A 56,374-nucleotide genomic window follows, 5' to 3' on the forward strand; every position below is an offset into this window, starting at 1 on the left:
TGAGCAAATAAAAAAGATGCAAAACTGCATCTTTTTATTTTTATATTCTAGCTTGAATAATCCAAAATATTCTTTCTTGCTTTAACAAGCTCTATTTGATTTTCTAAAAGTTTATTTTGAAGTTCACTTATAGATCTTCTGTTAAGTTCTATCTCACTTCTCATTGAAGTAAATTTTTCCTTGTACTCTTCAAGCAGATCTTTTAACTCTTCGTTTTCTATTTCCATTTTTTCATATTTATATTGCATAGAAAGTCTTTTTGCTTCATTAGCTTCTGCTTCTTCAAGTGCAGACATTAACTTTTCTTTATAATCAGTCAGAATTTCATATTCCTCTTTATCTTTTCTAAGATCTTCAACTTCATCTTTAAGTTCGAAAAGTTCTTCACATAAATTTAAAGAAGACAAGACTGCAGCGGTATAAGGATTCATATAAGGATTATTTTTCTTAACTTGTCTGATTAATTCGTCAACAAAACCGGCAACTTTTTTTAATTGTTCTTCGTCATTATCTGTAATGATTGTATAATTTGACCCTAAAATATTAACGACCACTCTGTTTTTTGCTGTACTCTTTTCTTCCATATGTATCACCCATTCTTTTATAAAATATAAAATATCAATATATAAATATATAATACCACAAACTTTACATTAAAAAAAAGAAAAAATTAGAAAAATACATAATTTTTTCTTTTTTTTATACTAATACGAAATATTTTACAAAATATGTTATATTTCTTGTAAAATACTGTCTAAGATTGTAATACCTTCGTCTATTTCATCCTTTGAAATAATCAATGGAGGCACAAATCTTATAATGTTTTGTCCCGAATTTAAAAGTAAAAGTCCTTTATCAATAGCCTTATTAATAATGTCAGAAACAGGGAATTCAAATTCCATTCCAAGCATTAAACCAATACCTCTTACATCATTAATAAAATCATATTTTTCTTTTAACTGTTCAAGTTTAGATTTTAAATAAATTCCTTGTTCTTTTACGTTATCTAAAATATTTTCATTTATTATCTTATTTAAAACATATTTACTTGCAGTAGAAGCAAGTGCATTTCCTCCAAAAGTTGAAGCATGGTTTCCAGGTTCAAAACCTTTTGCCTTTTCTTCTTTAACAAGAATTGCACCTATTGGGAAACCTCCTCCTAAACCTTTTGCCATGCAAACTACATCAGGAACAACATCAAAATATTCATATGCAAATAAATATCCGCTTCTTCCTATACCACATTGAACTTCATCAAATATTAATAATATATCAAGTTTATCACATAAAGCTCTTACCTTTTGCAAAAATTCTTTACTTGCAGGTCTTATACCGCCTTCTCCCTGAACAGGTTCTATTATAATTCCACAAGCGCCACTTCTTGCTTCTTTTTCAATTGCTTCGAAATCCATAAAAGGAACATGGACAACATCAGGTAAAATAGGACCAAGACCTTTTTGATATTTAAGTTGTCCTGTAGCTGTTATAGAACCGAAAGTTCTTCCATGAAAAGAATTATTCATAGCAATAATTTTTGTTTCTTTATTTCTAAATTTATATGCATATAATCTTGATAATTTTAAAGCTGCTTCAGTTGCTTCAGCTCCTGAATTACAAAAGAAAACTCTGTCTAATGCACTATTATCAACCAAAGTTTTTGCAGCCTCTACATTCGCTTTAGTATAATATAAATTTGATACATGATATAACTTATGCATTTGTTCTTCTAATGCTTTATTTAAACCTTCATCATTGTATCCCAAATCATTTACAGCAATACCTGCTACAAAATCTAAATATTTTTTTCCGTTTTCATCATATAGATACACACCTTCTCCTTTTTCAAAAACTAAAGGAAATCTTGAGTATGTATGCATTAATACTTTTTCACCTGTTTTAACTATATCTTCCATTGCTGCCTACTCCTTTATCATAGTTCCTATTCCACAGTTTGTAAATAATTCTATTAATAAACTATGTTCAACTCTTCCGTCAATGATATGAACACCACTTACTCCGTTTTCAACACTTTCTTTTGCGCCTCTAATCTTTGGAATCATTCCCCCATTAATTGTACCATCATCAATTAAACCTTGAATTTCATCTATATTAATTTGTTTAATTAGATTTTTTTCTTTGTCCATAACTCCTTCAATATCAGACATGAAAAGAAGTTTTTTTGCATGAAGAGCGCTTGCAACATGGCAAGCAACATAATCAGCATTAATATTATAGCTTTGTCCTGTTTCGTCAACACCAATAGGTGCAATAATAGGGATAAAATCATCATCCAAAAGTTTTGCAATAAGCATTGGATTTACACCTTTAATTTTTCCAACAAAACCTATATCATCTCCACCAGGAGTATGTTTTTCAACTTCTAAAAGTTTTCCGTCCTGCCCTGTAATACCAATTGCATTCATTCCCTGTTTTGTAAATAGAGAAACTAAATCTTTATTTACTCCACCTGCAAGAACCATTTGAACAATATTCATTGTATCGCTGTCTGTAAATCTAAGTCCATTTACAAATTTATGTTCTTTTCCTACTCTATCAAGCATTTTATTTATATCTTTACCGCCACCATGAACAATTACAGGTAAAATACCAACTAATTTCATTAGAGCAATATCATTTATTACACTTTGCTCCATTTTTTTATCTACTAAAGCAGCTCCGCCATATTTAATAACTACTATTTGTCCGTTAAATTCTTTTATATAAGGAAGAGCTTCTATTAATACACTGGCTTGTTTAAAATATTTATCATCCATTAGCTTCTATACTCTCCATTTATTTTTACATATTCATAACTTAAATCGCATCCCCATGCTGTTGCATTTTCTTCTCCACAGTTCATGTTTATATCAATTTCCACTTCAACCTGCTGTAAAATTTCAAGAGCTTTATCTTCATCAAATTCAAGAGCTATTCCGTCTTTATATAACTCAATTTCACCCTTAACACTTTTAAATGAAAGTGTAACTATTGCAGGATCAAAATCAACTCCTGAATATCCTGCCGCACATAAAACCCTTCCCCAGTTTGCATCTTCGCCAAAGAATGCTGTCTTAACCAAAGAAGAACCTATAATACTCTTTGCAATTTTTTTAGCATCATCTTTTGTCTTTGCATTTAATACATTTACGGCTAAGAATTTTGTAGCACCTTCTCCGTCTTTTACAATTTGAGTTGCAAGGTGTTTGCAAACAAACATTAAGGCATCTTTGAATACATTATAATCTTTATGGTCTTTAGTAAGAACTTCATTACCTGCCATACCGTTTGCAAAAGCAATTACACTGTCGTTTGTAGAGGTATCTCCATCAACAGAAATCATATTATAAGTATCATCTGCAATTTCTTTTAGTAAATCTTTAAAAGTTTTGTCATCAATATTTACATCTGTTGTAATGAATGAAAGCATTGTAGCCATATTAGGATGAATCATTCCTGAACCTTTTGCAATACCGCCTATTCTTACTTTTTTATCATCTATTATAATTTCAACTGATTTATCTTTTATAAAAGTATCGGTTGTAAGAATACCTTCAGCACAATTTACACCTGAAACAATGTCATCGTCAAGAGCAAGAGAAACTTCCCTTATTCCGTTTATTATTTTATCCATAGGAAGCTGTACCCCTATAACACCTGTTGAATTAACATAAACATCATCAGGCTTTAAAGCAAGACATCTTGCTGTTTCTGCTGCCATTTCATCTGTGTTTTTTAATCCTTGTTCGCCTGTGCATGCATTTGCATTACCGCTATTTACTATAATAGCTCTTGCTTTTAAACCTTTTTCATATAAAGCCATATTATGTAACACACTGCTTGCTTTTACTTTATTTGTTGTAAATACTGCTGCAACATTACAAGGTTTTTCAGAATAAATAAGTGACATATCCTTTCTTTTTCTTTTTAGTCCTGTTGACTTTCCTGATGCATAAAAACCTTTTGGTGCAACAACACAACCTTTTACTATCTTCATCTATCAAAACTCCTTAATAACTAAAATAAAATATATAAATCTTTTAAATTAAAATATTTTTATATATATAAAGGAAGAAAATCAATGCCTTCCTTTTCGCTAAACCCAAACATTATATTCATATTTTGAACTGCTTGAGATGAAGCCCCTTTCATTAAATTATCTATTGCACTTGAAACGATAATTCTGTTTACCCTTTTATCAAGAACAAAAGATGTATCAAAAATATTAGTGCCTTTTACATAGTTTGTTGAAGGCAAATTACCAGACTCTCTAAGTCTTATAAAATATTCATCATTATAATACTCTTCATAAACTTCTTTTATTTTTTCCTTCGTTATGCTTTCATCCACATTTGCATAAATAGTTGTAAGAATTCCTTTATTCATTGGAACCAAATGAGGAGTAAAAGAAAGTTTAATATCATGTCCATATTTTGAAAGTTGTTGTTCAATTTCAGGAGTATGTCTGTGTGTACCTACTCCGTATGCTTTAATGGATTCATTGCATTCACAGAATAAAGAACCAACATTTGCTTTTCTTCCTGAACCACTTACGCCCGATTTGGCATCTATTATTATTGAATTCACATCAATAATATTTTCCTTTACCAATGGATATAGTGATAAAATAGAACAAGTTGTATAACATCCCGGATTTGCTAAAAGTCTTGTATTTTTTATACTTTCTCTTTCAATTTCACAAAGACCGTATACGCTTTCTTTAAGTAAATCCTCTGCAAAATGTTCTGTCTTATACCATTTTTCATATGTAGCCTTATCTTTTAATCTAAAATCAGCACCAAGATCTATTATCTTTGTTTTTTCCAAAACTTCTTTCGTAACAACCTTTGATGCAACTCCATGGGGAAGAGCCATAAATACAACATCGCAGTCATTTGCAAATTCATTAATGTCGCTTTCCAAACATGGTCCATCTTCTATATTTCTAAATGCTTCATAAACATCGCTAAATTCTTTACCCACATAACTGTGAGAACCTAGTTTTATATTTCTAACTTCTTTATGTTTTTTTAATATACTTACTAAAATTGCCCCGGTATATCCCGTAGCACCCAAAATACCTACATCAATCATTCCAATACCTCCATAATATGATATATTATACATATTAATGTATATTTATGCAAGTATTATTTTTAGAAAATTCACTATTGTATATTTTATTTATATTATTTTTTAAATCATTAAAATCAGAACTGTTGTCTATTATTATATCCGCATACCTCATTTTATCTTCTGTGGACATTTGAGCTTTTATACGCATTAGGGCTTGTTCTTTTTTTACCTTATCTCTTAACATTATCCTTTCAATTTGAATATCTTGTGAAGTATATACTAGCATTACAACATCAACCATATTGGTAAGCTTTTCTTCTATTAAAAGAGGACAATCGTATATTACATATTTTTCATCTCTTTGTTTATATTTGTTCACAAGATAATTATATTTATCTGTTACTTCCGGATGGATAATATTATTTAAAGCAAGCCTTGCTTTTTCATCATTAAAAACAAGACTTGCCATTTTAGGACGATTAAGTTCACCATTATCTAAAATATAATCACTGCCAAAAACATCTTTTATTTTATTTAACCCTCTGCTTCCTTTTTGAACAGCTTCTTTACTTATTTTATCAGCATCAATAATTGGTATATTATAATATTCATTTAAAATTTTTGAAACGGAACTTTTACCTGTTCCGATTGAACCTGTTAACCCTATTACTTTCATTATTTCGCCTCAAACCAATTTTTACCTACATTTATATCGGCTTTTAATGGACAATCCATCTTAACTGCATTTTCCATTTTATCTTTTAAAATTTCTTTTACTTCCATAACTTCATTTTCAGGTGCATCTATTATTAGTTCATCGTGTACCTGTAAAATAAGTTTTGATTTAAGATTTCTTTTCTTAATCTCACTTTCAACATTTATCATTGCAAGTTTTATTATATCAGCTGCACTTCCTTGAATAGGAGTATTAAGAGCTGTTCTCTCTCCAAAAGATCTTACATTAAAATTCTTTGAATGAATTTCATTAATATATCTACGTCTGTTAAACATTGTGGTTACATATCCATTTTCTTTTGCAAATTCAACAATATCCTTCATATATTTGCTTACATTTGGATATTTAGCAAGATACGTATCAATATATTCTTTCGCATTTTTTCTTGAAATGTTCAAATCTTTTGATAGACCAAAGTCACTTATTCCATATACAATACCAAAATTAACCGCTTTTGCTCTACTACGCATTTCGCTTGTAACATCTTCTATATTAACACCAAATACTTCACTTGCAGTTCTTGCATGTATATCTTCATTATTTTTAAATGCATTAATTAACTTTTCATCTGAAGAAATATGTGCCAAAACTCTAAGCTCTATTTGAGAATAATCCGCATCAACTAAAACATTACCTTCTTTACTAGGTATAAATACTTTTCTTATTATTCTTCCTTCATTCGTTCTAACAGGAATATTTTGTAAGTTTGGATTTGAAGAAGATATTCTTCCTGTTGTAGTAATTGTTTGATTAAAAGTAGAATGAATTTTATCTTCTTTCCTATCAATTAAAGTAACAAATCCTTTTACATATGTTGAATTAAGTTTACTTACCTGTCTTAATTCGATTATAAGAGGAATTATAGGATGATGATCTTTTAATTTTTCAAGTACTTCTATATTTGTTGAATATCCTGTTTTTGTTTTCTTTATTACAGGAAGATTAAGTTTTTCAAAAAGAACATGTCCTAGTTGTTTTGTAGAATTAACATTAAAGCTTTCATCTTCTCCTGCAAGTTCTCTTATTTGTTTCGTTAAATTTTCAACTCGTTTATCAAAGTCTTCTCCTAAAACTTCCAGCATATTCACATCAACCTTAAAGCCTTCTATTTCCATATCCGCAAGAACATACATAAGTTTATGTTCAATATTATTATATAATTCTTCCATTCCCTCTTCTTTTATTTTTTCATTTAGAAGTTTATATAATGAATATATACATTTTGCCTTTTTAATATATGTTAGATACTTTTCTTTATCCTCAATATCAAGAAAACTTTGTTGAACAGCTTCACCTTTGTCTTCTTTTAAATCTACATCAAGATATTTTTTACCCATTACTTCAAGGGAGTATCTTTCATCACTTGGATTTAAAACATATCCTCCAATATAAGTATCAAATGAACATTCAACATCATATCCTTCACGTTTAAAACATTTATATACATTTTTAAAGTCATGAGTAATTATATTATTATTTTTATTCATTATTGCTGCCATATCCGAAACAGGTAAAACAGTTAAATCAAAAAGATAGAACTTTTCCCCGTCAAATATCATAGCTTCTTTTAATTTATTGTTTTCATCATTTAAAACAAAATAAATGCTAATATAGTCTTTTTTCTCTAATACTTTGCAAAGTTCATCGGGTTTTATGTCATTACCTATGTTTAAATATTCTTCTTTTAAATTAGAAAAATCATCATTTTTTTCTTCTTTATCTGCATTATTTTCTACACCAAGTTTCTTCATTATTGATTTCAAATCAAGACTTGATAGTATTGAAATAAACTTTTCATTATTAAAGTTAAAATCGCATTCTTCTTCAAGATTTATATCAACATCCATATCTACGACAATACTTCCAAGTTCCTTACTCAAAAATGCATTGTCTTTATCATTTATTAACTTTTCTTTTAATTTTCCTTTTACTTCATCTATATTTTCATACACACCTTCAAGTGTCTTATATTTTTCAAGTAAACCTAAAGCCGTCTTTTCTCCTACCCCTTTAACACCCGGGATATTATCAGATTTATCACCCATTAAAGCTTTTAAATCTATCATTTGTTTTGGTGTAAGAGAATATTTATCCATAATATAAGCTTCGTCTATTACTTCAATATCACTTATTCCTCTTTTTGAATAAAGAATCTTTGTATGTTCAGAAACCAATTGAAATGAATCCCTGTCTCCGGTTATAACAACAGTATCAATCCCCTTTGAGTCTGCTATCTCACTTACGCTACCTATAATATCGTCTGCTTCATAATTATCTACTTTTAAAGAGATAATATTTGCAGCATCTAAAAGTTCATCAATATAAGGAAGCTGTTCTCTTAATTCTTCAGGCATACTTTGTCTTCCTGCTTTATATTCACTGTATTTTTCATGTCTGAAATTTTTATGTCCTTTATCAAAAGCAGCATATAAATAATTAGGTTTTTCCTGTTCTATAAGCTTTAAAATTATATTTAAAAACCCAAAAATAGCATTGGTTGAAACGCCTTTTGGAGAGTGCATTGGTCTTACTCCGTAGAAACATTTATAAATAATCGAATATACATCTATAATAACTAATTTTTTCTTCATTTTTTCCTCACAATCAAAAAAATTCTATTATTAAAGAATAACATAAAAGGTAAAAAAAATAAATATATTACCTCTTTTTCTTATTAAGTAATTCTGCTATACTATTTTTTACAAACAATAAGGAGAATATGATGAATTTAAAAGAATATTTAACTGAGGGACTTAATAAATGCAATATACAAATAACTAACGAACAAACAGAGAAACTACTTTTATTTATGGATATAGTTTTAAGAGAAAATAAAAAATTTAATCTTACGGCAATAACCGATGAAAAAGAATTTATTGAAAAACACATCATCGACAGCGCCCTTTCCATAAAATATATTAAAAATGAAGGAAAACTTATAGATATAGGTTCTGGAGCCGGTATGCCTGGAATTGTAATAAAAATACTTAGAGAAGATTTAGATATTCTTCTTCTTGACAGTTTAAATAAAAGAGTGAACTACCTAAATAATACAATAAAAGAATTAAAACTTAATAATATAGAAGCAATACATCAAAGAGCAGAAGAACTTTCACATGATGAAGAATATAGAGAACAATTTGATTATGTAACTGCAAGAGCGGTTGCTTCATTAAATGTTCTTTTAGAATATACAATTCCTTTTATAAAAAAAGAAGGCAGTTTTATAGCTTTAAAAGGCAGTAAAGGGGAAGAAGAAATAGAACAAAGCAAAAATGCATTGAATCTTCTTTCTTGTAAAATCATAAAAAACCATAAAGAAAAACTCCCCTATTCTCTTTCAAACAGAAATATCATAGAGATAAAGAAAATGGAATTAACTAATAAAAAATATCCAAGGAAACAAGCTAAAATAAAAAAAATCCCTCTATAAACAGAAGAAATAAAAAGCATAAATATAAATAAATATGCATAAAAATAAAAAACATGTTGATTTTTTTTTAAAATCATAGTAAACTTTAATAAAGTTATAGGTAAAGAGGAGGATTATTTTTATTATGAAATTGAAAAAAATAATTGCATTATCAACAGTTGCAATAATGAGTCTTGCAATGTTTACGGGATGTGGAAGTAAAGAAACAGCAGATAACGGAGAAATGAAACTTGTTAAAGATGGAACTTTAACAGTTGGACTTGAAGCTACATATCCACCAATGGAATATATTGATGAAGAAACTGGAGAGCTTGCAGGATTTGATATTGAACTTGCAAAAGCAATTGCAGCAGACATGGGATTAGAAGTTGAATTTGTACAAGTTGGATTTGATGCAATTTTTGCCGGTCTTGATGCAGATAAATATGATGTTGTTATTTCTGCAATAAGTGTTACAGAAGAAAGACAAGAAACTTTAGAGCTTTCTGATACATATTTAGCAAATCAACAAGTAATAATTTCAGCAAAAGACGGAAATCAAATTACATCTGTAGATCAATTAACAGGTAAAAAAGTTGCTGTTCAAGTTGGAACAACAGCAGATGAAGCTTGTCAATATTATCAAAATGACAAAGCAATGGAATTTGACTTACAACAATTTGACGATATGACAGCTGCATTCCTTGCTTTAAAAAGCGGAAGTGTTGACTGCGTAGTTACAGATTTAGTTGTTGGAGATTATTATGTAAATAACAATCCAAATGATTATGTAAAATCTTGTGATAACTTAACAAACGAACCTATCGCAATTGCTGCTAAAAAAGGTAATACAGCTGTTATCAATGCTGTAAATACATCTTTAAAATCTTTAATTGAAAGCGGAAAAACTGCTGAAATTTCAAAAGAGTTATTTGGTGAAGACTTAACTAAAAACATTGACTCAAACTTAAAAAATTATGATGAATAATAAATAATTTAATTTTATAAAAATAAAAAAGCCTGATACGGGCTTTTTTATTTTTTTATACTTTTTTATAACCATAAAAAAGTATAAATATGCATATTTATTTATAAAAATTAATTAAACCTATTGCATTTTTTCTATATATATAGTATATTTATAAAGTATTTTTGTTATTTGGAACGGAGGAAAAAAATGAAAAAAGCAAAAAAAATTACTGCTTTGATCATTACATCAATATTAACTATTTGTTTACTTACAGGATGTGGTTCAAGTGAAGAAGTTTCAACAACTCCACAATTTGTAAAAGAAGGTACTTTGGTTGTTGGAATAGACAATACTTACCCTCCAATGGAATATGTTGATGATAATGGTAAAACAGTAGGATTTGATATTGAATTTGCAAAAGCAATCGCTGAAAAAATGGGAAGAAAAGTTGAGTTTGTAAATGTAGCTTGGGATGGAATATTTGCAGGACTTGATTCAGACAAATACGACCTTGTAATTTCTTCAGTTGGAATTAACAAGGACAGACAAGAACAGCTTGCTCTTTCAGATGCATACCTTGCAAATCAACAAGTTATCATCTCTTCAAAAAATGGTGCACAAATAAAATCAACGGATGAATTAAATGGTAAAAAAGTTGCTGTTCAAGTAAGCACAACTTCAGATGATACATGTCAATATTATTTATCTCAAGGAAATGAATTTGATTTGCGTCAATTCGATGGAATGACAGAAGCATTCGTTGCTCTTGAAGGCGGAAGCGTTGATTGTGTTGTTACAGATTTGGTTGTTGGTGAATATTATGTACATAACAGTCCTGATAAATTTATAAAAACATGTGATAAATTAACAAATGAACCAATTGCTGTTGCTGCAAAAAAATCAAATCAACCATTAATAGACGAAGTAAACAAAATTATCGAAGAATTTAAAAATGACGGAACGTTAGCAAATATATCAAAAGATATATTCGGTAAAGATTTGACAAGTAATATAGATACAACAATAAAAGGTTACGACGAATAATATGTCAGCATAAAAAGAAAACCTATATTGTATATAGGTTTTCTTCATTTTATAAATAAAAATTTAGGAGATTTAATATGACTAGTATACAAATCGAAAAGCTGGTTGAAGGTACAATATCAACAATAGAGCTTACAATAATAAGTATAATTCTTGGAATGATACTTGCTTTAATCTTAGCTTTTATGAGCATAGGAAAAAATAAAATTTTAAAAGGTATAGCATGGTTATATACATGGGTATTCAGAGGAACCCCTTTGCTACTTCAAATTATGGTTGTATATTTTGCAATTCCATTAATGTTTAAAGAAGTAACAGGAGAACCTTTAAATTTCGAACCTTTTACTGCTGCTATAATATCACTTACATTAAATACAGCAGCTTATACCGCAGAAATTTTCAGAGCAGGGATTCAGTCAATTGACAAGGGGCAACTTGAAGCAGCAAAAGCTCTTGGAATGACCTATTCACAAGCTATGTTTAAAGTTATTATTCCACAAACATATGCAAGAGTCATCCCACCTTTTGCAAATGAATTTATCATGATTTTAAAAGATACTTCCCTTGTATCTACAATAGGTATGGCTGATTTAATGAGAGTATCAAAACAATTTGCCGCAAGTGGTGATTGGAGTTATTACTTTGTAGCCGGCGGTATATATTTGGTATTAACATCAGTATGTATCTTATTCTTTAGACATCTTGAAAAGAAATCAAGCAAATACCTATAGGAGGTTATAATGAGTACTTTAAAAGTAGAAAATTTAAAAAAAGATTTTGGAACATTAAGTGTATTAAAAGATATTAACCTTGAAGTTGAAAAAGGTGAAGTAGTATGTATAATAGGACCTTCCGGTTCAGGTAAGAGTACATTTTTAAGATGTTTAAATCACCTTGAAAAAATGACTTCAGGAAAAATATATATAGATGATGAACTAATATTTGATAGAAAAGATAATAAAAGTTTAATAAAAACAGACAAAGACAAACTTGTAAAACTACGTACAAAAGTTGGTATGGTTTTTCAAAGATTTAATCTTTTCCCTCATAAAACTGCCCTTGAAAATGTAACATTAGCACCAATGGTAGTAAAAAAAGTAGATAAAGATGCTATTAAAGATAAAGCTCTTGAATTACTTGATATGGTAGGTCTTAAAGATAAAGCAGACGAATATCCAAGCAGATTATCAGGAGGACAACAACAAAGGGTTGCCATAGCCAGAGCTCTTGCAATGGAACCGGAAATTATGCTTTTTGACGAAGCAACATCAGCATTAGACCCTGAACTTGTTGGAGAAGTATTAGAAGTAATGAAAAATCTTGCAAAGAAACATAATATTACAATGATCGTTGTAACTCATGAAATGGGATTTGCAAGAGAAGTTGCTGATAGAGTTGTATTTATGGCTGACGGTGTAATTGTTGAACAAGGTAGCGCAAAAGATATTATCAATAATCCTCAACACGACAGAACAAAAAAATTCTTAAAGAAAGTATTATAAAAAGACTGTTTAAACAGTCTTTTTTTATATAAGAGCCATGTGAAAGATTTTTTCAAGATCTGAAGCATTCAAATCTTCTTTTTTATATAAAGTTTTAGCTATTAAATTTAAAACATTACTATTTTCGTTTAATAAACCTATAGCCTTCTCATATGCATTATCTAATATATTGCTTATTTCGTGTTCTATATCTTCTTTTAAAAAGTTATTTTTGTCCCCTGGAAAAATTTTATTTTTGTATTTACTCATTCCATAATCACATACCATAGAATAAGCAAGTTCATTTGCCTTTAAAATATCATTTTGCGCTCCCGTGCTTATTTCACCAAATATTATTTCTTCACTTGCTCTTCCTGCAAGTAAAATACATATTTTATCTTCCAACTCATTTTTTGTCAATATCATTTTATCCTCTCCAAAAGAAGACAAAACAAATCCAAGAGAAACTCCATAAGGAACGATTGTTACTTTATCCGGTAAAATTCCATTTAACAAAAAACTTATAAGGGTATGCCCTGCCTCATGAAAAGAAACTATCCTTTTTTCTTTATTACTTAAAACCATACTTTTATTTTTTAGTCCTGCAGTTGTTTTTATTATTGCCTTATCAAAATCTTCATTATTTATGGTCTTCTTTCCTTTTCTAATTGCTAGAAGTGCAGATTCGTTAACGATATTAGCAAGATGAGCACCGCTTAAACCGTTTGTCTTTTCAACAACACTGTCGATTTTAAAATTCTTTGCAATAGGTTTATTTTTAATATGGTATTTTAAAATTTCTCTTCTTGTAATAGCAGAAGGATTTCCTACAAAAATATGTCTGTCAAACCTTCCCGGTCTAAGTAAAGCCTTATCAAGCATATCTATTCTGTTTGTTGCTCCCATAACCACAACACCGCTGTTATCACTAAATCCGTCTAATTCAATTAAAAACTGATTTAAAGTTTGATCTCTTTCAGAATTATTATCAGTGTTCCTACTAACTCCTATTGCATCAAGCTCATCTATAAAAATAATTGCGGGAGCTTTTTTTCTTGCTTTTTCAAACAAAGCCCTTATCCTGCTTGCACCAATTCCTACAAATTTTTCTATAAATTCACTTCCTGAAGCATAAATAAATGTTGCTTTACACTGCCCGGCTAAGGCCTTTGCTATTAAGGTTTTTCCTGTTCCGGGAGGACCATATAGTAAAACACCACTTGGAATTTTTGCACCAAAATTTTTATATTTTTCAGGTTTATCCAAAAAGTCACTTATTTCCAATAATTCTTCTTTAATCTCATCAAGTCCGGCAACCGATGAAAAATCTATATCAGATTTTATTACGCCCGATTCTTCTGATTTATTATTAAAAAAATTAATATACGAATGTCTCATTATCTATCTCCCAATTTATTTTGCAATTGATATTATTGCTTTTAATTTTAAAATTTATACAAATACTAAAAATAAAAATTTTTTTTATTTATAAAATATGTTATAATGATGGAAATACAGGAGGTTACAAAATGAACAAAGACGAATTAATTAACAAAGCCAGTGAATTTATTGGAGAAGCAACAGAAAGAACAAAACAAATTTCATCTGAAGTAATAGAAGCATCAAAAAACTTTGCAGAATCAGCTAAAAAAACAATTAAAGCAGAAAAACTTGATTATCAAATTTCAAGAAAATACAGAGAAATAGGTAAATTAATTTATGCAGCATATGAAGAAGAAGGCACGTATGATCATGTTGCAGATGAATTATGTGAAGAAATTAATGCTTTATTTGATCAAATTATTGCTATAAAATTAGGTGAAGATGCTGATATTTCAGAAGAAGAAAAAGAAGATATAATTCATGAAATAAACGTTGATATTGAAGATGAAGATGAATAAAAAAGACGCATAAGCGTCTTTTTTTAATATAAAGTTTCGTTATTTTTTATTAAATTTGGACATTTATTATCTCCACCGTTAAGTTTACATTTAGGTTTACAATGATAACAATAATTTATAGGAATATTATTTTTAGCTTTATATGCCCACTGATAATCAGATAATAACTCTCTTCCTATCGCTGTAAAGTCACAATATTCTTCTTCTAAAAGTTTTTCCGCTCTTTCAGGTGTTGAGATTCTATTAACGGCTATTACAGGAATGTTTACATTTTCTTTTATTATTTTTGCACTTGTAACTACTTCATTAAATTCATGTTCTTTATCCTCTAAAGATGAAGATGCATCAAAGGCGGAAGAAATATCAAGAACGTCTACCCCTGCCATCTCAAGCATTTTAGCACCCTTTTTTACATCTTCTATATCATCCATATTAACTCCAAGTCTGTAATAAATAGGATAATCCTCTCCTACGGCTTCTCTTACGGCTCTTACAACTTCTAAAGGAAATCTATATCTATCTTCTATATTATCAAAACCATATTCATCATTTCGTTTATTATATTTTTTTAAAGTAAATTCACAAAGTAAATATCCATGAGCTCCATGAATTTCAACAGCTTTAAAACCTGCTTTTTTTGCTCTTAAAGCAGCATTTTTAAAATCATCAATTGATTTTTCAATATCTTCTTTTGTCATTTCTCTTCCAAAACCATCAATTACACTGGGACCATAAGGACATTCACTTAACTTTGCTTTTAGTCCTGCATTATGAAGCTGTATAACACTGAAAGCTCCATTAGAATTTAAGGCTGCTGCAAGTTTAGAAAGATCATCTATAAACTTATCATCCCAAACACCTATTTGATTCCAAGCTTTTTGACTCCCATCAACGCCGCTTGCTTCAACAATGATTGTGCCTACTTCTTTCTTTGCTCTTTTTTCATAATAACTTATATGTTTTTCATCTATAAAACCATCTTCCCTAACCAAAGAAAAAGTAACCATAGGTGGCATAACAACTCTATTTTTTATTAGGTTACCTTTTAGCAAATAACTATCAAACAACATACTGTACACCTCCAATTTATATAATTATAACACTAAATATATAAGATTTTTTAATTATTAAATCAAATATTATTAAAGTGCAATAAAAAAAAAGCCATTTAATATGGCTTTTTTTTATAAGAAATCTCTTAATTTTTTACTTCTGGTTGGGTGTCTTAATTTTCTAAGAGCTTTTGCTTCAATTTGTCTTATTCTTTCTCTTGTTACGCAGAATATATCCCCTACTTCTTCAAGAGTCCTTGGTCTTCCATCTTCTAACCCAAATCTTAAAATAAGAACTTTTGCTTCTCTGTCTGTTAAAGTTTTTAATACCTCAAAAAGCTGAGATCTAAGAAGCATATAACTTGCAGCTTCTTCAGGAGCAACTGCATCATCATCAGGAATAAAATCACCTAAATGAGAATCTTCTTCTTCACCTATAGGTGTTTCTAAAGATACCGGATCTTGTGATATCTTCATAATATCTCTGACTTTCTCTTCCGGAAGTCCCATTTCTTTAGCTATTTCTGCAGCATTTGGATCTCTACCCAAATCTTGAATAAGCATTCTTTGAACTCTTTTTAATTTATTAATTGTTTCTACCATATGAACAGGTATTCTAATTGTTCTTGCTTGGTCTGCAATAGCTCTTGTTATAGCTTGTCTAATCCACCATGTAGCATATGTAGAAAACTTAAATCCTTTTGTGTAATCAAATTTTTCAACAGCTTTTAAAAGCCCCAAATTACCTTCTTGAATTAAATCAAGGAAAGACATACCTCTGTTAACATATCTTTTTGCAATACTTACAACAAGTCTTAAATTGGCTTCACACAATTTTTTTCTTGCTTCAACATCGCCATTTTCTATTCTTTTTGCAAGTTCCATTTCTTCTTCGGCATGCAATAAATCAACTTTACCGATTTCTTTTAGATACATTCTAACAGGGTCATTTATATGTACAGAAGGCTCATATCCTTTTATATCTGTCTTTTTTATATCTATATCATCATCTTTTAAATCATCATCCAAAAGCTCATCAACATCTTTATCAATATCATCATCTTGAAGAACAATTCCTTCTTTAAAGAAAAATTCTAAAATTTGGTCTATTTCATCACTGCTTAGATTTAAATCTGTAAAATGTTGATTCATTTCACTTTGATTTACTACACTTTCTTTTTTTGCCCATTCTTTTATATCATCAATGGTTTTTAACTTCTTAACCTCTTTTCTAACTGCGTCTTTTTTAGATGTCTTCTTTTTTGAATTTTTACCCACTACTTCAATAGTAACATTACTTGTATTTTCTTGACTCATTATATTAGAGTACCTCCATTTTTTGCTTTTAAAAGATCAGATTTTAATTTATAAAATTCGGCTATCAAAACATCTAACATTTCTTTATCTTCAGAATCCTGAATATCTTTAATTGCATTTTTAACATTCATAATTTTTCTGTTAATATTATTTATTATGAGTGTTTGTCTCGCTTTTATTACATCATCCCAAGTTATATTTTGATCTAAAGACACGATTCTTGACATGGTTGTAGCCAATTTATCATTATAATCAAACAACTCTATAAAGTCAACCTTTTTTGCATTATTTATACAAAAAACAATTTTTTCATATATTTTTTTATAATCATCTCCCACAAACACATTTTCATCAATATTAATATCTTTTATTTTATCAATATCTAAAGCATTTTCTACCATATATCTTAAAATAATTTCTTGTGCATTTATAATCTTTTTCATTATTTGGTTTTTTTTGTTTGCAGTTTCATTTTTATTTTTTCCAATTAAATGATTAGGTGTTATATAACTATTTGTATTTACTTCACTTTCAATAGTTGAAATTTCGGCCCCTGTCTTGTGATGTAAATATTTTATATAGAATTCTTTTCTTACATTATCATCAACTTTACCTATAATAACGCATGCTTTTTTAATAAAATCAACCTTTTCCCAATTATCAAGTAAGTTATGATTTTTTTCTAATAATTTTATTCTAAATTCAATACTGTCAATTCCATTTTCCACCAAATTATTAAACTTCTCTATGCTATTATTTAGAATATAACTATCAGGATCATCACCCTCAGGGAGTCTTACAACCTTAGGATAAATATTTGCACTTTCAAGTATTTCACAAGCTTTAATTGTTGCATTTAATCCTGCCGTATCAGAATCGTACATAACAACAACATTTTTTGTATATCTATTTATTAACTTTGCATGATTTATATTAAACGCTGTTCCAAGTGTGGCTACAGAATTGTTTATTCCATTATTTACAAGAGAAATAACATCCATATACCCCTCTACCAAAATAAGAGGTTTTTGAGGAAGTTCTTTTCTTGCATTATTTAAATTATATAATGTGGAGTTCTTCTTAAATACAATGGTTTCAGGTGAATTTAAGTATTTGGGAGCATTTTTTACATCTTTATATATTCTTCCCCCAAAAGCTATAAGTTTTCCATTTATATCTTGGATAGGAAACATTATTCTATCTCTAAAATAATCATAAACTCCCCCATCTTCTTTAGTTCTTACAAGCCCAGCTTTTATTAGAACATTAACAGAATATTTTTTTTCTTTTACCAAATAATTATATAACCCGTCAAAACTATTCAAAGAATATCCAAGTCCAAATTTTTTTATGGTCTCTTTACTAAGACCTCTATTTAATAAATAATTTAATGTAACTTTATTATGAATTAAATTTTTATAAAAATAATTTGCAGTATCTTTTATACAATTGTAAAGTTCCTGTTTTTGATTATAGCTTATGAAATTTTCACTGCTTCTTGTATAATTGCCGTTTTCTTCATATTGAACATTTACCCCTTCCAAATCGGCTAACATTTCAACAGCAGAAGAGAAATCAAGTTTATTAATTTCCATCAAGAAATCCAGTACATCTCCGTTTGCACCACACCCAAAGCAGTGATATCTATTCATATCAGGAGTAACTATAAAAGAAGGAGTCTTTTCCGTATGGAAGGGACACCTTGCCTTATATCTGTTTCCGCTTCTGGTAAGAGGAACGTACTGATTTATTATACCTACAATATCTGCATCATCAACTAATCTTCTAATAAAATCTTTTTTAAAATATCCTTTCATAAAACTCCTTACATTCCCCAATAAGCATTTGGAATAAATAACTCTTTATACATATTAATTGCATATATATCAGACATACAAGCTACATAATCGCAAACAACTCTGTCTAAATTATCACAATTAACTCTTACATAAAATTCTTCTAACATTTTATCAGGATGCTTCATAAAATACTCATAAAGTCTTTTTACTATGGTTTTACCTTTATCGCCCTCTTCCATAGCTCTTTTAGAATGATATACATTTTTAAACAAGAAACTTCTAAGTCCCATAGTTGCTTCAAATATCTCATCGCTCATTTTTATTTTATTTTTATCATAACTGTTGTTAATAATATCCAAAATCATTGTGTTTATTCTTTTGGAGTTTGTTTCTCCCAAAATATCAGTATATTCTTTTGGAATATCTGAAGGTTTTAAGACACCAAAACGGATTGCATCATCAATATCATGATTGATATATGCAATTTTATCGGAAAAGAAAACTATTTCACCTTCCAATGTACTAGGCTTAAAACCGTGACAATGATTTTTTATTCCATCAATAACTTCATAAGTAAGATTAAGACCTTTCCCTTCTGATTCAATTTCTTCAACTACTCTTACACTTTGTAAATTATGTTTAAATTCAAAGGGGCAAATCTCATTTAATATCTGTTCCCCGCTATGACCAAAAGGAGTATGTCCCAAATCATGACCAAGTGCAATTGCTTCGGTTAAATCTTCATTTAAACAAAGAGCTCTTGCAATACTTCTTGATATTTGAGATACCTCAAGAGTATGAGTTAGCCTTGTTCTGTTATGATCTGTTTCAGGTGAAATAAACACCTGAGTTTTATGCTTTAACCTTCTAAAAGATTTTGAATGAATTATTCTGTCTCTATCTCTTTCAAAATCTGTCCTTATCTCACATGGTGTTATTTCTTTTTTTCTTCCTTTTGTATTTACAACTTTAAAAGCATATTTACTTAATCTTTTTAATTCTTCTTGTTCTTTTTGCTTCCTTATATTCATTATTTCTCCTAATAAAACAAACTACTTTATATTATAGCACATATGTTTTATTTTTTAGTATTGATAATTATTTTAAATAACCATTATTTAATATTTTATTCTTATTTTCGTTTATATATGAAAAATAATTTTTTTCTTTTTCACTCTTTATATTATTCAAAAGAAAAACAGATAAAAAAATCAACAAAACATTTTTACGTCCAAGAAGTAAAACATAAATTCCAAGCATTAAAATACCCATATCGATTATTATACTTATCAGCTTTATATATTTAAATGAATCTAGCTTATTTAATTTTAAATTCAAAAGCGTAAAAAGACACTTTGAAGCATCCAAAGGTATTGTAGGAATTAAATTTATAGAACCTATAAGAATATTATAGAAAATAAAAAAATCATAAGAAGGTATATACAAATAATAAGATGAAAAGACAATTATACCTGCAAAAATAAAATTTGACATCGGACCGGATAAATAAAGACAAAGTGCTTTATCTGCACGTAAGGCATCACAACTATATGAAATTTTTGCACCAAAAGGTAAAAATTTTATGTTATTTATCTTAACATCAAATACCTTTGCACAAATAAGATGCGATGCCTCATGAATTAAAATAGTAAACAAAAAAATCAAAAAATTTACAAATCCACTTTGAGAATAAATAATTAAAAGAGCAAATAAACTAAGAGAAGTTAGTGTAAATTTACTCAAAAAAGGCTTAAACTTATCAAACATAATACTCCTTTTTCAAAAATTATTTTTCGTTTTCCTTATTATCATCTATATCCATATAAGAAATAGGATCAACAGCAGTATTATCAACCCACACTTCAAAACCTAATATGTCACCACTTTCTTCACTACCCATAGAGCCTATCAAATCTCCGGTTTTTACATTATCGCCTACTTTTACAAAGGTACTTTTTACACCATCATATACGACCGTAGTATCATTTCCAACATCAAATACAACCCTGCTGCCACCGTAAGAACTAGATACAATATTTGAAACTACTCCCCCTATACTTGCAAAAACCTCTTCGCTCTTACTTGTTTGAATTTCAATTCCCCTTGGTTTTACTGTTGTATTAAAAACAGGGTGAGTTGTATCTTCAAAAGTTGTTATAACTTCTCCGTTTACAGGCATTTCCAATTTTAAAGTATTTGATGAGCTATTAACACTGCTATTTTCTCCATTAAAAACACTTGCCGTATTATTTACAAAAGAAACAACTTTATCTTTCGTTTCACCAAAAGACAAAAATTCACTGTTAAAGACTTCTGAAATCTTTGAAGTTAAAGAAGACGGTAATTTTACATCAAACATGTCCATTGAAACATAAGAAATAGCAATAATAACTAAAAATATCATTATATTTAAAAACCTGTCTTTTTTAACTTTTGTATTCTTTTTGCTGTTATATCGACTTTGATTATAATTATAATAATTTTTTCTTTTCTTATTTGTTTTTGAATTTCTGCTATATTTACTATACATAATAACACCTCTTATATTTATCTCACTTAAGTATATTAATCAAAGTAAAAATTATTCATAATATTTAACTTGAAAAGAAAAAAAGATTTGTATATAATGTATAAGAATAATGCGAGTGTGCTGGAATAGGCAGACAGGCACGGTTGAGGGCCGTGTGTCCCAAGGACGTATGGGTTCAAGTCCCATCACTCGCACCAGATTTTTAAATTCGTAGAAATAAAAAAACCACGCAAACACGCATAAATAAAGGGTTTTAAAGGATAATAATATTTATATAAATATTTAAAATATGCGGTCAAATATAAAAAAGTGCGGTCAAAAGTGCGGTCAAATATAAACAAAAAATAAGGGGCTTTAAGCCCCTTTTGTTATTATTTAATTTTTTCATCTGTTAAAAGATTCTCTCTATACTTATCAGCCTCAATAGCTTCTTTTGTAAAAGAGTTGTTTTTCCAAAATGCAAGAACAGCCGAAACAATTGTAGTTACTCCAGTTACAACTGTGTAAATTGTGTTTTCATCAATATTTAACTCAGTAAGTCCAAATATACCACAAGCTCCATTTATCAAACTTACAAATAAAAAAAGCGTCCTTGTAATAGTACCGCTTGAAACATTTTTTAAATCAATATTTTTCATTCTGTTACCTCCCTAAATTATACATTTATATGAACGGCTTCACCCATTCCAGCAGTGCCATAATAACAATATTTAGCTCCGTATTCATAAGCTTTTGCCTTAATTTTAGCCTTATCAACTCCGGCAATATAAATATCTGCTGCTTTACCATATTGGTGTTGTGAATTGCTAACACCTCCGACTTCTGCATTATGTTTTTTACATCTAAGCCCTGATGTAATTGTTATTGGCTTGCCAAAATATGCCCTTAATTTTTCTAAAATATCAATAAGCTTTGAACTCATCTCTGCGGGGTAACCATTACAATATTTTCCTCTGCACTGACATTTAAACTCTGATTTTTTGAAATACTTAACCTTATCCCAATTCACTTTTGAAGATGAAGAACTTGAAGAAGATGTATTCTTCAAAGCCTTAATAGTATTACTTCCTGCAATACCGTCCTGAGATAAACCTTTCTTCCTTTGAAATGACTTAATAGCTGAAATTGTAGCCGTTCCAATTATTCCGTCAACACTAAGTTTATTTCCTTGTTTATTAAGTAAAGTTTGTAAATTTTTAATGTCTTTTATTAAGGCTGAATCTGTCTTACTTCCATAAATTCCGTCTTGTGTCAATCCTTTAAACTTTTGATAACTCTTCACAGCTGATTTTGTCTTGCTTCCGACTTTTCCGTCAACACTTCCGGTATAAAATCCATAATAGTATTTTAAATTAGATTGATAATTTTTTATGCTTAACACTAATGTCCCTCCTTATTTTCAAGTTTTATTATTCTTAATTCATGTTCATCAAGTATCTTATCTTGTTTTTCGTTATATTCCCAAAGTCTTTTTCTCTTCATTGCAAGCTCTTCTCTGTTTTCTTTAAATTCCTCTTTCAATTCTTTTAATACATCATTTAGATGATTCAGAGAAGATTCTATCTTGCTTACAGCTCCAGCAAACTTTGTTATGTTGATAATCACCGTTAAAATCAAACCAACAAGTGCAATGATTATTGTAATTTGTCCCTCTGTCATCTCATAAAATCACTCCTTCAAATTTTTATTAAAATCACTAAAAAAAGGCTTTATGTAAGCCTTTCTAAGGTTTTTTATTTTTAAACCAAAAACCTCTCTTTTTTTGCTTGTCCAAAAAAAGAGGTAAAAAGGACACTTCTCGGCGAAGTGCCTTACAACGCTTTTCGATACCTGCGTAAAACTCTACACGAGTTTTGCTGGCAGAAAAGCTACCCCAAGCCCAAATGAATGAAAATATGGTTAAATACTACCCTCTCCAATAATAATTTAGGGCGGTGGTAGCATTCCAGCTCTAAAAATATGGGTAATATTTTTAGAAAGCTTCGGAATGCGTTATAAGCCTTCACGGCGTTTGAGTGAAAGCCTTTTTCCCATATTTTTGGGCTTTGGCAAAAATATGGTGGGGTTCTTAAGGGGTAACACCCCTTAAATAAGGGTTGTTAAGGGAGAATCCCTTAAAGCGTTATCTCCTCCCAACCTGTTGGATACCCTGTCGGTTCCCAAACGTTATTGTCTATTTTTGACTTATAAACTTTTCCGTCTGAAGCAATACAACACTCATCTTTCATATACATACCGCTTTGTCCAAGAGGTGTAACATAAGGCTTTGCTTTTAACGGGTCTTTTGTGTGGCATAAGCTCCACTGTGCCCTTAAATTTTCGGGGTGGTCTTTGTATGTATTGCTGTCATATGGTTGTATAAGTTGCCAAACCTGTCCATTATCTCTTACGCACTGTCCCTTTAACCAGTTTAAATATTGATGTAATTCGGGGTTAAAATCAGGTATGCTATATTCTTTGTCAATTATTTGTGTTCCGTCCATTTCCGGTGCTTTTTCTTGAAACAAGGTTGCTGAATTTAATCCTACCTCTCTCATTTTACTTAGTACATATTCCTTAGATTCCATAACTGTTTACCCCCTCTTTTATAGCATTTGCCAGCTCATCATAAGTTACATAGTCCCCTGTTGGCTCTGGCTCTGGTTCTGGCTTACTTTGTTCATCTTCCCATTGTTTTTTCTTTTGTTCATCTAAAACTAACTGTCCATTTTCATATTTATAAACAAAGCACGGCAAATTATTAAAATCTTCAATACTTAAATCAGCTTCAATACTGTTTTCAACATCTCCGATAACAGCAAAAGAAATAATATATTTATTTTCATCTAAACTTATTTTCATTTAACGTACCCCCCATATTTCTCTAACGTAATATTCTGTTCCACCGCCAATAGATTGTTCTGTTCTAATAATATTATTATGAATTGGAATATCTGTATTAAGTTGAGTATCTGATTGTTTAGTAAATCTTCCTGTATATATCGTAACTGCGTTTGCGTTATATGTTGCTTTTGGGACTGAGTCGTAACACAATACACTTTGTGTCGACATTTGGTTTTGTTCTAAAATTGGGTATATACCTGAGCCAAAAGGACCTCCCGAAGTAGAAGAACTTATATTAAACACTAAATATCTATAATTATTCATACTTTCGTTTAATGTAATAACACCCGTTTTTACTGCTCCTCCAAATAATAAAGTTCTTCTTACTTCCGATAATGGATAAACTATATCCAAACATTTCTCAACCTTAGTTATATTTATCCCTTCAATATGTACTTCATATAAAGGCAGTTCTGCGATTAAATCTCCGTTATCAATATTACCTTCTGTATAACTTGGAACAGACGGTGTATCAGCCACTGGTGTACCTTGTATTACCTTTAAACTTACATCTTCAACCTGTGTTTCGCTATTTTTTTCATACCTTGCAACAATTAAATCTATTCTATTTTCTCCTGCGGTTCCGTTGTTTATTGTTAGGCTGTCGTAGGTGTTCATATCAATAGAGCAAAACTTGCCCTGCATATTTAATATTCCGCTTCTTACTCTTATTTCGTTGTTACTTATAATCTCTGCTTTTAAATTCTCTCCAACAGAAATAATGCAGTCATCTTTCCAAATTCCTCTATGCCACATTGCATCTTGAAGGGAGGTAACATGATCTTCTAACTGATAGCCTGTTATTAATTCCATTTAATCATCTCCTTCAATTTTATATTCTTTGCTTTCTTTTCCGTTATCCACTGTATATATCTTGTTTACTACCGGGCTTTTTAAACTGTTTCCGGTTATATAGTCTCTTCCGCCGATTATATCCCCGATTTCAATGTCTATATTTAAAGTATTTATATCCATACTAAAGGTCTTTGTGTTTTTTATTTCATTAAGTTTTTCAATTCCTCTTTCCCTTAGTTCATCACTTTCCGAGTTTGTATCTTCATAAACTTGTGTTATCTCTTCAAGCCCTTTATAGAATTTATTTTCAGTTATTTCTCCGTTTTTCCCTACATATAAATCTATTACTACCCTGTCAGTAAGTTCTCCCTTACCTAAACATATAAGGTGGTTTACCCCGTTGTTACTTTCTTTAAATATAAAGTCCAGCAAATTATCCTGTGAAAGTTCCAAAGTGTCAGAATAATCTATAATTGGGGTAGAAGAAAGAAGAGCATATCCCTTTTCTCCCTTTTGCCCTTGAATGTATTTAATGCTTAATTTGTAATTTACGCTTTTTAGCATCTTTTCAATTCCATTAAGTAAAGTACAGTAACGGTCAAACTTAAAATTATTTATGTTTATACCCGTATCAACTTCAGAGACACTAAAAAAAGAGCCTATGCCCTCTTCATCAATAAGTGATTTTATTATGGAATTAATCTCCCCGCTTACCTGTTTATATGCTTGATTTTTGGGTGGAACTATAATTCTTTTATTTAATATTCCCCTAAGACAATAACCCTTTATTATAACGGTATTATCGCTTGTATTTGTTTCAATACCTCCGATTATTCCCGCATATTCACTGTTTGGAATAAAAATAATATTACCGTATTTAATATTTTCATCATAATCTATGGGAGAAATGGTAATGGTAAAATCCATCGTATCCCCAAGGTCAAAATCAAATTTTGAATACTTAAGATATTTTATTTCCCTTCCATTGTTATCTGCTATTATTACCACTTCGGCTCGCTCCTTTTTTCATATAATTTTAGAGTAAACTTAAAATCTCCTCTCCAGTTAAAAGTAAGTCTTCCGGGAGGTATTTTATTAAAAACGCTGTTTTCTTTTTCCCTTAAATCAAAGATATTAAGTGTTGTTCCGTTGTTTCTGTATTTTATTACGCTTTTTTCTTCATTTACGCTTTTTATTATTAAATATTCATAATTTTCAAGGGTATCAAACACTTCATAAGGATAATTATTTATAAGTATTCTCGGATTGACACAAGGACCGTATATAATAAGCTCGAAATCACTATATGAAAAGTTATCTGTCTGCCAATAACTTATTCCTCTTTTTACAGGAGTGTAATTGTATGGGTAATTATAAGGATAGTTTAGCCCCTTAACACTTGAAGTTCCTCCCCCTGTAAAATCTCTTTGCTGTTCTTTTATCCAGTATGGATTTGCACTTACCACCTTAAAGTCATTAAACATAAAAGGTAGCCCCATGTTCCAGTCGGATTTTGTTGATTGAAATATCCTACAAGGCAGATAATATCCCGTATCAGTGTATAACTTACCGTCACTGTCATTTATAATGTCATACTCAAACACTTCAAATATATGGTTAAAGTATTCTTTTATTTTTTCTTCTCTTTCCTCTTTTGTCATATCAAAGGGAGGAATAACGGCAATTTTTATGCTTTTTTGCGTTATACCTTTTTTAAAAGAAGTTATCTTATTTGAATCGGTATTTTCCTGTGTTTCATAATTCCAAGAATAATCAAGCAGGTCTCCCTCCTGAAAAACATAAGGATAATCTGAAAAATCTATCTTTTCATTATTGGAATTTACATAATAAAAATTCATCCTATCCCCTCCTAAATCCAAGATTAGAAACCATTCTTGCCACTTCTCTGTTATCTGTTACCATTCTTATATTACCTACTCCTCTTTCAAGAGAGTTTGCAATCTGACTTCCTTGATTTGATACTGCACTTACTATATATTCCCCTAAAGCATAAACATCAAAAGAAGAAGTGTTATTATTAAGCCTTGCAGATTCTTTGGCATATTTAACGCTTAAGTCGTGGGGGATTACCTGAGAACCGTTTGGAAGATAAGTAAGCTCTCCTCTTCCTGCTTCATTCATATAAGCAAAGCCACCCTGCCAGTTATCAGTTCCTCGTTTCAAATAAGGGATAGTACTTATGCTTATTCCTACAATACTTCCTATATCATTAATAACTCCTATGGCTGTATTTACCTTTCCTATAACATTATTTATAACTCCTTTTATTTTTCCAACAACATTGGATACTGCTCCAGAAATTGAATTAAACACCCCGCTTACAACTCCTGTTAACCCTTTCCATGAAGTTTTTATTTTATTAAACACATTTGTAATTATGGTTTTTACTTTATTAAACGTGCTTGTAACAGGAGATATAACTTTTTTAATTACGCTTATAATAAGATTAATAGCTCCGCCTATTACAGTTTTTATACCGTTCCATACGGTTGTAATAATGCTTTTTACCGTATTAAATATAGTGCTTACAGCCGATATAACAGATGAAACAACCGTTATTATGCTTGCTATAACCGTTGCAATAAAGGAAATTATAGGAGTTACAACACTTATTATTCCCCCTATAACCGATGTAGCAATCGTTAAAATTTTTAAAATAATAGGAATAACAGTTGAACCTATAATACTTATTATTGTTTGAATAATAGGCATAAGTGCACTTGTCACAGTCATAGCGACTTTTGCTATGGCACTTATAATAGTTTGAATTTTAGGAGCAATGGTATTTAAAAAGTTTGTAATAATAGGTGCCGCACTTGTAATAAATCCACCAATCATGCTTATTATATTTGATATAACAGGAGCAAGTTTTTGAAGAGTCGAGCCTATAACAGAGCCTATAGTATTTGCAATATTTGAAAGTATCGGCATTAAAGCAGATAAAACAGACTGAACGGAAGTCATAACGGAATTTATAACACTCATCACACTAGCTCTAAAGCTTTCGTTTGTATTCATTAAATACGTAATAACACCGATAATAGCCGTTATTGCTGCAATAGCTATTGCCACAGGTCCCGTTATGGCGGTGAATACAGCTTTTAAAACCGCACTACGACCTCCGATTTCAGCTATTTTTGCACTTAAAACACCAAATACACCAGTAGCAGAACCAATAAAAGAAAATACTTTCCCTAATATTGATAGAATGGGACCAATAGATACTATAAAGACAGTCCCAAAAGCTGCAGCTTTTCCTACAATAGACTGCATTGCAGGAGTTAAAGCATTAAACCATGTTATTATACCCTTTACTTTATTTACTGCATTTGAAAAGCTTTCTCCAAATTTTACACCAAGTTCGCTTGCCTTAACTTCCAATGTAGAAAGATAAGAAGTAAACTCACTCATTAGTGGTTTTAACTGAGAAAAAAAACCTCCACCTTTGCCACCTGCATCTAAAAAGTTTGCACCTATTCTGGAAAGAGATGCTCCTATATTTGCAAGAGAAGCAGAAAAAGAAGCCTCTCCCATTATCTTTGCTGCTCCACCTATATTTTTTTCAATAGCAGAATATAGCATTTCAGAAGATATTCCACCTTCACTTGCCAGCTGTTTTACTTCTGATGCAGCAATTCCTGCCTCATCTGCAAGCCATTGATATACAGGTAACCCTCTATCTGCAAGTTGTTCTAAATCTTCAGTATAAACTGTCTGTCCTGTCTGTACCTTATTTAAAATAGAGCCCATTTCAGCCATTGAAACACCTGCAATAGCAGCTGCATCTGCAGTCATACTTAAATATTTGGTAAGTTCTTTACCCGGTTTTATACCTGCTGCCACAGCATTTGCTGCAGTAGTTGCAGCTTCATCAAGTCCAAATGCAGTTCCTTTTACCGATATGGTAGCAGAGTTCATAATCTCTTCAACTGTTTTAGCATCATGACCTAACCCTTTTAACTTTGCCTTAGCATTATCAATCCCAACAAGCCTGTCAAAACCTTTTACAAGAGTAATACCGGATAAAGCACTTGTTGCTATCGTTGCAGGTTTTGTAATAGAGTTTGCAAGCTTATCTCCTACTTTTTCAAGTCCGGAACCCACACTTGAAAACTTCTTTGATACGCTTTCAAGTTTTCCTTGAACAGAACTCATTTTCTTTTGAAAATCCGTATCATCTGCAGTAATCTTTGCACTAAGTGTATAATCAGCCATATTATCCTCCTTTCTTTTTCATTCTTTTATCAAAACCGTTAGCCTTATATATCTTGTAAACCCAGCTTTTACCATCTCTTTTTTCCATATCTTCTATAATTTTTATATTGTTTTGATATTCTTCTTTTTTTACTTTTTTAGGTTTCTTTTTCCAAAGTTTTAGCGGATTTTTCCCTTTTGGTCTGTTTACATTGTAAAAAGCAGTAAGCACAGCCTTATATAATAGTAAGTTATCTGTAATAACTTTGTTTTCCCATTCTTTTTTTATAAAGGCAATTTCTTTATATGTAAGGCTTTCGTATTCCTCCTTTGAATAACCTAAATTGACAGCAAAAAAAGCAAAGTCTATATCTCTTTGATAAGGCTTTGCTTCTTTTTCATACTCTTTATCTTCTTCGTCATTTACAAGATATTCAAAATCGACTAATCGGCTTGGAAGAAAAAAGGACAGTCTCTCTGAATTGCTTCAATTACTGTTGTAGTAATATTGGCATACCCCTTTTTCTCTAAAAGTTCATCGGCAATCTTTATGCCTTCGTTAAAATCAACATAGTCTTTTCCATTCTCTTTCAGTCCAAAAGCGATAAAATTACAAAGCTGTGAAGTGCTAAGCATTCCATTTGCATTAACCATTGTTGCCATTAAAGAAATTCCAAGAGTATCCTCTATCATTCTTATTCTTCCAACAGTATATTTAAGTTCGTAAGTTTTTCCGTTTATCTCTAACATATAATTATTCTCCTGCCGTCACAGTGGCAGTTCCAACCTTTCTTGCTTTATTATTTTCACATTCTACAATTAATATCTTATTTCCATTTACTGCCGTTATCTCATCTTCTCCGTTCCAGTCCGTAAAAGAGGACATATCATCATCATACTTTGGTAAAGTAACGCTTTGACCTAATTGATATTTATAAGCATTGCTACCCTCTTTTATTGGATTAACGTATATTTTTGTTTTACCGCTTGTTCCCGCAACGGATACCACCGTTAAACCTTCAAGAGTGTTTTCGCCACTCGGCATGGTGTCGGGAACAGGTGGATTTTCACTTAAATCAACCAAAGCTCCCATACCCTCCAGTGAAATGGAATAAGTCATTGAATCATCATATGGGGCTTCCAGTGAATAATCCGTAAGGGTTGCAAGTCCGCCGAATAAACCTTTTTGTGTTTTTAAATTAACAATTTTAATACAAAGGGGTGTATCGTCTTCAAAAGCTTTTGATAGGATTTTATGGCTTTCATCATCTGCAATATAAATCCCGTCATTATCAATACTCCACTCTTTCATTCCTGCAATCTTTGACTTCCAACCTCCCACGGTATCCTTTGAAGTTATTTCAATGCTGTCTTTTGTTCTGTTTAATGTTAAACTTTGTTGTCCGCTGATTGCCAGTAACTTTGAACCATCTAAATTAAAAACTGCAAGTAAAATGTCTTTACCTGCAATCGCTCTTGATGCTGCAGCGGAAAAGTTACAATATTCTCCACCGTCAAACTCTAAAGCATATTTTTGTAAATTTATTTTTTTCATACTACCTCCTAATTATTTGCACTTAAATCCGTATGAAATTTTAAAATCATACTGAAATATTGCGTGTTTTTCTTTTGTTTCTTCTGTTATTAAATTATTCATTGCAATTTGTGTCTGCATAATAAGGTTAAACCCTTCAGGTAAGACTATATCTTCCGTCATTGCCTCTTCAAGTTTGTTTATTAAATCAAATATACCGACACTTGAAGATGAAGCCTTACTAAGTGCATGAATCATCACGTTATAAGTTTCGCAAAACATAGTCTTTGTGTCGCTTTTTCTCTTTCCTGTTATTTCAACATAATAAAAGGGACTCGGTGCATTTATGGGGACCATATCATAACACCTTATCCCTGTATTTTCTTCTATTCTCTTTTGAATAGCAGATATTAAATCCGTATAGTTTAATTGTTTTAACATTTTATTTTCCTAAACCTTTTATCAAATCCTTTTTATAAATATCCCTTTGAATATCTACGTTCTTTTTTAAGAAATATTGCCCGTTCACATATCCAACCTGTTTACCGTGTATTACTACTCTGTGTCCGTATTCAACATGTGCTTGTGTTATCATAAAGGCTTTTTATCCTTTATTTCCGGGAGTTTCCTCGCATTACAGAATGTCAATTCATTCTCGGTTCGGCGTACATCATAACAAAAAAAGAATCTGTATAAGATTCTTCCATTGTTTCGGGCACTCTTGCCGAAATTATATTTATTCATTCGGTACGCTCTACGGTGATCAATAGCCTTTCGCAATCTACTGATTTACCACGGTGTTGACATGCTTATAAATCTTCTCTCTTTATACATTATAAGTTTAGTGTCCACCGTTTTTGCCCGATTTTACATGCGTCACATTTACTGAAGCGCATAATCTTTCGTATATCCTATTTCTTCCTTACCTTTTGATATAGACTGTTTTAATTGACTGCTTTTTACGGGAGTAAGGCTTTTTGCCCTGTTAAACATCTGGGTAAGATTCTTTGTTACAATTCCTTCAAACTTAACTTCATTTAACCTTTTAAGCTCTCTTTCAAGCTCTTCTATTCCTTCAAATTTAATATGTATCATCTTTCAACCTTTTTAAATGAAGAATATTAAAGCGAGGGGAAGCGTTTAAGATATACAAGATTTCATGTTCCTTATTATCAAATCTTATTAAATTATCTAAATTTATGCTTATGCTTGGAATTATTAAGGCTTTTAAAGTCTTTTTAGTGTAATCATATCCGTAGGTATTAGTTTCTTCTAATGTCCAGTTTGATAATCTTCCTTTTGTTTTACCTTTTATATTAAGTTCATAGGTAGGATTTAAAAGCTTATCTTCTCCATTTTTTACTTTCTCCAAGACTTCTATTTCTTCCCATTTCATAAAAATCTTATTACCTTTCTAGTTCCGTCTTCATTGTTATTTTTCTTTAAACTTAAATAACTTTCTATTTCTATGTTATATTCGTTTAATATATCTTCAACAAAAGAAGTGGAAATATTTCCCCCGCTTTCAGAACTTATTCCTTCATAATAAATACGGTTATACATTTTAACTACTGCATCCACGCAGATAGAATAAAAAATATCAGGCAGAATTTCTTCTTTTAACCTTAAACAAAGCCTGTCGTAAACAGTCTTAACATATTCACTCATTACTTCATCACTAAGGGTAACATTATTAATCCTTAGTTTTACTCTATTTAAAATATCATCCATAACTATCTATTATGCTGACAATTCATCTGGTGTAATAGTTGCCTTAAATACACCATCAATAAATTCAGGATAGAACTTAACACTAGAAAGTAACAGAGTATCAACTGACGCATTTTTTAATACGTTTTGATGAGTCATTCCCACAAGTCCTGTTTCATCTGATGTTAAATTGAAAGTCTGTCCAAGATCTCCCGACATTGGAACATATGCACCGTTTAAGTTTTGTTTAGCTGTTGCAATAGGTTTTAATTTTTCTGCTTTAGGTGTAATCATAGCAATACCAAGTCCTAAGAAGTTTTCAATATAAGTAAAGCCGAATGCGTTTTGCATAGTAATTTGAGAAGTTCCCAAATAATCTGAAACATCTGTCGGGTTTACAAAATAAATAGGGTCAATATCCATATCTTCATAGTATTCTTGAAGTTTTGCCCATAAAGCTGCAAGGGCTGTTTGTAAATTTGTACCACTTGCAGTTCCACTTCCTGTTTTTAAAATATCGTAAAAGGACTTTTTAATATCCTTTTGAATTTCAAATATCATTTTTTCATCTGTTTTGTTTATGGCCATATCTCTGCCGACCTTTTGAATGGCTTCCGCAGTAGTATTTTTTCTATATTTGTTAAGTGTTAAAGAAATTGTATTTGCAAGCTTTCTTTCGATTTTAGTAAGTGGGATGTCTTCCCCTTCTCCAACCTGTGAAGGTGTATTTGTTTTTGTCATTTTATAGATTTTAATATCCGTTCCGGCACTCATTGGAGTAAGTTCGCTTACACCTAAAATCTCCTGTAATTCCTTAATGTTAGATACTATTCTCGATGTAAAATCAATAGAAATAGCCGGTTCTAAATCAGTTGTTAAAGTCGTATTAGTTTCTGCTGCATATTTTTGTAAATCAATTTTATTCATATTTTTATCTCTCCTTTTCAAATAAATTTATATTTTCTCTAATTTTTTTCTGTCTTAAATTTCTGTCTTTAATCTTAAAAATGTCCTCTTTTGTTATTCCGGGAACACTTCCTGCTTTTGGAGTATTTCCTTTTAGTCTTTTTGTCACTTCTTCTTCAACCGTAGAAGTAAACATTTTTGAAAAATCTTCCACGGCTTTTTTTGTTCCTTCGGCATCGGTTGAAACAAACATACTAAGAAGATTATCAGATATGTTTATGCTCTTTTTCTCAAGGATTTCTCTTGCTGTTTTTTTCATTTGAGATAACTTTTCCTTGTTTTTATATTCTTCAAGTTCTTTTTTTAGTTTATCCCTTTCATATTCGGCTTTTTCTCTTTCGTTCATCTGTGCAAGCTTCTTTGCTTCGTCAACCTCCTTGTCTTTTCCCCTCTGCCATTTTTCAAATTTCTTGTTTATAATCCTGTCTAAATCTTCATCGGTATATTTTGCCTTACTTTCTTTTACCTCCTCGTTTTTTTCTTCTTTTGTGATTTCATTTTGGTTTTGTTCTACACTTTCGCCCTCTTCGGCAAATTTTTGTAAATTAATAAAATACATTATTTTCTCCTTTCCATATTCTTTTTAAAGTCTTAAATGCTTGGACCCCATATCTTTTTTAGTCATAAATGCTTGGACTTTCCATACCTTTTTATGTCTTAAATGCTTGGACAATAAAAAAGAGCTACCTAATAATTTCCACATTATTTGGATAACTCTCTTCTAAGTTACATAAAGAAAACTTCAAAAAATCATATACATCTTTGTTCTTTTCATAAAGCTTATAATTTTCTATTAAACTGGATACTCCCGCACACACAATATCATATCCTTTAATGGAATAACCAGCGTGTCCCTTTGCTTTTATCTCTAAACTTTCATCATCAAATAAAATACTTATCAATAAGACTTTTTACCTCCTCTTCTTCCTTTGTTCCTTTAATTAAAAAAACTACCTCTTTTCCTTTTAAAAAGTAGGTAGTCGGCAGTTTTAACAAAGGATATTTATTTGTTATTTCACTGTTTTTATATATGTCATAGTTTTTGTATTTTACCCCTAAATTATCAAGCACCCTTTCCATTTTCCTGCAGTGGGGGCACCAATTGGTTGTTAAAATAATAATATTTAAATCTTCTTTCATTTTGCTCCTTTTTATTTATTTTGGCAGAATTTCCGAAATACCTTTTGCAGCTTCTAAAAATTTTTTAAATGTTGTATTGTTTTTATAATAATCTATTCCTCTTAACGTAATTCTCATATCATCTTCGTTTAATATATAAATTCCGGTCTTTGATTTTTTTACTATTACTCCATCAATGTAACTTTCTTTATAAAGCATTGCAACCGCATTATTCCATTGTTCTAAAGGAACTTTTAAAGCCTTGGGACTTATCGGTTCCATAGAAGGCATTGACAAATCAGATACTTCATAAAGATATTGCAATATTTTAAATATAAGTTTATCTATTTTCATTTCTTTTTCCTTTTTTAATATCTATAACATATTTAAATATACTACTATCAAATGCCGTCTTATAAATAGCATCCATAAATTTTTCGTTAAAACTCTCTAAATACTCATAGCATTCATCTTTTGAATTTAGTGCTTTACCTAAAATCTCAGCGACTTTTTCCATTTCATAGCTTTCTGCATTCACAGGTATTTCTAAGCCTGTTCCTTTATATTCTTCTATACCGGAAAACAATTCTTTTTCTTTTTCGAGAGAACAGTCTTCCATAAGAAGCCATATTCTTGTTTTATTCCAAAGATTATCTAATTCTTTTTTTCTCTCTTTTTTCATCCAATCATAACTCCTTTTATTGTAATTGACCAATCATCATTTAATATTACATTTTCAATTTTTATTTGAGGTCTATCAAAAATTATTTCAGATTCTTTTTTATTTGTTGTAATATATCCATATCGTTCCTTTGGAACTTTTATTTTCATATGGATTCTTTTTTTCTGCATTACATTTTTATCTTTAACAGCTGAAGTACTCATAAAAGCCTTTTCTTGGTAAATTCTACCAATCTCAACATCTGAAACCACCTGTTGAAGTTCTTCCCATGTTTCTTTCTTATTTTTAAGCAAAGACATTTTAGGGAATTTAATCCCTGTTATGCTTTCGAACCCATCTTCTTTTATATGTCTATAAACAATTATATCACTATTTATTTTATTTTTTCGTATAACTGAAGATAAAGTATCTGAAATTTTTTGAAAATCGTATCCTAAAGTCTTACCCTTTCTGATTATATCATTTATATCTTTGGCATTACTTGAATTAATATAACCTGAAAAATGACTACGTCCGTACAAAATTTTACGTTCTTCTTTACTTATAGAATGATGCATATTTTTAAACTCATCAAAAGAAACTTCTTTATAATCTCTATTTGAAATATTATCATAGTTATCAAGCCTGTTTTTAATTATATCCCCGCTCTTACTATGCTTACTTTCATAATCATCAAGCCACTTATCCCAATCATCAACAACTACTTCAAAACTACATCTGCACCAAGGATGAAAAGGCGGGAAATTTATCCCCGGACTTCTTTCTGTTATGTCAAATACCTTTCCCTGTATCCCCCTGCAAATAACACAGACCTTACCATCTCCCACCGTAGAAATCTCATAGCTTTCAAAATCTTCCTCAAAGGGTGTTATGGTGCTTTCGTTTAAAACATATGTACCTTCCGTAAATATCAGTCTGTAACAATCATTTCTCGTTACCTTTGAAAATCTTTCCTTTAAGGCCTTAACGCATTTATTATAGTTGTCGCCTCTTGCTACAGCTAGGGCGAAGTCTTTATTTAAATAATCGGCAAGTTTCTTTTTATTATTCCAAATCCTATCTGAAAAGTTTTCTTCTCCCGCATATGAATTATCAAGAATTTTACTTATTACGTTGCTGTTTATTGAAAGAAAGTTCTTTCCAAATCCCAAGGTTTCGTATGTTATGTTTGCACCATTTAGTGCATACTTTCTTAAATGATTTTCTATTTCTTCTTGTTCAACTACGCCTATTTCATACTGTTTTAAAAGAATGGAATACTGTAAACCCTCCAGCCTGTTTAGTTTATATATGTTTTCTCTAACGGGCAGAATATTTTTATACTTTGGATATTTCTCTATAAAATCATCAGCCCTTTTTATTAGCATATCCTTTTCTTCCGCCGATAAACTTTGAAGAAGGTTTCTGTATTCTATTATGTTATTTTCTCCGTATCTTTGATAAAAGGATGCTATTTCCTTTTCCAAACTTACCCTTTCTTTGTCATAAAAAAAAGACAACTTCTTTTTAAGTTTGTCTTCGTCCTTTTCCATATTCTTTTTTAGATTTTCATATCTATTCTGCCAGTAATTCATCTGTTTCCTCTAAGGTTCTGTTTGTGGGATAATCGGTATTATAAGAAATACTGTCGTTTTCTTCTTCCATTTTCTTTATTTCATCATCCACATTATCCACAATGCTTAATACTTTTAACTGTGTTTCTTTTGATGTTATTCCGCTAAGCTGCCCTGCTATTGTTGCCTCGCTTTCAAGGTTTGCGGGATAATTAAAATGAAATTCATAAGAAAGAGTAAGTTCTGCATCTTTTGGAAGTCCCGTAACACTTACGTTTGAAAATATAATATTATATCTTCTGTTCATTCCCGCAATAAACTTTCTCTCTTTTGTCTTTGCAAGGTTACTCATAGCAAGAAGTTTATATTTAAGAGCAATCCCGGAGCTTGTTCCAAAATTCTCGTCGCTTATGTTTGCCACCATTGATATTTGATAAATTAATCTTTCTAACCTATTAATGAGATTTTCCTGTGTAGTGTCTCCGCTTGGTTTTTGCATAAATTCCACTGTTAAATCAGAACTGTCACCTTCAAAGTTTATTACTCTGTTACTTCTTATATGTTTTATACCCTTTTCATCAAGTTCAGCCCCCAAAACTTTTATATATGCATCTGCGAAGTAATCAACATCGTTTGCCTTTTCCGATAATGCTTTATTATACGCATCAATCATAGGAAGAACATTTTCAAATATCCCCTGTCTTTCTTCGTTTTCCAAAAACTCGTTTACCGGAATTGTAGAAAAACCGTGAATACTGCCTTCATCTAAAAATCTGTATCCGCCTTCACTGGTAAAGCTTATTTTATGATCATTAGTATAAACATCTCCGACTATGTTCTCATCGCTGTCTTTATAGTACCTTACAAAGCATATGGCTGAAGAGTTTATATCATCATCGTATATCATAAATCCCTCTAAGGGAGAGAAGAATGATATTGCCATTTTACCAAAGTCATCAATATAATATATTTCATAACCGTGTCCGTATATATCGCATATTTTACTCAGTTCGCTGTTTTGGTCCTCTTGATTATTGTAACTTTCAAGGGTTTTGATGTATTCATTAACCTTTTCATCACTAGATATAGTCTTTACCGGAATACCCATAAAAAAGCCGTTCATTGTATCTGTAATATATTTTGCAAAGTTTACGGATATTCTGTTATCAGGCTTCCAGGGCTCCTTTTTTTTCATATTATATATTTTATAATCGTTTAGGTATGCATTTTTTAATATTTCATATCTGCTTTTAGCAAGTTCTTGATGTTTATTTATATATTCACTGATTAAATCTATTGTTACAGCCGTTCCTTTAGGCTCCATGAACTTAACATAATTTTGAATCTTACTCATTAAATCCCTCCTTTTATTTCTTTATATGTTACCTTTTTATGATATTTTTCCACCGCATAGCGAAGAGCATCCATTAAATGATTGAAATCATCAACGGGTCTGTTTATTTTATTTCCAAACTTATCCTTATCCCAGGTGTAGTTTGATATTTCCATTAGAAAGTTTACACATCTTGGATGAATTATTATTTTGTAATTTTGTAAAAACTGTATGCCGTGCATTATGCTGTCTTTTCCTTTTAAAGAAGCTCTTACTTTAAGACCGTAGTTTCTAAGCTCGTCAATGCTTTTAGGCTCTGCACTGTCAGCTGTTATCTTTTCTTTTTTATACCCCATATCTCTTATCCTTTCATATATCATCTTGTTTGAAAGCCCTTTTTTATATAATTCATCCCATATGAATATTCTCTTGTCCTTTTTATCAATAAAGCCAATAAAAAAAGCGGTGGGGTCGTTTGTATAACCAAAATCCAGTCCGCTTATGGTATCAAAGTTTATTATGTCTTTAAGTTCAAAAGCTTTTTCTTCAAAGTTTTCATAAATTAGTCCGTCAATAATCCCCCAGTTTCCAAGCCCTGCCACTTGGTATCTTCTTGGGTTGTTCTTTTTCATGTCTTCAAAGAGTTTTATATCGCTACTGTCCAGCCATTCATTACATTTATAAGTAGTTGTAAGAGGTAAAATATCATCATCATCTTTAATATCAAAAAACCTCTTTTTTAACCAGTGGTGCTCATTCCAGGGGTTAAAGGTTATTATCCATTGTTTAAATAGTCCCTTTGGCAGTTTTCCTCTTATAGATTCATCCAGTATGTTAAAATCCTCTTCCTTTGTTACTTCATATGCTTCTTCAAGCCAACCAAAACACAAAGCACCTTTTTCTACGGTTATGGAAGTAACTTTCAGTGGATCATCAAGCCCCCTAAAATAAATCTTCTGACCCGTTGGTTTATAAGTCATCTCAAGGGGAGATAATTTTTCCTCCCATAGATACTCAACTCCAAGCCTTTTTACAGCCCATTTAAGCTCCATAAAGCATGAATCTTTCAAGGTTCTGTATGTCTTTCTTACAACAAGGGTATTTGCTCCCTTATACTTCATCATGTTGTATATTATCTTTATGGCACTTGTCTTTGATTTCTTACTTGCCCTCGAACCTTTTACCACAAGGTATCTTCCCTTAAATCTAAAGAACTCACCGTACCCTTTGCCGATAATATCGGGAAGATAAACATCCCTTTTATTCAAGGTCATCCTCTCCTTTAAATACGGGAATTGTTATATCTATATTTACTCCGTTGTCGTTTTTATTATTTTGTCCTCTTGTATCTCTTATAAATTCCATTGCCTTAATATTTCCACCAAGTGCTTCACTTACGGCCTTAAACATTATGGCAACATCATAGGTAACATCTCTTTTATTTATTGAAAGAGCCTTTGCAATGTCTTTTGCTTCATTGGTATTTAACCTGCTTTCTCCGATTTCATCTAATATCTGTCTTAAAAGCTTCTTTTTTCTTCTAGCCTTTCCCGATGCAATACCGCCTTTTCTTGCAATTTCTCTTTGTTCTTCCTTTGTTCTTTCATTTAAAGGTATTAAGTTATTTTCTTTTGACATTTCATTTTTTTCGCTCCTTTCTATTTTTATGGTTCATATAGTCTTATTTTCTCCTTTTAACTAAAAAAGGACAGACCTAAGCCTATCCTTTAATTATTAATTTTTTTATTGCTTCACTTGCACTAAGTCCTTCACTTTTAAGCTTTTCTATTTTGTCAATTATTTCTTTATCTGTAATATTATCTTTTCTCAAAGTAATGGAATATCTTTCATAAGTTTTCTTATTATATCTATTCTTTACTTCCGTACTGGTGAAGGTTTTTCTTTTTGATTCTTTTTCTCTATCCATGTTATTAAATACCTCCATTAAATAACAATTTAATTACAAAATATAGAAATGCCAACAACCCAACTAAGACAATTACATGACCGATTAATCTTAATACATCTTTTTTCATTTGCTTTTATCGTTATGGTTTGATATAATTTCTTATAGGAAAGGGCTAAGCCCTAACCTATAAGTTTTAATAAAATCAATATCCACCCGACCAGTGATATTAATTTTACCAAGAGCTTTTCAAGTAGCACCACTATCTTGATTAGCTCTTTTATTTTTTCATCCATAACTACCTCCTTTCTATGTTTATATTATACTACATACTGTACAGTATGTCAATATATTTATTCAATTTAATTATTCTTTTTTTATTTATCCTCATTATGTATGCTTAATCCCAATTATTTCAATATGGTTAGGAATTAAAATGATTTTTAAATTGCATTCTTTAAATTTATTATTAAAGCCACTAATGGCTTCATAGCTCATTACATCTGTAGCTTTTAAAATTAATATATCATCATCATTTAATTCAATAACTTTCATACTATATCTCCATTCTTTTTCATCACTCAAAACCCCAAAACCTTAACCGTGATGTCGTTTCCCGATATTCTCCGTAAATAAAAAAGACAAAGAATTTATCTTTGCCTTCTTTTGTTTATATTATTATATAACGTTTTTATTATAATGAAGTCCTTATATTGTCCAAGAATTGTTTAATAAACAAAATAAATAATTTTATTTTACTCTTTACTTATTTCATCAAACATATCAATTAAAGGAGCTACTTTCTTATTTGCCTCAATATAATCTTTATACGCTTTATTAGCATTTTCAATTAAATTATCATAATAAACTACCCTAGTATTATATGATGCTATAGAATTATAAAATTTCTCTAATTCAGTTTGACTTAAATCTTCAACAAGTTTACCTAAAACAACAACAATTTCAAAAGGTACATTTTCTTGTCCTGTATTTGATAAAAGCTTTCTTATTGCATCATGATATTTAGTAATTTGGCTATATATATCGTTCCTTGAAACTCTTCTACTATATCTTTTCAATTCAATTATGATATGCTTCCCTGCCGATGTTTTATACCCTATATCTAATCTTCCTTTTATTTCTTCATCAGTTAAACCATTTATATTTTCTATAGATAAAGCATTTTTTACTCTTTTTTCCATATATTCTGTAGAACTAGCTCTTTCCCATGCTGGATCCAATAACCATAAATGCTCAAATAAATATTGTTGGATAACATTTTCTAAAACATCAACTTCAGTAATTTCTTGAAATTTTTTTATAACATTTATTCTTTCATTTATTATTTGATAATATAATGTTGCTTCTATATCATCTATATCATTTAAAATAACCATTAAATTATCTAAACTCTCTAAATTCAAATCATCAATTTTACTTAAGTTATTATTATATTTTAATTTTTCAAATGCTAATATGCTATATTTTAATATCTCCTTCTTTTTATCTTCATCAACTATAATTTGATTAACATTACCTAAAATACTTTTTGCATATTTTTTATCATCCCCTTTAAGTTCATCCATCCATTTTTTAATTGAAGGATAAATACTTATAGCCTCTTCAACCCCCATTTCATTTCTTAATGAAGTCCATTCTTTTTGTATTTCTTTTAAAACGTTTTTTATAAAGTTCTTTAAAAATTCAAATCGTTCATCTTCCACATTATATTCTTGTCTACTACTTGTTGCCATATCTTCACAATTATCATCTTCAAAAAAATCAGCATGTATTTCCCCTATTAAATATTTAGAATATAATCCACCTTCATTATATATATCTAAAATATTTTCTTGACCTAATTTTCCTCTAACAATTAAAATAATTTTATTTAAATTTTCATCACCATCTTTTAATGCACCTGCTTCTTTTACAGTTCCTATCCATCCAGATACATAATAATTTTTATTTTTTTCAACTTCTCCACTTAAATACTTTTCTTTTTTTACATTTTCAAAATAAGGCTTATATTCATTATCATCTTCTTTACATCCAATATACCAAACATATTCTACCTTATGAAAATAATCACGATCTTTAATTTGTACTTCTTGATCATTTACGTAAACTTTAAATTTATATTTATTACCTAAGACACTAAAACGTCTTGCTATACGTTTTATTAAAAATTGGGGAGTAATAGATGATATACGTTTTTTTAAATCTTTTAAAATAATTTTTGTACCTATAAAATTATCACCTTCATAGATAATACTATCAGGATGATAACAAACATTATCACCATCATACTTTATCGCATCTTTTATTTTTTCTAAATTCATATTAAAACCATTAATACTACCGTTTTTTGATGTATAAATATCTATATCATTTGCAATGGAAAACATAGAAAGTTTACCTATACCTTTTCTTCCCATAACAGGTCTACTATACTTTGCTGTTATAGCTTCATTATGTTCTCTTCTCTGATAACCAACATTTAAAAATTTATTGTTTATATCATCTATGTCCATTCCACTCCCATTGTCTTGAATAATAATATCATTATTATCTGTTATATGAATATGAACTTCACTTGCATCAGCATCCCATGCATTTGCTACAATTTCAGAAATAACCGAAGGTATATTACTATACAAATTAATTCCTAAATGATTCAGTACATTTAAGCTTAATGACATTGTGTATTTATCTTCAATATTATTTTTTATCATAATATACCTCCAAATGCGATATTATTGATTCACCTATAACTTTACCTAACGTAACAGGGACTGCATTACCTATCATTTTCCCTACTTCATCTAATGGAATTTCATCTTTAAAAAATTTATATTTTTTAGGAAATGTCTGTAACAAGGCTCCTTCTCTAAATGATAGTGCTCTATTTTGTTCAGGATGACCAAAACGTCCTGTTCCATATGACGTAAACTGAGTTGTAATTGTTGGAGAAGGTTTATCCCATTCCATTCTAGCATAAACAGAAGAATAACTCTTTCCACTATCTTTTTTATGACATTCACAAATTAAATCTTCATCCCAATCTTTCCATGTACCTCCAGGTTTAGATTGTTTTATTCTTTCTAAATTTTTTTTGGAAAAGTTTCTAGCTCTATGTAAAGGATCTTTTCTAGAAATTGCGCCGGCTTCTAAAGGCTCTAAATCTCCTATAATTTCTCTTACCGTAATATAATTATCTTTATCTCTCGTTTTTGGCATTAATTCAATTTTACCAATTTTTGATGCTAGTAAGACTAATCTAGTTCTACTTTGTGGAATACCATAATCAGGACAATACACTTTATCCCACGAAATAAAAAAACCTTCTTTTTTTAAATTATTAATAAAAGATTTAAAAATTTGTTGTTGTGATAAAAGAGGGACATTCTCCATTGAAATAATATCTGGCTTTAGTTCATTAATAAGTCTTTTAAAATGATTAATTAAATACCATTTCTCATCCTTTTTATTTTTTTTATTTCTAATTTTTGTTGTATGTTTTGAAAAAGGTTGACATGGAGCACATCCAACTAAAACTTTAATATCAGCATTTTTATAAAATGGCATTAACTCTTCTGCATTTATATCTTCAATTTTAGAATGAATAAATTTAGCCTTATTATTAAATTCAAATGGGAACTTACAATATTCATTAAAATCAATTCCTGCAACAACATTAATACCAGATTCCTTTAATCCACAGGTAAGACCACCTGCTCCACAAAATAAATCTATTGCCCTAATATCCATTTTTTTTCCTTTTCTTTTAATATTATAATAATTAATTATTTTACCATATTTTAATTATTTGTTCAAATAATAATCTTTTATTTTGAAACATCTATACCATACTTCTCTACCACAACAATTTCCTTTAATATACGTTTTTTCAAAAATATCAGATTTATCTAATGAATTTAATATTGAATCGATATTATTTAAAGGATGTGATCTTTTTAAATTTAGCTTGCTTGCACATTCCTCAAATATAAAAGGTGTCCCTTTCCATATATATTCAATATCTTTACTAAGCATCAAATCTTTTATACATTCAGCAATGGTATAATACATAACAATTCTCCTTTTAATAATTATTATAATAGTATATGCAATAAAAAAAATTATTTTATAAAAAAATATAACAAATTAAAGATAATACTTTCTTACGCATCACATAATAATTACTTTTACTAATTCCCAGCTCCATATAAACCTCATAATCCCTACACCTAAAAAAATACTTCCCTTCAATAATCTTTCTTCCAGTATCGTCAAGCAGCTCTAAACCTTTTTCCACCCTTTCACAAAATATCTCATTAAGCCTTATCCTTTTTTCTATTCTTTCTCTTTTTTCAAGATAACTTATTACCTTGTTTTCGGTGATGTTATTTATATTAGAGGTATTTACTTTCACATCATCAAAACTTACGGAAAAAATATCTCCCGTAAGCCTTAATTCTTTTAATTTTAATTTGTCGGTTTCTATTTGTTTTTTCCTTAAAGGATATAAGTAAAGTACCCTTTCGATGTCTTTTGTGTTCAACCCATACCTCCGATTAAAAATAGATAAAAAAGTAAAATCATTCCTTTTATGTAAAAAGTAGCTACTATTAAAAATACTGATATTAGAAACATCAATATAATAAAAATTACTTTCTTCACATTCCTCCTTACCTCCTTTCATTTTCATAATTCATATTAAACAAACTTATCTTTAACTTTTAATCTTCAGCCCTTTCCTTTGCTTCTTTAACTTTTTTTAAAAACACTTCATCTACTTCTTTTTTAGTAAGCTTCTTTTTGCAGCCTTTAATATTACATCCTCTACGCTTACCCATTATGCATAAATAATTACAATAATTAGTTCCGTTGCCAAATCTGCCTAAAAAGATACAACCACTACAGCCTTTTAAAAGATTTTCTTCATTCTGCTTTGATATTTTAAGTCTTGATGCCATAGCTCTTACGGTGCTTTCTCTTTTATTAATTCTCCTTCCAATTTCGGTTGCGGAAAGTATACCGTAATTATTCTTAAAAAAATCTATCTCTATTTCACTCCAACGTCCCATTTTATTTCTCCAAACTTATCCTCACAGTTGTTTCGTCGTTATTTAATAAAATACCTTTAAAACTCTTACAGTAATCATTTTTATATTTTGTACTCTTGTTTTTATAGCAATATATGTAATTTATCTTATCTGTATTTTTCTTGTGCTTACAGTTTTCGCATTTAATTTGCATTAGTAATCTCCTTTCATAATCTTTAACTCCTCTTTAACTTCGTTGTTTTCTATGTATTCATCAAAGGTGAACTCTTCAAGTCTCTTTACTTCTGCCTTTAAACCTTTAATAATTTGCTTTAGTTCTTTGTTCTCTTCCTTTAACTCATCATGTTTGTTTTTTAATCGATGATATTTTGTTTTGTATATTAAAAAATCAATCATACTTATACCTTTCTTTATTACTGCATCATTTTTATAATGTCTTTTTCATCGTAATATTCATAATCAATATCAGCTTTAATTGTTTCTTTTGTGCTATTAATTTTCTTGACTTTTTCGTTTTGTTCCCATGATTTTATACTTGCTTTCCAGTCTGTCATTTTATTCTTACCTACATACCAGTTTTTACTTTCATAAAAGTTATAGAACTGTAGAGGGTTTATATTATTTTTTCTCTTTTGGCAATACTCCTCTACTTCGGCAATAGTAGGTTTAACAAACTTACGCTGCTTATATATATTTTCTTTACTTTTATTTACTTTACTTTCCTTTACTTTACTTTGTTCTTCTTTGCATACATTTTTATCATTTATGTATGCAAATTCCTCTTCTTCGCCTGCATTTTGATAATTTTGTATACCATTAATAAGAAGGTATTCTTTTTTAACTTCAACGACCTTTCTTCTCTTAACTATGGTAAAATATCTTTTTTGTATTCCCTTTGAAGTTAAGATAGAATATTTGTCGTATAATTCTTTGTTAAAAATACCCCTTTTAAGAGCTTTATTGATTATCTCGGAAACAACACCGCAACCAACTCCTATATCGTGAGAAAACAACAGCATAACCTCCGAGTTCCAGTGACAGAAATAACCTTCAGCATAAATCTTTTGATAAAGTTTTATTATTACACCAAAGCCTTTTAAGCCAAATTCTGCCTCCAAGAGTTTAAAATTATCGTCCAGGTATACATCAAGAGGAAAATAGTTAACGCCATTTTTCATGATGTACTCCTTTTTAAAAGACAGCATTGCAACCCTTATTTGAACAGCAATACCACCTTATAATATTCTTTTAATTTGAGGGGAATAAGTCCACAAGGAGAAACCTCCTTAAATTTTTATTTATATAAACACGTCCCCTCTTCGTGCTTAAAACTTATTAATCTATAAATTTATGTATGGATACTTTTTCTTTAAGTTATAAATAAATTGTTTCTTTTCAAGCTCCAAAGCCTGTATATTATTATTTAACTCAAGTACATGATCCATAAGCCTTTCCATATCTAGAGTGAAAAGCATAACCTTATTATTATTTTTAAGTGCGTTTATCATCTCTTCAAATATGTAACTTACCTGTCCTTTGTAAAGCCCGTTTACAAGTACCAAATATTCATCATAAACATCTTTTTTCATCTTTTACCCCCATACAATATAGGCAATATATCTGCCAATAATTTCTGCAATACACATTGAAATAATAGAAAATAAGGCAGTAAAAAATATGTACTTGAAATTAAGTTTTATAAATGATAAAATTTGTAATAGTAACATATGTTTAATCTCGTGTCTTTGTTTCCCAGCAAGCACGGGATTTTTATTTATCTTTTTCATATCTTTACCCCTTTTTTTCTTCCATTTGTATAGATACATCAACTATTCCGTTAACAATCTTTTTTACCTCTTCATCGGAAATATTAAGCATTCCTTTAAGATTATCAATAATAAGTTTTAATGAAAAAACCATATCAAAAAAGCTTATCTCCTTTGAAATTTCCATTGCCATATCTCTACTTTTAAAATCCTTTTTAATGCAAATTATATCTTCCATTTTTCCTCCTAAATTTTAAGTACACTATGGTTCATGGTCCTTATGCTATCCCACAATATTTATTTTTTTAATTTAATAAGATACTCATGTAAACCGTCAGTGTAATCTCCTTGTTTTTCTTCTTGTGAAAATATATAAGGCATTGCCGAGTATGACATTCCTATAACATCAAGAAGTTTAAACATATCATCTCTTGACCACTCATACTCTCCCCTCATTCGCTTTATAACATAGCTTTTAGTCTTGCCAATCATTTCCGGCAAATCACCAGACATTGTAATATCACATCGTCTAAGCCAGTACTTAAGCTCAGGGAACTTGGTTTTTCTCATTGACATTTTCTTCTCCTTTCTCTTAAAGACTAAAATCCCGACCGCAAATATATATATGTAAATTTGGAGGATACAAAAGCAGTAGGACGCAGTTCTTTTGTGATCGGGGCTTTAGCCTTTAAGGAATTTAATCGTTAAGTTTAGAAAAATGAATCTAAACTTATATTGAAATAGTCGGCAATAGCTTTAATGCTTTCTATTCTAGGCACCCTCTTTTCCCTCTCCCAGTACTCTATCGCCCTTTGACTTACACCTATTTCCTTTGCCAAAGTTAAGGTTGAAATACCGTTTTTTTCTCGAAGTTCTCTTATTTTCTTTCCTATTGACATTACTTTTCTCCTTTTTAATCTTTTTTTAATTGACTTTGTTTAATGAGTTTTTTATAATATATATAGAACGTATGTTCTAAAATGTAAATACTTTAGAAAGGTGGTGAAACTACTATGACATTAAACATAAGCGAAATTATTTCAGGTATAGCTTTAATTATTTCTGTTACATCAACAATATCTGGTCCATTAATTAATTCAAGATATCAATTAAAAATCAAAAAAATTGAATTATTTCAACCTAAACGAATAGAAGTAATTGATAAATACATTAAAAATGCAGCATTAAGAATTAATAAATATTATCATGATGAATTTAAGCTGTATAAAGACCGTGTTCTTATGTACATTCCAGACAAAAATCTACAATCACAAATAGTTAAATTAAACCAACTTATTCTCAATGATAAATATGAAGAAGCTAAACCATTATTAGAAGAATTATCAACTGAACTATCTAAATTGATAGATATAAAATAATGCCCATATTCCCCACATAATAAATACAATAACTGCGCATAAAATAGGATTTAATGCACCCTCATATTTTTGTAATACGGTTGCGTTTATTATTATTGCTATAATACAAAACAATGTTATAGCCACAAAAAACCAATCCATCTTTTTCTACTCCTCTAAAAAATAATTAATATCCACGCCGAAATAATCTGCGACTTTTTTTATTTTGTCAATTTTAGGTTTACTTTTACCATGTTTCCATTCTGAAAATAATGTTGGATACAGTCCTGTTTCTTTTGCTACTCTATAAGCCGAAATATTTTGTTTTTCTAATAATTTTTCAAATTTTTCATACATGTCCATCAATTAATACCTCCTTTCTATATTTTTAATCAAATTTATATTGCAATTAGTTAGAAAATTCTATATAATATATAAAAGATTAAATGTGATTATTAGGATTTTCTAACTTACAGTAAGATTATATATTAGATTTTCCTAATTGTCAATATATTTTATTAGAATTTTCTAATTTTATATTTTAGGAGAAATACAATGTATAAAATTTATTGTCAGCTCAGAGATAAAAAAGGAGTAAAAGATGCTGAAGTTGCAAGAAATACAAAAATTGCTCCGTCTGTATTTTCTGAGTGGAAAAAGGGTAAAAGTAATCCTAAACAGGATAAGTTACAAAGAATAGCAGATTACTTTGGAGTAAGCATAGAATATTTAATGACAGGAGAAGAAAGAACAACTATTACACAAAGCCCCCACCCTTATATACCAATTCTTGGTAAAGTAATTGCAGGAGTTCCCGTTGAAGCGGTGGAAGATGTTATAGGAAAGATACAAATAAACGAAAATCTTGCCAAAACAGGTAACTTCTTCGCTCTTGAAGTAAAGGGAGACAGTATGCAGCCAAGATTACAAGAGAGAGATATTGTAGTGGTAAAAGAGCAGGCAGATGTTGAAAGCGGACAAATTGCCATTGTATGTGTAAACGGCGATGAATACACTATAAAGAAAATCAAAAAAAGCGAAAGCGGTATTACTCTTATACCATTTAACCCTGCTTATGAACCTATATTTTACAGCAATGAAGAAATCGAAAGTCTACCCGTTGAAATCAAAGGACGAGTTGTTCAATTTCATGGAAATTTGTAAAATAACCTTATATAAATATCAAGAAAGGATATAATATTATGTTTGATAATTTCAAATTAACAAAGCAAAGAGAAAAACAATTAAAAGAAGAGATTAAAAAATCAAAAGAAGAATATAAAGCATTACAAAAACAAAAAAAGGAAAAAACTTCAATATTCAATAAATGTAATTTATGTGGCAGCAGAAATGTTGTTTTAAATGAATATGGGGTATGTCAAGCATGCGAAATAAAACAATTAAAAAATGCCCTTCTTCCAGAATACAATAATCTTGAATATTTAACAAATGAAATTGAAAAAGAAAACATAACCCTTTCCAAAATAAAACAAGAAATAACAGAAAAAGAAGATAAATTAAAATCTTTAATTCAAATTGATAAAGAAAATGAAACTCTTTTAACATTAAAAGAAGAAATAAGTATTTGTGAGAAAAAATTAACATCTTTAAATCAAGAAATAATAATAAAAGAAAAAGAAGTTTTTACATTGGATGACACAATTTTACTTCAAAATTTCGGTTTATATGAACCTACATATGACTTTGCTTTATCAATAGAATACAAAGAAGAACTTAATAAGATAAGAAACAAACAAAAAGAAATGGTAAGAAACAAAACGGCAGTTGAATATTATGACGGCTGGACGGTTAACGGAAGCAAAGCTGAAGGCAGAAAAATGACAAACAGCAATATAAAACAAATACTTCGTACCTTCAACAACGAATGTGATACATTAATTGAAAAAGCTAAGTTTAATAATATTGATAAAATCAAACAAAGAATTGAGAAATCATATGAACAGCTAAATAAAATGAATGCTTCTGTGCAAATCAAACTTACACCTGCATATTTAAAATTAAAATTCGATGAATTAACTCTTGCCTATGAATATCAAGTAAAAAAACAACAAGAAAAAGAAGAAGAAAGAGAAAGAAGAGAAGCTTTAAGAGAACAACAAAAACTTGAAAAAGAAATAAGAGAAGCAAGAGAGAAAATATTAAAAGAGAAAAAACATTTTAACAATGCAATAAAAGAAGCACAAAAACAACTTGATTTAGCTCTAAACGAAGATGAAAGAACAGGACTTTTAGAAAAAATAAAAGAACTTGAACAACAGCTAAAAGATATTGACAGTGAAGAAAAAGTAATAGATTATAGAGAAAAGAACGCCAAAGCAGGATATGTTTATATAATTTCAAATATAGGTGCTTTTGGAGAAGATGTATATAAAATAGGAATGACAAGAAGACTCGAACCAATGGACAGAATAAAAGAACTTGGGGACGCATCCGTTCCATTTTCCTTTGATGTTCATGCTCTAATATTCTCAGAAGATGCACCAAAACTTGAAAGCAAGCTACATGAACATTTCTTTAATGATAGAATAAACAAATTAAACAACAGAAAAGAATTTTATAAAACAAAACTAGAAGAAATAGAAAAAGTAGTAAAAGAAAATTATGATAAAACCGTTGAATTTACGGAAATTGCACAGGCAGAGCAGTACAGACAATCAATTCGTATAAAGTAAAAGAGGGAATGAAATATATAATATTTTAGTAAAATATTATTAAAAGGAGAAAATATGAAAAAAGTTTTATCAATTTTATTGATTATTATTTTAATAATTTGCTTCTTTACAGGTTGTGGAGATGATTTAATTATTGATACAAATAAAACAGCCTTTGAAAGTACAGAACTTTATGATAAAGGATTAAATGCTAAAGATGGATATATTGATTTTGAAATTGAAGAAATAAATAAAGGAATAAATTATTATGCTTATTTAATTGATGAAAATTTCAGTTATAAAATAAGTGATGAAAAAGATGTAAACAAATTAAAAAATGGAATGATATCTTATACATATGATATTAAAGATACAAATATTGATTTAGTTTATGAATTAGAAAATAATAAAATAATATCAATAACTTTAACAGGAAAATTAGATGAAGATGATTTTACAAATAATTATTCTGTTTATGTATATTCCTTAATAAGACTAATATGCTCTCAAAGTGAAACGGAAGAAATATTTAATACATTATTTTCAACAAATACAAAAGAATATAATATTGATAAAAGTAATCTAACTATATCTCAAGATCTTATCCCTGCAGATGATAATGGAGAAAAAGCATATGTATTTTTTATAGTACAACCGCAATAAAAACTTTTATCTTTAAATATGTAGAAAATACTAATTATTAAAAAATATTTAATTAAGTATAAAAATAGTTCCAGTAAGTGAATTTTTTCTAAAGATCTTTAAAAAATATTGAATTCTTTAAGCTTGTTACATATAATAATAATGAAAGAACCAACGTGCCTATGTTGTTTTTCAATATGCGAACCAGTTGGACAGTGTGGATGAGCTTACTGAGGTAAGCTCATTTTTTTTAGGAGAAATAATGAAAATAAAAAAAGCAACAACAGTAGGAGAACAAATTGATATTTTAAAAATAGAAATATGATTATTGAAGATGAAGAATCCGCTAAAAATTTTTTATTAAATATTAATTATTATAGATTTACCGGATATACTTATCTTTTTAGAAATAGTGATGATACATTCGAGCAAAATATAACTTTTAATGAAATAAAAAAAATTTATAAAGCAGATAAAAATTTAAGAATAATATTATTCAAATATATTTCTATTATTGAAATAGAATTTAAAACCCATATAGCTTATGAACTATCAAATGCCATTCAAACAGAAACTTATTTATATTATAGTGATGATTTATATTTCAGCAAAGAACATTTTGAACAATTCAAAGAAAATTTAAATATTAATAAAGAGAAATCAAAAGATAAATTATTTATTAAACATTATAATGAAAAGTATAATGGCATTCTTCCCTTATGGGTTGCAACAGAAATAATTAGTTTGGGTGATATATCTAGATTTTATAATAATTTAAAAAGTAAATATGCACAATTAATATCAAAATATTATTACAATATTAACGATGATACTTTAAAATCATGGTTTTTCACAATTTCATCTATAAGAAATTCTTGTGCCCACCATAATAGATTATATAAAACACATCTAAAAGCAGTACCTAAAAACCATGGAAGTTTGAATTTTAAAAGAGATATATCTAGTGCAATTATTATTATTGGGGTTTTATTAAGAAAAGATGACAGAAAAAAATATATTGAAGAAATAAATGACTTTATAGAAAATAATAGAGGATCATTATTTTCAGCTAAATCAGCTTATGGATTAGATAAGAAAAAATACATAAATTCAATCAACTCTATTGTATAACACCAAAGCACCTTAAACACAATACAAACCGTTGTGTTGTGTTTAATATGCTTAACAGCATTTATACCCTTATGCTATCCCACAAAGCTAGGAGGTATAATATGGACGCAAGAACAAACACTGCAAAGTGGAATGAAAAAAGTAAAAAATGGAGGATTAAAGTACAAAGAGACGGAAAGATAAAAGAGTTTACCTGTTCTACACCGGGAAGAAAAGGTCAGAGAATCTGCAACGCAAAAGCAGACAAATGGCTTAAAGAAAGAACTTTCAACGATAATACAACAGTAGAAAATCTACACAAATTATATCTTGAAAAGAAAAAAGACTTGGTGGGAACAAGTAGATACAAAAATATATGTGCATATTTTAATAAATGGATTCTTCCCTATATTGGTAAAAAGAAATTTGCGAAGCTTAGAGAAGATGATTTACAGGATATTCTTGATTTAATGTATAAAGAAGATAAATCGGCAAAATACATAAAAGAGGTAAAAGGAATTTTACTGGACCTTTTAAAATTTGCAAGGAAAAGAAACATAACAAGACTTATTCCTGAAGATTTAAGAGTCAATCCAAAAGCAAAGAGAAAAGAAAAAGATTCTCTTCAACCGGATGATTTATACACATTATTTAACAGCGATAAAACAATATACAACGGAAAGGAAATACAGGATCCTTATATTAATGTTTATAGAATGTATGTTGTAACAGGATTAAGAAGAGGTGAACTAATCGCACTGGAAAAGGATAAAGACATTCTAAACTCTCCTGTTATTCCATACTTTAATAAAAAAATCATTAATGTAAATAATGATACTTTCTTAAGAGTTAACAAGTCTATAAACGAATATAACGAACTTACAGTTGGAAAAACAAAGAATGCTTATAGATATGAGATACTGCCTAATATCGCTTTAAAAATAATAAAAGATGAAGAGCAGCTTCTTAAAGAAAGACATGTAATTTCTAAGTACCTCTTCCCTAATTTAAATGGCAACCATTTAAGCCCACAAGGAATATCCAACAGCTTTAAAAGATATGCAAAACATAACAAGTTATCGAGAACGACTCTTCATGAACTAAGACATACTTTTATCAGTTTAAACAGTGAGGACATAGAAGACGAAACAATGCTTGAAATAGTAGGACATGCCAACACAAGAATAACAGAAAATTACAAGCATATTGTTGTTGATAGACTTTCAAAAGCAAGCAGCTCAATAGACGAAAGAATGGAAAATGTACTTGAATATGGAAAGAATTTAAAAACGTGTTCTAAGACATGGTCTTTAAATAAGAAGTAAGTATAAACCCCTTTATTTAAAAGGGATTTTACATTGTTTTATATAATGTCACTCGCACCAACTTAATAATTTAAAATAAAAAAACAAAATAACCAAAAAACGCAGACATGCTATATTAAAGGATTTTAGAAGATGAATAATTCGAGTAAATAAATTTCAAAAGACGGAAATACCGTCTTTTTTTATTCTTATAATTTTTATTAAAATTAATATATTTTTATGATATAATATTTACTATAAAATGGAAATAATATAAAACATTTTATTTCACAAAATATTCTAATACAATAATATAATAAAGGGGAAATGATTATGAAAATGTCAAAAAAAGAAGAAAAAAGATTAAAAGAAGAAATTGCACAAGAACAGGCTAAGTTAGGTATACCGCCGAAGAAAAAAAGCAAAGGAAAAAAGATAGCAATAATTGTCGGAGTAATTGTTGTGGTTCTTTTACTTCTCGCTATGTGTGGCGGAGGTGGTAATACAGACTCAACTCCAATAACAAATGAAGAAATTACTGAACTATATACAGACCCTTCTTCATTTACAGGCAGAACTTTTACATTTACAGGACAAGTTCTTTCTGTTGAACAAGATGGAAATGTATATGGTATTCAAGCATGGTATGATGTTAAAAATTTAGATAAAAATACATTAATATACTACTATGCTTCTGAAGATGAAAATTTTTCAATAAAAGAAAATGATTTTATAAAAGCAACAGGAACAATTAATGGTACTTTTACAGGAACAAACCTTTTAGGCGGAACAGTAGAGCTTCCAGAAATGGATGCTGATAAGGTAGAAATTGTATCGTATGAAGAAGTTGTATCCCCTGCAAATAAAACAATAGAGTTAGATAAAACAAGTAAAAAAGGTAATGCTTCTTTTACTATTGAAAAAATAGAATTAGCAGATGATGAAACAAGGGTATATGCTACTTTAAAAAACAATGGTAGTTCCTCTATTTCTTTTTATTCTTATGACGCAAAATTAATACAAGGCGGAGAACAAATATCAACACAAGACGATTTTTACGTTGAAGGATATCCTGAAATAGAATATGATTTAAACAGTAAAGCTAAATCATCTGGAATTATAACATTCCCAAAAATAGACAAAGATAAAAACTTTACTTTAAAATTCCCATTTTATGATAATGAAGATTTCAATGAATATACTTTTTCTTTCGATATAAAGGTAAAATAATACAATCAAAAAATATATGAATATAAAGTCTTGTATTTTTATTAAAATAAAAAACAAAGGGGCAAAATGCCCCTTTTATTTTTAATAAAAAAGAAAAGCTTAATGCTTTTCTTCATCTTCTTTAAATAGTAAATATTTTTGTAAATAAATTTTATTTGCAAGGGACTTTGTCGCAAGTCTTACAATTTTTGCTTCATAAGTATTGTTTGAACTTTCTTCTACATCATCATCTTCAATAAATGCAATTCTAAAAGCTTTTTCCATTTCTCTGGCAAAATAATCATAAGCTTCCTCTATCGGATATGTATCTATTTGTATTTTTATTAAATCACAAATTTCAGAAATTGATAAAATTTGTTTTAATGAACAAACTACAATTATATAGGCAATATGATGTTTAGTATATTTTTTCTTTACAGGAGGAGAAACCAATCCTTGCTTTACGTAATTGTTAACCATAGATGAAGTTATAAGTTTTTCTTTTTCATATATTTTAAATACTTCCAAAACATCCTCGGTAAAACTAATTACTTGATCCATATATAATTCAATATTTGGAAGTTCATTATATCTTGGAAAATGAAATTTTAAAATTTCTTTTGTATAAACTGATTCTTCAAATTTATTCATATCTTACTCCTTTTTAGAAGTATATCATCATGATTTTATGTTGTCAATAGTATATGAAAGCTCTTGACAAAGTATCATATATTATATAATATAATATTAAATAACAGATAAAATAATTTTTTAAATTAAAAGGAAATAACCATGAACAATAAAGAAAAAATCGCTATTATTACCGATTCAGGTACAGACGTTCCTCCAAAATATATCGAAAAATATAATATGTATGTTGTACCTCTTATAGTTAACTATGAAAATCAAAGCTATAGAGATGGAATTGATATCAATATAAATAAAATATGTGAAAAATTAAAAGAAGAAGTACCTACAACTTCTCTTCCTTCAATTGATGATATAATGGAAACTTTTGAAAGGGTACTAACAGACGGATATAAAAAAGTTATTGTTGTTACAATTTCAAGCGGTCTTAGCGGAACTCATAATGCAATGAGAATAGCAAGTGAATCCTTTGAAGATAAATTAGACATAATGCTTGTAGATACAAAAAATATAGATATAGGAGCAGGATTCACTGCAATAAGAGCAGGTGAACTTATTGAGCAAGGATATTCTTTTGATGAAATA

At 29.5% G+C, this 56,374-nt stretch carries 72 protein-coding genes and 1 tRNA gene (2 of these 73 only partly in view); 16 read left to right on the forward strand and 57 right to left on the reverse strand.

Features of this window, described 5'->3' with window-relative positions:
- Window positions 1-11 carry the 3' end of a hypothetical protein gene (locus M6G78_RS08040; RefSeq protein WP_171020559.1) on the forward strand. 166 nt of this gene lie to the left of the window's left edge, so the window shows 11 of its 177 coding nt (coding positions 167-177); its start codon lies off the left edge, out of view; its stop codon occupies window positions 9-11.
- Window positions 12-47: 36 nt separating this feature from the next.
- Here the strand turns inward: M6G78_RS08040 and M6G78_RS08045 are convergent, their stop codons facing one another.
- The 7 genes from M6G78_RS08045 to polA all read right to left on the reverse strand — a co-directional run bounded on the left by M6G78_RS08045 (window position 48) and on the right by polA (window position 8,400).
- Window positions 48-584, reverse strand: coding sequence for a cell division protein ZapA (locus tag M6G78_RS08045; protein WP_138268304.1), 537 nt, complete (start codon window positions 582-584; stop codon window positions 48-50).
- A 147-nt stretch (window positions 585-731) separates the two neighbouring features.
- A complete protein-coding gene (locus M6G78_RS08050) occupies window positions 732-1,913 on the reverse strand; it encodes an aspartate aminotransferase family protein (RefSeq protein ID WP_253230105.1) in 1,182 nt (393 codons plus the stop codon).
- Window positions 1,914-1,919: 6 nt separating this feature from the next.
- Window positions 1,920-2,774: an acetylglutamate kinase gene (gene argB, locus M6G78_RS08055; protein ID WP_138268306.1), complete on the reverse strand. Its 855-nt coding sequence runs from the start codon at window positions 2,772-2,774 to the stop codon at window positions 1,920-1,922.
- Entirely contained in the window at window positions 2,774-3,994 is a 1,221-nt protein-coding gene (argJ, locus tag M6G78_RS08060; protein WP_138268307.1) for a bifunctional ornithine acetyltransferase/N-acetylglutamate synthase, read from the reverse strand. Before argJ ends, argB begins: the two co-directional genes overlap by 1 nt.
- 59 nt (window positions 3,995-4,053) lie before the next feature.
- Window positions 4,054-5,091, reverse strand: a complete 1,038-nt coding sequence (gene argC, locus M6G78_RS08065; RefSeq protein WP_138268386.1) for an N-acetyl-gamma-glutamyl-phosphate reductase — start codon at window positions 5,089-5,091, stop codon at window positions 4,054-4,056.
- 34 nt (window positions 5,092-5,125) lie between these two features.
- Complete coding sequence (coaE, locus tag M6G78_RS08070; RefSeq protein ID WP_138268308.1) at window positions 5,126-5,749, reverse strand: dephospho-CoA kinase; 624 nt, start codon at window positions 5,747-5,749, stop codon at window positions 5,126-5,128.
- On the reverse strand, window positions 5,749-8,400 hold the full coding sequence (polA, locus tag M6G78_RS08075; RefSeq protein ID WP_253230106.1) for a DNA polymerase I: 2,652 nt from the start codon (window positions 8,398-8,400) through the stop codon (window positions 5,749-5,751). The genes coaE and polA overlap by 1 nt, the downstream gene beginning before the upstream one ends.
- A 131-nt stretch (window positions 8,401-8,531) precedes the next feature.
- Between polA and rsmG the strand changes: the two genes are divergently transcribed.
- From rsmG to ehuA, 5 genes are all read left to right on the forward strand, one after another.
- The gene (gene rsmG / locus M6G78_RS08080) at window positions 8,532-9,242 is read left to right on the forward strand and encodes a 16S rRNA (guanine(527)-N(7))-methyltransferase RsmG (protein ID WP_243112206.1); all 711 of its coding nucleotides are present in this window, start codon (window positions 8,532-8,534) and stop codon (window positions 9,240-9,242) included.
- 124 nt (window positions 9,243-9,366) lie between these two features.
- Entirely contained in the window at window positions 9,367-10,209 is an 843-nt protein-coding gene (locus tag M6G78_RS08085) for a transporter substrate-binding domain-containing protein (RefSeq protein ID WP_253230107.1), read from the forward strand.
- A gap of 189 nt (window positions 10,210-10,398) precedes the next feature.
- Window positions 10,399-11,235 carry an ABC transporter substrate-binding protein gene (locus M6G78_RS08090; RefSeq protein WP_138268312.1) on the forward strand — a complete coding sequence of 279 codons (837 nt, stop codon included), beginning with the start codon at window positions 10,399-10,401 and terminating at the stop codon, window positions 11,233-11,235.
- A 77-nt stretch (window positions 11,236-11,312) separates the two neighbouring features.
- Window positions 11,313-11,966 (forward strand): amino acid ABC transporter permease, encoded by a 654-nt coding sequence (locus M6G78_RS08095; RefSeq protein WP_253230108.1) that lies wholly within the window; start codon window positions 11,313-11,315, stop codon window positions 11,964-11,966.
- A 9-nt stretch (window positions 11,967-11,975) separates the two neighbouring features.
- Window positions 11,976-12,737 carry an ectoine/hydroxyectoine ABC transporter ATP-binding protein EhuA gene (gene ehuA / locus M6G78_RS08100; RefSeq protein ID WP_138268314.1) on the forward strand — a complete coding sequence of 254 codons (762 nt, stop codon included), beginning with the start codon at window positions 11,976-11,978 and terminating at the stop codon, window positions 12,735-12,737.
- 24 nt (window positions 12,738-12,761) lie between these two features.
- Here the strand turns inward: ehuA and M6G78_RS08105 are convergent, their stop codons facing one another.
- On the reverse strand, window positions 12,762-14,114 hold the full coding sequence (locus M6G78_RS08105; RefSeq protein ID WP_253230109.1) for an ATP-dependent metallopeptidase FtsH/Yme1/Tma family protein: 1,353 nt from the start codon (window positions 14,112-14,114) through the stop codon (window positions 12,762-12,764).
- A gap of 131 nt (window positions 14,115-14,245) precedes the next feature.
- Here M6G78_RS08105 and M6G78_RS08110 point away from each other — a divergent pair, with 131 nt between their 5' ends.
- Window positions 14,246-14,617 (forward strand): hypothetical protein, encoded by a 372-nt coding sequence (locus tag M6G78_RS08110; RefSeq protein WP_253230110.1) that lies wholly within the window; start codon window positions 14,246-14,248, stop codon window positions 14,615-14,617.
- 23 nt (window positions 14,618-14,640) lie between these two features.
- On the opposite strand, the gene M6G78_RS08115 is transcribed toward M6G78_RS08110, so the two are convergent.
- From M6G78_RS08115 to M6G78_RS08140, 6 genes are all read right to left on the reverse strand, one after another.
- On the reverse strand, window positions 14,641-15,687 hold the full coding sequence (locus M6G78_RS08115) for an NADH:flavin oxidoreductase (protein WP_138268317.1): 1,047 nt from the start codon (window positions 15,685-15,687) through the stop codon (window positions 14,641-14,643).
- A 114-nt stretch (window positions 15,688-15,801) separates the two neighbouring features.
- Window positions 15,802-16,986, reverse strand: a complete 1,185-nt coding sequence (rpoD, locus tag M6G78_RS08120; RefSeq protein ID WP_253230111.1) for an RNA polymerase sigma factor RpoD — start codon at window positions 16,984-16,986, stop codon at window positions 15,802-15,804.
- Window positions 16,986-18,803, reverse strand: coding sequence for a DNA primase (dnaG, locus tag M6G78_RS08125; RefSeq protein WP_253230112.1), 1,818 nt, complete (start codon window positions 18,801-18,803; stop codon window positions 16,986-16,988). The genes rpoD and dnaG overlap by 1 nt, the downstream gene beginning before the upstream one ends.
- 8 nt (window positions 18,804-18,811) lie before the next feature.
- On the reverse strand, window positions 18,812-19,816 hold the full coding sequence (locus M6G78_RS08130) for a deoxyguanosinetriphosphate triphosphohydrolase (protein ID WP_253230113.1): 1,005 nt from the start codon (window positions 19,814-19,816) through the stop codon (window positions 18,812-18,814).
- A gap of 67 nt (window positions 19,817-19,883) precedes the next feature.
- Window positions 19,884-20,552 (reverse strand): site-2 protease family protein, encoded by a 669-nt coding sequence (locus M6G78_RS08135; protein WP_253230114.1) that lies wholly within the window; start codon window positions 20,550-20,552, stop codon window positions 19,884-19,886.
- A gap of 19 nt (window positions 20,553-20,571) precedes the next feature.
- The gene (locus tag M6G78_RS08140) at window positions 20,572-21,315 is read right to left on the reverse strand and encodes a murein hydrolase activator EnvC (protein ID WP_253230115.1); all 744 of its coding nucleotides are present in this window, start codon (window positions 21,313-21,315) and stop codon (window positions 20,572-20,574) included.
- A gap of 111 nt (window positions 21,316-21,426) precedes the next feature.
- On the opposite strand from M6G78_RS08140, the gene M6G78_RS08145 reads away from it, so the two are divergent.
- A tRNA-Leu gene (locus M6G78_RS08145) sits at window positions 21,427-21,512 on the forward strand.
- 174 nt (window positions 21,513-21,686) lie between these two features.
- Here M6G78_RS08145 and M6G78_RS08150 read toward each other — a convergent pair.
- The 41 genes from M6G78_RS08150 to M6G78_RS08350 all read right to left on the reverse strand — a co-directional run bounded on the left by M6G78_RS08150 (window position 21,687) and on the right by M6G78_RS08350 (window position 47,745).
- Complete coding sequence (locus M6G78_RS08150) at window positions 21,687-21,953, reverse strand: phage holin (protein WP_138268323.1); 267 nt, start codon at window positions 21,951-21,953, stop codon at window positions 21,687-21,689.
- A 17-nt stretch (window positions 21,954-21,970) separates the two neighbouring features.
- Window positions 21,971-22,696, reverse strand: a complete 726-nt coding sequence (locus tag M6G78_RS08155) for a peptidoglycan-binding protein (protein ID WP_253230116.1) — start codon at window positions 22,694-22,696, stop codon at window positions 21,971-21,973.
- Complete coding sequence (locus M6G78_RS08160; protein ID WP_138268325.1) at window positions 22,696-22,974, reverse strand: hypothetical protein; 279 nt, start codon at window positions 22,972-22,974, stop codon at window positions 22,696-22,698. The genes M6G78_RS08155 and M6G78_RS08160 overlap by 1 nt, the downstream gene beginning before the upstream one ends.
- 455 nt (window positions 22,975-23,429) lie before the next feature.
- Entirely contained in the window at window positions 23,430-23,882 is a 453-nt protein-coding gene (locus M6G78_RS08165; protein ID WP_253230117.1) for a hypothetical protein, read from the reverse strand.
- The gene (locus M6G78_RS08170) at window positions 23,872-24,156 is read right to left on the reverse strand and encodes a DUF2977 domain-containing protein (protein WP_253230118.1); all 285 of its coding nucleotides are present in this window, start codon (window positions 24,154-24,156) and stop codon (window positions 23,872-23,874) included. The genes M6G78_RS08165 and M6G78_RS08170 overlap by 11 nt, the downstream gene beginning before the upstream one ends.
- Window positions 24,157-25,011, reverse strand: coding sequence for a hypothetical protein (locus tag M6G78_RS08175; RefSeq protein WP_253230119.1), 855 nt, complete (start codon window positions 25,009-25,011; stop codon window positions 24,157-24,159).
- Window positions 25,012-26,001 carry a siphovirus ReqiPepy6 Gp37-like family protein gene (locus M6G78_RS08180; RefSeq protein WP_253230120.1) on the reverse strand — a complete coding sequence of 330 codons (990 nt, stop codon included), beginning with the start codon at window positions 25,999-26,001 and terminating at the stop codon, window positions 25,012-25,014.
- A complete protein-coding gene (locus M6G78_RS08185) occupies window positions 25,995-26,852 on the reverse strand; it encodes a hypothetical protein (protein ID WP_253230121.1) in 858 nt (285 codons plus the stop codon). The genes M6G78_RS08180 and M6G78_RS08185 overlap by 7 nt, the downstream gene beginning before the upstream one ends.
- 1 nt (window position 26,853) lies before the next feature.
- A complete protein-coding gene (locus M6G78_RS08190) occupies window positions 26,854-29,229 on the reverse strand; it encodes a tape measure protein (RefSeq protein ID WP_253230122.1) in 2,376 nt (791 codons plus the stop codon).
- Between the two features lies 1 nt (window position 29,230).
- Window positions 29,231-29,440 carry a hypothetical protein gene (locus M6G78_RS08195; protein WP_253230123.1) on the reverse strand — a complete coding sequence of 70 codons (210 nt, stop codon included), beginning with the start codon at window positions 29,438-29,440 and terminating at the stop codon, window positions 29,231-29,233.
- Between the two features lie 212 nt (window positions 29,441-29,652).
- Entirely contained in the window at window positions 29,653-29,958 is a 306-nt protein-coding gene (locus M6G78_RS08200; RefSeq protein ID WP_253230124.1) for a tail assembly chaperone, read from the reverse strand.
- Window positions 29,959-29,962: 4 nt separating this feature from the next.
- On the reverse strand, window positions 29,963-30,763 hold the full coding sequence (locus tag M6G78_RS08205; RefSeq protein ID WP_253230125.1) for a phage major tail protein, TP901-1 family: 801 nt from the start codon (window positions 30,761-30,763) through the stop codon (window positions 29,963-29,965).
- A gap of 12 nt (window positions 30,764-30,775) precedes the next feature.
- A complete protein-coding gene (locus tag M6G78_RS08210) occupies window positions 30,776-31,183 on the reverse strand; it encodes a DUF5072 family protein (RefSeq protein WP_253230126.1) in 408 nt (135 codons plus the stop codon).
- Between the two features lies 1 nt (window position 31,184).
- Entirely contained in the window at window positions 31,185-31,337 is a 153-nt protein-coding gene (locus tag M6G78_RS08215; protein ID WP_253230127.1) for a hypothetical protein, read from the reverse strand.
- Window positions 31,338-31,624: 287 nt separating this feature from the next.
- The gene (locus M6G78_RS08220; RefSeq protein WP_253230128.1) at window positions 31,625-31,837 is read right to left on the reverse strand and encodes a hypothetical protein; all 213 of its coding nucleotides are present in this window, start codon (window positions 31,835-31,837) and stop codon (window positions 31,625-31,627) included.
- Window positions 31,824-32,138 carry a hypothetical protein gene (locus tag M6G78_RS08225; RefSeq protein WP_253230129.1) on the reverse strand — a complete coding sequence of 105 codons (315 nt, stop codon included), beginning with the start codon at window positions 32,136-32,138 and terminating at the stop codon, window positions 31,824-31,826. The genes M6G78_RS08220 and M6G78_RS08225 overlap by 14 nt, the downstream gene beginning before the upstream one ends.
- The gene (locus M6G78_RS08230) at window positions 32,135-32,473 is read right to left on the reverse strand and encodes a phage head-tail connector protein (RefSeq protein ID WP_253230130.1); all 339 of its coding nucleotides are present in this window, start codon (window positions 32,471-32,473) and stop codon (window positions 32,135-32,137) included. Before M6G78_RS08230 ends, M6G78_RS08225 begins: the two co-directional genes overlap by 4 nt.
- 9 nt (window positions 32,474-32,482) lie before the next feature.
- A complete protein-coding gene (locus M6G78_RS08235; protein WP_253230131.1) occupies window positions 32,483-33,379 on the reverse strand; it encodes a hypothetical protein in 897 nt (298 codons plus the stop codon).
- 4 nt (window positions 33,380-33,383) lie between these two features.
- Window positions 33,384-33,977 (reverse strand): DUF4355 domain-containing protein, encoded by a 594-nt coding sequence (locus M6G78_RS08240; RefSeq protein ID WP_253230132.1) that lies wholly within the window; start codon window positions 33,975-33,977, stop codon window positions 33,384-33,386.
- Window positions 33,978-34,101: 124 nt separating this feature from the next.
- Window positions 34,102-34,320, reverse strand: a complete 219-nt coding sequence (locus M6G78_RS08245; protein ID WP_253230133.1) for a ribosomal-processing cysteine protease Prp — start codon at window positions 34,318-34,320, stop codon at window positions 34,102-34,104.
- Window positions 34,301-34,558: a co-chaperone YbbN gene (locus M6G78_RS08250; protein ID WP_253230134.1), complete on the reverse strand. Its 258-nt coding sequence runs from the start codon at window positions 34,556-34,558 to the stop codon at window positions 34,301-34,303. The genes M6G78_RS08245 and M6G78_RS08250 overlap by 20 nt, the downstream gene beginning before the upstream one ends.
- 15 nt (window positions 34,559-34,573) lie before the next feature.
- Window positions 34,574-34,891 carry a YjcQ family protein gene (locus tag M6G78_RS08255; protein WP_253230135.1) on the reverse strand — a complete coding sequence of 106 codons (318 nt, stop codon included), beginning with the start codon at window positions 34,889-34,891 and terminating at the stop codon, window positions 34,574-34,576.
- On the reverse strand, window positions 34,878-35,219 hold the full coding sequence (locus M6G78_RS08260; RefSeq protein ID WP_253230136.1) for a hypothetical protein: 342 nt from the start codon (window positions 35,217-35,219) through the stop codon (window positions 34,878-34,880). Before M6G78_RS08260 ends, M6G78_RS08255 begins: the two co-directional genes overlap by 14 nt.
- Window positions 35,216-36,793 carry a minor capsid protein gene (locus M6G78_RS08265; protein WP_253230137.1) on the reverse strand — a complete coding sequence of 526 codons (1,578 nt, stop codon included), beginning with the start codon at window positions 36,791-36,793 and terminating at the stop codon, window positions 35,216-35,218. Before M6G78_RS08265 ends, M6G78_RS08260 begins: the two co-directional genes overlap by 4 nt.
- A complete protein-coding gene (locus tag M6G78_RS08270; protein ID WP_253230138.1) occupies window positions 36,774-38,126 on the reverse strand; it encodes a phage portal protein in 1,353 nt (450 codons plus the stop codon). Before M6G78_RS08270 ends, M6G78_RS08265 begins: the two co-directional genes overlap by 20 nt.
- On the reverse strand, window positions 38,126-39,379 hold the full coding sequence (locus tag M6G78_RS08275) for a PBSX family phage terminase large subunit (protein ID WP_138268346.1): 1,254 nt from the start codon (window positions 39,377-39,379) through the stop codon (window positions 38,126-38,128). The genes M6G78_RS08270 and M6G78_RS08275 overlap by 1 nt, the downstream gene beginning before the upstream one ends.
- A complete protein-coding gene (locus M6G78_RS08280; RefSeq protein WP_253230139.1) occupies window positions 39,366-39,743 on the reverse strand; it encodes a KGG domain-containing protein in 378 nt (125 codons plus the stop codon). The genes M6G78_RS08275 and M6G78_RS08280 overlap by 14 nt, the downstream gene beginning before the upstream one ends.
- 82 nt (window positions 39,744-39,825) lie before the next feature.
- Entirely contained in the window at window positions 39,826-40,032 is a 207-nt protein-coding gene (locus tag M6G78_RS08285) for a hypothetical protein (RefSeq protein WP_138268348.1), read from the reverse strand.
- Between the two features lie 369 nt (window positions 40,033-40,401).
- Window positions 40,402-40,566, reverse strand: coding sequence for a hypothetical protein (locus M6G78_RS08290; protein ID WP_171020564.1), 165 nt, complete (start codon window positions 40,564-40,566; stop codon window positions 40,402-40,404).
- Window positions 40,567-40,766: 200 nt separating this feature from the next.
- The gene (locus M6G78_RS08295) at window positions 40,767-42,746 is read right to left on the reverse strand and encodes an ATP-binding protein (protein ID WP_253230140.1); all 1,980 of its coding nucleotides are present in this window, start codon (window positions 42,744-42,746) and stop codon (window positions 40,767-40,769) included.
- The gene (locus M6G78_RS08300) at window positions 42,733-43,782 is read right to left on the reverse strand and encodes a DNA cytosine methyltransferase (RefSeq protein ID WP_138268350.1); all 1,050 of its coding nucleotides are present in this window, start codon (window positions 43,780-43,782) and stop codon (window positions 42,733-42,735) included. Before M6G78_RS08300 ends, M6G78_RS08295 begins: the two co-directional genes overlap by 14 nt.
- Window positions 43,783-43,836: 54 nt before the next feature.
- Window positions 43,837-44,103 (reverse strand): hypothetical protein, encoded by a 267-nt coding sequence (locus M6G78_RS08305; RefSeq protein ID WP_138268351.1) that lies wholly within the window; start codon window positions 44,101-44,103, stop codon window positions 43,837-43,839.
- Window positions 44,104-44,158: 55 nt separating this feature from the next.
- A complete protein-coding gene (locus tag M6G78_RS08310; RefSeq protein ID WP_138268352.1) occupies window positions 44,159-44,575 on the reverse strand; it encodes a hypothetical protein in 417 nt (138 codons plus the stop codon).
- 178 nt (window positions 44,576-44,753) lie between these two features.
- Entirely contained in the window at window positions 44,754-45,101 is a 348-nt protein-coding gene (locus M6G78_RS08315; protein WP_138268353.1) for a hypothetical protein, read from the reverse strand.
- A 1-nt stretch (window position 45,102) separates the two neighbouring features.
- On the reverse strand, window positions 45,103-45,273 hold the full coding sequence (locus M6G78_RS08320) for a hypothetical protein (RefSeq protein ID WP_195323102.1): 171 nt from the start codon (window positions 45,271-45,273) through the stop codon (window positions 45,103-45,105).
- Window positions 45,273-45,476 carry a hypothetical protein gene (locus tag M6G78_RS08325; RefSeq protein WP_138268354.1) on the reverse strand — a complete coding sequence of 68 codons (204 nt, stop codon included), beginning with the start codon at window positions 45,474-45,476 and terminating at the stop codon, window positions 45,273-45,275. The genes M6G78_RS08320 and M6G78_RS08325 overlap by 1 nt, the downstream gene beginning before the upstream one ends.
- A gap of 17 nt (window positions 45,477-45,493) precedes the next feature.
- The gene (locus M6G78_RS08330; RefSeq protein WP_171020565.1) at window positions 45,494-46,258 is read right to left on the reverse strand and encodes a DUF4373 domain-containing protein; all 765 of its coding nucleotides are present in this window, start codon (window positions 46,256-46,258) and stop codon (window positions 45,494-45,496) included.
- A 162-nt stretch (window positions 46,259-46,420) separates the two neighbouring features.
- Window positions 46,421-46,669, reverse strand: a complete 249-nt coding sequence (locus M6G78_RS08335; protein WP_138268356.1) for a hypothetical protein — start codon at window positions 46,667-46,669, stop codon at window positions 46,421-46,423.
- Between the two features lie 202 nt (window positions 46,670-46,871).
- Entirely contained in the window at window positions 46,872-47,084 is a 213-nt protein-coding gene (locus tag M6G78_RS08340; protein WP_138268357.1) for a hypothetical protein, read from the reverse strand.
- A gap of 59 nt (window positions 47,085-47,143) precedes the next feature.
- Window positions 47,144-47,422, reverse strand: coding sequence for a helix-turn-helix transcriptional regulator (locus M6G78_RS08345; protein ID WP_138268358.1), 279 nt, complete (start codon window positions 47,420-47,422; stop codon window positions 47,144-47,146).
- A 134-nt stretch (window positions 47,423-47,556) separates the two neighbouring features.
- The gene (locus tag M6G78_RS08350; RefSeq protein ID WP_138268359.1) at window positions 47,557-47,745 is read right to left on the reverse strand and encodes a helix-turn-helix transcriptional regulator; all 189 of its coding nucleotides are present in this window, start codon (window positions 47,743-47,745) and stop codon (window positions 47,557-47,559) included.
- Between the two features lie 114 nt (window positions 47,746-47,859).
- On the opposite strand from M6G78_RS08350, the gene M6G78_RS08355 reads away from it, so the two are divergent.
- Window positions 47,860-48,225, forward strand: coding sequence for a hypothetical protein (locus tag M6G78_RS08355; protein ID WP_138268360.1), 366 nt, complete (start codon window positions 47,860-47,862; stop codon window positions 48,223-48,225).
- A 147-nt stretch (window positions 48,226-48,372) separates the two neighbouring features.
- On the opposite strand, the gene M6G78_RS08360 is transcribed toward M6G78_RS08355, so the two are convergent.
- Window positions 48,373-48,567 (reverse strand): helix-turn-helix domain-containing protein, encoded by a 195-nt coding sequence (locus M6G78_RS08360; RefSeq protein WP_243112209.1) that lies wholly within the window; start codon window positions 48,565-48,567, stop codon window positions 48,373-48,375.
- Between the two features lie 192 nt (window positions 48,568-48,759).
- Between M6G78_RS08360 and M6G78_RS08365 the strand changes: the two genes are divergently transcribed.
- From M6G78_RS08365 to M6G78_RS08390, 6 genes are all read left to right on the forward strand, one after another.
- Window positions 48,760-49,368: a LexA family transcriptional regulator gene (locus M6G78_RS08365; protein ID WP_138268361.1), complete on the forward strand. Its 609-nt coding sequence runs from the start codon at window positions 48,760-48,762 to the stop codon at window positions 49,366-49,368.
- Window positions 49,369-49,406: 38 nt separating this feature from the next.
- A complete protein-coding gene (locus M6G78_RS08370) occupies window positions 49,407-50,897 on the forward strand; it encodes a DUF4041 domain-containing protein (RefSeq protein ID WP_253230141.1) in 1,491 nt (496 codons plus the stop codon).
- A gap of 54 nt (window positions 50,898-50,951) precedes the next feature.
- Window positions 50,952-51,539, forward strand: coding sequence for a hypothetical protein (locus M6G78_RS08375; protein ID WP_253230142.1), 588 nt, complete (start codon window positions 50,952-50,954; stop codon window positions 51,537-51,539).
- 300 nt (window positions 51,540-51,839) lie between these two features.
- Window positions 51,840-52,649 carry an Abi family protein gene (locus tag M6G78_RS08380; RefSeq protein ID WP_253230143.1) on the forward strand — a complete coding sequence of 270 codons (810 nt, stop codon included), beginning with the start codon at window positions 51,840-51,842 and terminating at the stop codon, window positions 52,647-52,649.
- 101 nt (window positions 52,650-52,750) lie between these two features.
- Window positions 52,751-53,953 carry a tyrosine-type recombinase/integrase gene (locus M6G78_RS08385; protein WP_253230144.1) on the forward strand — a complete coding sequence of 401 codons (1,203 nt, stop codon included), beginning with the start codon at window positions 52,751-52,753 and terminating at the stop codon, window positions 53,951-53,953.
- A 312-nt stretch (window positions 53,954-54,265) separates the two neighbouring features.
- The gene (locus M6G78_RS08390) at window positions 54,266-55,162 is read left to right on the forward strand and encodes a DUF4352 domain-containing protein (RefSeq protein WP_138268366.1); all 897 of its coding nucleotides are present in this window, start codon (window positions 54,266-54,268) and stop codon (window positions 55,160-55,162) included.
- Window positions 55,163-55,261: 99 nt separating this feature from the next.
- On the opposite strand, the gene M6G78_RS08395 is transcribed toward M6G78_RS08390, so the two are convergent.
- Window positions 55,262-55,792: a DUF1836 domain-containing protein gene (locus tag M6G78_RS08395; RefSeq protein ID WP_253230145.1), complete on the reverse strand. Its 531-nt coding sequence runs from the start codon at window positions 55,790-55,792 to the stop codon at window positions 55,262-55,264.
- A gap of 141 nt (window positions 55,793-55,933) precedes the next feature.
- Here M6G78_RS08395 and M6G78_RS08400 point away from each other — a divergent pair, with 141 nt between their 5' ends.
- On the forward strand, window positions 55,934-56,374 hold the 5' portion of the coding sequence (locus M6G78_RS08400; protein ID WP_253230146.1) for a DegV family protein. Its footprint extends 423 nt past the window's final position; the window shows 441 of its 864 coding nt (coding positions 1-441); it begins with the start codon at window positions 55,934-55,936; its stop codon lies off the right edge, out of view.

The organism is Anaerofustis sp. NSJ-163, from assembly GCF_024135845.1.
Taxonomy (GTDB): Bacteria; Bacillota; Clostridia; order Eubacteriales; family Anaerofustaceae; genus Anaerofustis; species Anaerofustis butyriciformans.

Coding starts and splice junctions, on each gene's coding strand:
- M6G78_RS08225 (WP_253230129.1), bottom strand. CDS start 32,138: ATGAAATGGGAAGAAATAGAAGTCTTGGAGAAAGTAAAAAATGGAGAA.
- M6G78_RS08135 (WP_253230114.1), bottom strand. CDS start 20,552: ATGTTTGATAAGTTTAAGCCTTTTTTGAGTAAATTTACACTAACTTCT.
- M6G78_RS08380 (WP_253230143.1), top strand. CDS start 51,840: ATGATTATTGAAGATGAAGAATCCGCTAAAAATTTTTTATTAAATATT.
- M6G78_RS08305 (WP_138268351.1), bottom strand. CDS start 44,103: ATGTATTATACCATTGCTGAATGTATAAAAGATTTGATGCTTAGTAAA.
- argJ (WP_138268307.1), bottom strand. CDS start 3,994: ATGAAGATAGTAAAAGGTTGTGTTGTTGCACCAAAAGGTTTTTATGCA.
- argC (WP_138268386.1), bottom strand. CDS start 5,091: ATGATTGATGTAGGTATTTTGGGTGCTACGGGATATACCGGGGCAATT.
- dnaG (WP_253230112.1), bottom strand. CDS start 18,803: ATGAAAGGATATTTTAAAAAAGATTTTATTAGAAGATTAGTTGATGAT.
- M6G78_RS08105 (WP_253230109.1), bottom strand. CDS start 14,114: ATGAGACATTCGTATATTAATTTTTTTAATAATAAATCAGAAGAATCG.
- M6G78_RS08395 (WP_253230145.1), bottom strand. CDS start 55,792: ATGAATAAATTTGAAGAATCAGTTTATACAAAAGAAATTTTAAAATTT.
- M6G78_RS08265 (WP_253230137.1), bottom strand. CDS start 36,793: ATGAATTACTGGCAGAATAGATATGAAAATCTAAAAAAGAATATGGAA.
- rpoD (WP_253230111.1), bottom strand. CDS start 16,986: ATGAGTCAAGAAAATACAAGTAATGTTACTATTGAAGTAGTGGGTAAA.
- M6G78_RS08355 (WP_138268360.1), top strand. CDS start 47,860: ATGACATTAAACATAAGCGAAATTATTTCAGGTATAGCTTTAATTATT.
- M6G78_RS08210 (WP_253230126.1), bottom strand. CDS start 31,183: ATGTTAAAACAATTAAACTATACGGATTTAATATCTGCTATTCAAAAG.
- M6G78_RS08110 (WP_253230110.1), top strand. CDS start 14,246: ATGAACAAAGACGAATTAATTAACAAAGCCAGTGAATTTATTGGAGAA.
- M6G78_RS08365 (WP_138268361.1), top strand. CDS start 48,760: ATGTATAAAATTTATTGTCAGCTCAGAGATAAAAAAGGAGTAAAAGAT.
- M6G78_RS08170 (WP_253230118.1), bottom strand. CDS start 24,156: ATGAAAATAAGTTTAGATGAAAATAAATATATTATTTCTTTTGCTGTT.
- M6G78_RS08290 (WP_171020564.1), bottom strand. CDS start 40,566: ATGAAAGTTATTGAATTAAATGATGATGATATATTAATTTTAAAAGCT.
- M6G78_RS08370 (WP_253230141.1), top strand. CDS start 49,407: ATGTTTGATAATTTCAAATTAACAAAGCAAAGAGAAAAACAATTAAAA.
- coaE (WP_138268308.1), bottom strand. CDS start 5,749: ATGAAAGTAATAGGGTTAACAGGTTCAATCGGAACAGGTAAAAGTTCC.
- argB (WP_138268306.1), bottom strand. CDS start 2,774: ATGGATGATAAATATTTTAAACAAGCCAGTGTATTAATAGAAGCTCTT.
- M6G78_RS08115 (WP_138268317.1), bottom strand. CDS start 15,687: ATGTTGTTTGATAGTTATTTGCTAAAAGGTAACCTAATAAAAAATAGA.
- M6G78_RS08260 (WP_253230136.1), bottom strand. CDS start 35,219: ATGAAAAAAGAGAGAAAAAAAGAATTAGATAATCTTTGGAATAAAACA.
- M6G78_RS08050 (WP_253230105.1), bottom strand. CDS start 1,913: ATGGAAGATATAGTTAAAACAGGTGAAAAAGTATTAATGCATACATAC.
- M6G78_RS08215 (WP_253230127.1), bottom strand. CDS start 31,337: ATGATAACACAAGCACATGTTGAATACGGACACAGAGTAGTAATACAC.
- M6G78_RS08345 (WP_138268358.1), bottom strand. CDS start 47,422: ATGTCAATGAGAAAAACCAAGTTCCCTGAGCTTAAGTACTGGCTTAGA.
- M6G78_RS08150 (WP_138268323.1), bottom strand. CDS start 21,953: ATGAAAAATATTGATTTAAAAAATGTTTCAAGCGGTACTATTACAAGG.
- M6G78_RS08250 (WP_253230134.1), bottom strand. CDS start 34,558: ATGAAAGAAGATTTAAATATTATTATTTTAACAACCAATTGGTGCCCC.
- M6G78_RS08160 (WP_138268325.1), bottom strand. CDS start 22,974: ATGACAGAGGGACAAATTACAATAATCATTGCACTTGTTGGTTTGATT.
- M6G78_RS08255 (WP_253230135.1), bottom strand. CDS start 34,891: ATGAAAATAGATAAACTTATATTTAAAATATTGCAATATCTTTATGAA.
- M6G78_RS08085 (WP_253230107.1), top strand. CDS start 9,367: ATGAAATTGAAAAAAATAATTGCATTATCAACAGTTGCAATAATGAGT.
- M6G78_RS08185 (WP_253230121.1), bottom strand. CDS start 26,852: ATGAATTTTTATTATGTAAATTCCAATAATGAAAAGATAGATTTTTCA.
- M6G78_RS08130 (WP_253230113.1), bottom strand. CDS start 19,816: ATGAATATAAGGAAGCAAAAAGAACAAGAAGAATTAAAAAGATTAAGT.
- M6G78_RS08275 (WP_138268346.1), bottom strand. CDS start 39,379: ATGACCTTGAATAAAAGGGATGTTTATCTTCCCGATATTATCGGCAAA.
- ehuA (WP_138268314.1), top strand. CDS start 11,976: ATGAGTACTTTAAAAGTAGAAAATTTAAAAAAAGATTTTGGAACATTA.
- M6G78_RS08235 (WP_253230131.1), bottom strand. CDS start 33,379: ATGAATAAAATTGATTTACAAAAATATGCAGCAGAAACTAATACGACT.
- M6G78_RS08205 (WP_253230125.1), bottom strand. CDS start 30,763: ATGAAAAAAATAAATTTACAAAAATATGCTTTAGAGTTTGACGGTGGA.
- M6G78_RS08045 (WP_138268304.1), bottom strand. CDS start 584: ATGGAAGAAAAGAGTACAGCAAAAAACAGAGTGGTCGTTAATATTTTA.
- M6G78_RS08220 (WP_253230128.1), bottom strand. CDS start 31,837: ATGATACATATTAAATTTGAAGGAATAGAAGAGCTTGAAAGAGAGCTT.
- M6G78_RS08140 (WP_253230115.1), bottom strand. CDS start 21,315: ATGTATAGTAAATATAGCAGAAATTCAAAAACAAATAAGAAAAGAAAA.
- M6G78_RS08165 (WP_253230117.1), bottom strand. CDS start 23,882: ATGGAATCTAAGGAATATGTACTAAGTAAAATGAGAGAGGTAGGATTA.
- M6G78_RS08285 (WP_138268348.1), bottom strand. CDS start 40,032: ATGGATAGAGAAAAAGAATCAAAAAGAAAAACCTTCACCAGTACGGAA.
- M6G78_RS08175 (WP_253230119.1), bottom strand. CDS start 25,011: ATGGAATTAATAACAGGCTATCAGTTAGAAGATCATGTTACCTCCCTT.
- M6G78_RS08280 (WP_253230139.1), bottom strand. CDS start 39,743: ATGTCAAAAGAAAATAACTTAATACCTTTAAATGAAAGAACAAAGGAA.
- M6G78_RS08340 (WP_138268357.1), bottom strand. CDS start 47,084: ATGGAAGATATAATTTGCATTAAAAAGGATTTTAAAAGTAGAGATATG.
- M6G78_RS08240 (WP_253230132.1), bottom strand. CDS start 33,977: ATGTATTTTATTAATTTACAAAAATTTGCCGAAGAGGGCGAAAGTGTA.
- M6G78_RS08300 (WP_138268350.1), bottom strand. CDS start 43,782: ATGGATATTAGGGCAATAGATTTATTTTGTGGAGCAGGTGGTCTTACC.
- M6G78_RS08350 (WP_138268359.1), bottom strand. CDS start 47,745: ATGTCAATAGGAAAGAAAATAAGAGAACTTCGAGAAAAAAACGGTATT.
- polA (WP_253230106.1), bottom strand. CDS start 8,400: ATGAAGAAAAAATTAGTTATTATAGATGTATATTCGATTATTTATAAA.
- M6G78_RS08325 (WP_138268354.1), bottom strand. CDS start 45,476: ATGATTGATTTTTTAATATACAAAACAAAATATCATCGATTAAAAAAC.
- M6G78_RS08360 (WP_243112209.1), bottom strand. CDS start 48,567: ATGGACATGTATGAAAAATTTGAAAAATTATTAGAAAAACAAAATATT.
- M6G78_RS08295 (WP_253230140.1), bottom strand. CDS start 42,746: ATGATAAAAAATAATATTGAAGATAAATACACAATGTCATTAAGCTTA.
- M6G78_RS08230 (WP_253230130.1), bottom strand. CDS start 32,473: ATGGATGATATTTTAAATAGAGTAAAACTAAGGATTAATAATGTTACC.
- M6G78_RS08335 (WP_138268356.1), bottom strand. CDS start 46,669: ATGAAAAAAGATGTTTATGATGAATATTTGGTACTTGTAAACGGGCTT.
- M6G78_RS08390 (WP_138268366.1), top strand. CDS start 54,266: ATGAAAATGTCAAAAAAAGAAGAAAAAAGATTAAAAGAAGAAATTGCA.
- M6G78_RS08385 (WP_253230144.1), top strand. CDS start 52,751: ATGGACGCAAGAACAAACACTGCAAAGTGGAATGAAAAAAGTAAAAAA.
- M6G78_RS08375 (WP_253230142.1), top strand. CDS start 50,952: ATGAAAAAAGTTTTATCAATTTTATTGATTATTATTTTAATAATTTGC.
- rsmG (WP_243112206.1), top strand. CDS start 8,532: ATGAATTTAAAAGAATATTTAACTGAGGGACTTAATAAATGCAATATA.
- M6G78_RS08200 (WP_253230124.1), bottom strand. CDS start 29,958: ATGTTAGAGATAAACGGAAAAACTTACGAACTTAAATATACTGTTGGA.
- M6G78_RS08090 (WP_138268312.1), top strand. CDS start 10,399: ATGAAAAAAGCAAAAAAAATTACTGCTTTGATCATTACATCAATATTA.
- M6G78_RS08095 (WP_253230108.1), top strand. CDS start 11,313: ATGACTAGTATACAAATCGAAAAGCTGGTTGAAGGTACAATATCAACA.
- M6G78_RS08330 (WP_171020565.1), bottom strand. CDS start 46,258: ATGAAAAATGGCGTTAACTATTTTCCTCTTGATGTATACCTGGACGAT.
- M6G78_RS08190 (WP_253230122.1), bottom strand. CDS start 29,229: ATGGCTGATTATACACTTAGTGCAAAGATTACTGCAGATGATACGGAT.
- M6G78_RS08315 (WP_138268353.1), bottom strand. CDS start 45,101: ATGGGACGTTGGAGTGAAATAGAGATAGATTTTTTTAAGAATAATTAC.
- M6G78_RS08320 (WP_195323102.1), bottom strand. CDS start 45,273: ATGCAAATTAAATGCGAAAACTGTAAGCACAAGAAAAATACAGATAAG.
- M6G78_RS08270 (WP_253230138.1), bottom strand. CDS start 38,126: ATGAGTAAGATTCAAAATTATGTTAAGTTCATGGAGCCTAAAGGAACG.